The organism is Tomitella cavernea, from assembly GCF_016599145.1.
In the GTDB taxonomy this organism is placed as follows: domain Bacteria; phylum Actinomycetota; class Actinomycetes; order Mycobacteriales; family Mycobacteriaceae; genus Tomitella; species Tomitella cavernae.
Genome location: NZ_JAENKO010000026.1, coordinates 1 through 55,306 on the forward strand (window position 1 = coordinate 1; position 55,306 = coordinate 55,306).

The 55,306-nt window shown below is 70.0% G+C and carries 58 protein-coding genes, 2 pseudogenes and 1 riboswitch (1 of these 61 cut by a window edge); of the genes and pseudogenes, 32 read left to right on the forward strand and 28 right to left on the reverse strand.

Annotation, left to right across the window (positions count from 1 at the left end; all coding sequences use genetic code 11):
- Positions 1–162 precede the first annotated feature (162 nt).
- The 4 genes from JJ683_RS10365 to pknB are packed head-to-tail and all read left to right on the forward strand — an operon-like array spanning position 163 to position 6,434.
- Positions 163–1,626, forward strand: coding sequence for an FtsW/RodA/SpoVE family cell cycle protein (locus tag JJ683_RS10365; protein ID WP_200173836.1), 1,464 nt, complete (start codon positions 163–165; stop codon positions 1,624–1,626).
- The gene (locus tag JJ683_RS10370) at positions 1,623–3,113 is read left to right on the forward strand and encodes a peptidoglycan D,D-transpeptidase FtsI family protein (RefSeq protein WP_200173837.1); all 1,491 of its coding nucleotides are present in this window, start codon (positions 1,623–1,625) and stop codon (positions 3,111–3,113) included. The genes JJ683_RS10365 and JJ683_RS10370 overlap by 4 nt, the downstream gene beginning before the upstream one ends.
- Before the next feature lies 1 nt (position 3,114).
- On the forward strand, positions 3,115–4,533 hold the full coding sequence (locus tag JJ683_RS10375; RefSeq protein WP_200173838.1) for a serine/threonine-protein kinase: 1,419 nt from the start codon (positions 3,115–3,117) through the stop codon (positions 4,531–4,533).
- The gene (pknB, locus tag JJ683_RS10380) at positions 4,530–6,434 is read left to right on the forward strand and encodes a Stk1 family PASTA domain-containing Ser/Thr kinase (RefSeq protein WP_200173840.1); all 1,905 of its coding nucleotides are present in this window, start codon (positions 4,530–4,532) and stop codon (positions 6,432–6,434) included. The genes JJ683_RS10375 and pknB overlap by 4 nt, the downstream gene beginning before the upstream one ends.
- 38 nt (positions 6,435–6,472) lie before the next feature.
- On the opposite strand, the gene JJ683_RS10385 is transcribed toward pknB, so the two are convergent.
- Positions 6,473–7,123, reverse strand: a complete 651-nt coding sequence (locus tag JJ683_RS10385; RefSeq protein WP_200173842.1) for an aminodeoxychorismate/anthranilate synthase component II — start codon at positions 7,121–7,123, stop codon at positions 6,473–6,475.
- 53 nt (positions 7,124–7,176) lie between these two features.
- Positions 7,177–7,860: a DUF881 domain-containing protein gene (locus tag JJ683_RS10390; protein WP_200173933.1), complete on the reverse strand. Its 684-nt coding sequence runs from the start codon at positions 7,858–7,860 to the stop codon at positions 7,177–7,179.
- Positions 7,861–8,146: 286 nt separating this feature from the next.
- On the opposite strand from JJ683_RS10390, the gene crgA reads away from it, so the two are divergent.
- Positions 8,147–8,422, forward strand: a complete 276-nt coding sequence (gene crgA / locus JJ683_RS10395; RefSeq protein ID WP_200173844.1) for a cell division protein CrgA — start codon at positions 8,147–8,149, stop codon at positions 8,420–8,422.
- Positions 8,423–8,519: 97 nt separating this feature from the next.
- Complete coding sequence (locus JJ683_RS10400; RefSeq protein WP_200173846.1) at positions 8,520–8,993, forward strand: PH domain-containing protein; 474 nt, start codon at positions 8,520–8,522, stop codon at positions 8,991–8,993.
- A gap of 176 nt (positions 8,994–9,169) precedes the next feature.
- Here JJ683_RS10400 and JJ683_RS10405 read toward each other — a convergent pair whose 3' ends face one another.
- Complete coding sequence (locus tag JJ683_RS10405; protein WP_200173847.1) at positions 9,170–10,129, reverse strand: rhomboid family intramembrane serine protease; 960 nt, start codon at positions 10,127–10,129, stop codon at positions 9,170–9,172.
- Positions 10,130–10,131: 2 nt separating this feature from the next.
- On the reverse strand, positions 10,132–10,674 hold the full coding sequence (locus JJ683_RS10410; RefSeq protein WP_200173848.1) for a peptidylprolyl isomerase: 543 nt from the start codon (positions 10,672–10,674) through the stop codon (positions 10,132–10,134).
- 97 nt (positions 10,675–10,771) lie between these two features.
- On the opposite strand from JJ683_RS10410, the gene JJ683_RS10415 reads away from it, so the two are divergent.
- Both JJ683_RS10415 and JJ683_RS10420 read left to right on the forward strand, forming a co-directional pair.
- Positions 10,772–10,969 carry a hypothetical protein gene (locus JJ683_RS10415; protein WP_200173849.1) on the forward strand — a complete coding sequence of 66 codons (198 nt, stop codon included), beginning with the start codon at positions 10,772–10,774 and terminating at the stop codon, positions 10,967–10,969.
- Positions 10,970–11,049: 80 nt separating this feature from the next.
- Positions 11,050–11,241, forward strand: coding sequence for a hypothetical protein (locus JJ683_RS10420; RefSeq protein WP_200173850.1), 192 nt, complete (start codon positions 11,050–11,052; stop codon positions 11,239–11,241).
- 45 nt (positions 11,242–11,286) lie between these two features.
- On the opposite strand, the gene JJ683_RS10425 is transcribed toward JJ683_RS10420, so the two are convergent.
- The 4 genes from JJ683_RS10425 to JJ683_RS10440 form a co-directional block, all read right to left on the reverse strand.
- Positions 11,287–11,712, reverse strand: a complete 426-nt coding sequence (locus JJ683_RS10425) for a large conductance mechanosensitive channel protein MscL (RefSeq protein WP_200173851.1) — start codon at positions 11,710–11,712, stop codon at positions 11,287–11,289.
- Positions 11,713–11,835: 123 nt separating this feature from the next.
- Positions 11,836–12,675, reverse strand: a complete 840-nt coding sequence (locus tag JJ683_RS10430; RefSeq protein ID WP_200173853.1) for an ABC transporter permease — start codon at positions 12,673–12,675, stop codon at positions 11,836–11,838.
- Positions 12,672–13,730 carry an ATP-binding cassette domain-containing protein gene (locus JJ683_RS10435; RefSeq protein ID WP_200173855.1) on the reverse strand — a complete coding sequence of 353 codons (1,059 nt, stop codon included), beginning with the start codon at positions 13,728–13,730 and terminating at the stop codon, positions 12,672–12,674. The genes JJ683_RS10430 and JJ683_RS10435 overlap by 4 nt, the downstream gene beginning before the upstream one ends.
- Positions 13,727–14,545, reverse strand: coding sequence for an acetoacetate decarboxylase family protein (locus JJ683_RS10440; RefSeq protein ID WP_307810842.1), 819 nt, complete (start codon positions 14,543–14,545; stop codon positions 13,727–13,729). Before JJ683_RS10440 ends, JJ683_RS10435 begins: the two co-directional genes overlap by 4 nt.
- Positions 14,546–14,889: 344 nt before the next feature.
- On the opposite strand from JJ683_RS10440, the gene JJ683_RS10445 reads away from it, so the two are divergent.
- From JJ683_RS10445 to JJ683_RS10465, 5 genes and pseudogenes are all read left to right on the forward strand, one after another.
- Positions 14,890–15,303, forward strand: coding sequence for a hypothetical protein (locus tag JJ683_RS10445; RefSeq protein WP_200173858.1), 414 nt, complete (start codon positions 14,890–14,892; stop codon positions 15,301–15,303).
- Positions 15,304–15,370: 67 nt separating this feature from the next.
- Positions 15,371–15,862 carry a methylated-DNA--[protein]-cysteine S-methyltransferase gene (locus JJ683_RS10450; RefSeq protein ID WP_307810843.1) on the forward strand — a complete coding sequence of 164 codons (492 nt, stop codon included), beginning with the start codon at positions 15,371–15,373 and terminating at the stop codon, positions 15,860–15,862.
- A gap of 210 nt (positions 15,863–16,072) precedes the next feature.
- Positions 16,073–16,534: pseudogene (locus JJ683_RS10455) on the forward strand (RNA polymerase sigma factor); the annotation flags it as partial.
- A gap of 131 nt (positions 16,535–16,665) precedes the next feature.
- A complete protein-coding gene (locus JJ683_RS10460) occupies positions 16,666–17,427 on the forward strand; it encodes a methylated-DNA--[protein]-cysteine S-methyltransferase (protein WP_200173862.1) in 762 nt (253 codons plus the stop codon).
- Positions 17,427–18,038 (forward strand): DNA-3-methyladenine glycosylase I, encoded by a 612-nt coding sequence (locus JJ683_RS10465; RefSeq protein ID WP_200173864.1) that lies wholly within the window; start codon positions 17,427–17,429, stop codon positions 18,036–18,038. Before JJ683_RS10460 ends, JJ683_RS10465 begins: the two co-directional genes overlap by 1 nt.
- Here JJ683_RS10465 and JJ683_RS10470 read toward each other — a convergent pair.
- Positions 18,004–18,828: a siderophore-interacting protein gene (locus JJ683_RS10470; RefSeq protein ID WP_200173866.1), complete on the reverse strand. Its 825-nt coding sequence runs from the start codon at positions 18,826–18,828 to the stop codon at positions 18,004–18,006. The genes JJ683_RS10465 and JJ683_RS10470 overlap by 35 nt on opposite strands.
- A 140-nt stretch (positions 18,829–18,968) precedes the next feature.
- Positions 18,969–19,165: riboswitch (FMN riboswitch) on the forward strand.
- Between the two features lie 48 nt (positions 19,166–19,213).
- Here JJ683_RS10470 and ribB point away from each other — a divergent pair.
- On the forward strand, positions 19,214–20,527 hold the full coding sequence (gene ribB / locus JJ683_RS10475; RefSeq protein ID WP_307810844.1) for a 3,4-dihydroxy-2-butanone-4-phosphate synthase: 1,314 nt from the start codon (positions 19,214–19,216) through the stop codon (positions 20,525–20,527).
- A gap of 11 nt (positions 20,528–20,538) precedes the next feature.
- A complete protein-coding gene (locus JJ683_RS10480) occupies positions 20,539–20,982 on the forward strand; it encodes a VOC family protein (RefSeq protein WP_200173868.1) in 444 nt (147 codons plus the stop codon).
- 99 nt (positions 20,983–21,081) lie between these two features.
- On the opposite strand, the gene dmpG is transcribed toward JJ683_RS10480, so the two are convergent.
- Genes dmpG through JJ683_RS10495 form a run of 3 tightly spaced genes read right to left on the reverse strand, consistent with a single transcriptional unit; the run spans position 21,082 to position 23,945 of the window.
- Positions 21,082–22,110 carry a 4-hydroxy-2-oxovalerate aldolase gene (gene dmpG, locus JJ683_RS10485; protein ID WP_200173870.1) on the reverse strand — a complete coding sequence of 343 codons (1,029 nt, stop codon included), beginning with the start codon at positions 22,108–22,110 and terminating at the stop codon, positions 21,082–21,084.
- Between the two features lie 3 nt (positions 22,111–22,113).
- Positions 22,114–23,094 (reverse strand): acetaldehyde dehydrogenase (acetylating), encoded by a 981-nt coding sequence (locus JJ683_RS10490; RefSeq protein ID WP_200173872.1) that lies wholly within the window; start codon positions 23,092–23,094, stop codon positions 22,114–22,116.
- Entirely contained in the window at positions 23,091–23,945 is an 855-nt protein-coding gene (locus JJ683_RS10495; protein WP_200173874.1) for a 2-keto-4-pentenoate hydratase, read from the reverse strand. Before JJ683_RS10495 ends, JJ683_RS10490 begins: the two co-directional genes overlap by 4 nt.
- Before the next feature lie 81 nt (positions 23,946–24,026).
- Here JJ683_RS10495 and JJ683_RS10500 point away from each other — a divergent pair, with 81 nt between their 5' ends.
- From JJ683_RS10500 to JJ683_RS10510, 3 genes are all read left to right on the forward strand, one after another.
- Complete coding sequence (locus JJ683_RS10500) at positions 24,027–24,812, forward strand: IclR family transcriptional regulator (RefSeq protein ID WP_307810845.1); 786 nt, start codon at positions 24,027–24,029, stop codon at positions 24,810–24,812.
- A 351-nt stretch (positions 24,813–25,163) separates the two neighbouring features.
- A complete protein-coding gene (gene fmdA / locus JJ683_RS10505; RefSeq protein WP_200173879.1) occupies positions 25,164–26,411 on the forward strand; it encodes a formamidase in 1,248 nt (415 codons plus the stop codon).
- Between the two features lie 7 nt (positions 26,412–26,418).
- On the forward strand, positions 26,419–27,039 hold the full coding sequence (locus JJ683_RS10510; RefSeq protein WP_200173881.1) for an AmiS/UreI family transporter: 621 nt from the start codon (positions 26,419–26,421) through the stop codon (positions 27,037–27,039).
- A 138-nt stretch (positions 27,040–27,177) separates the two neighbouring features.
- Here JJ683_RS10510 and JJ683_RS10515 read toward each other — a convergent pair whose 3' ends face one another.
- Entirely contained in the window at positions 27,178–27,810 is a 633-nt protein-coding gene (locus JJ683_RS10515) for a TetR/AcrR family transcriptional regulator (RefSeq protein ID WP_242474604.1), read from the reverse strand.
- A 116-nt stretch (positions 27,811–27,926) separates the two neighbouring features.
- Here JJ683_RS10515 and JJ683_RS10520 point away from each other — a divergent pair, with 116 nt between their 5' ends.
- Complete coding sequence (locus JJ683_RS10520; protein ID WP_200173883.1) at positions 27,927–29,456, forward strand: DHA2 family efflux MFS transporter permease subunit; 1,530 nt, start codon at positions 27,927–27,929, stop codon at positions 29,454–29,456.
- Between the two features lie 214 nt (positions 29,457–29,670).
- On the opposite strand, the gene JJ683_RS10525 is transcribed toward JJ683_RS10520, so the two are convergent.
- Positions 29,671–30,642 carry a zinc-binding dehydrogenase gene (locus JJ683_RS10525; protein ID WP_200173885.1) on the reverse strand — a complete coding sequence of 324 codons (972 nt, stop codon included), beginning with the start codon at positions 30,640–30,642 and terminating at the stop codon, positions 29,671–29,673.
- 275 nt (positions 30,643–30,917) lie between these two features.
- Here JJ683_RS10525 and JJ683_RS10530 point away from each other — a divergent pair, with 275 nt between their 5' ends.
- Together JJ683_RS10530 and JJ683_RS10535 are read left to right on the forward strand one after the other, a co-directional pair.
- Complete coding sequence (locus tag JJ683_RS10530; protein ID WP_200173887.1) at positions 30,918–31,304, forward strand: YciI family protein; 387 nt, start codon at positions 30,918–30,920, stop codon at positions 31,302–31,304.
- A 10-nt stretch (positions 31,305–31,314) separates the two neighbouring features.
- Positions 31,315–31,479 (forward strand): annotated as a pseudogene (locus JJ683_RS10535) (RNA polymerase subunit sigma-24); the annotation flags it as partial.
- A gap of 183 nt (positions 31,480–31,662) precedes the next feature.
- Here the strand turns inward: JJ683_RS10535 and JJ683_RS10540 are convergent.
- Together JJ683_RS10540 and JJ683_RS10545 are read right to left on the reverse strand one after the other, a co-directional pair.
- Positions 31,663–31,893 (reverse strand): ribbon-helix-helix domain-containing protein, encoded by a 231-nt coding sequence (locus JJ683_RS10540; protein WP_200173889.1) that lies wholly within the window; start codon positions 31,891–31,893, stop codon positions 31,663–31,665.
- A gap of 154 nt (positions 31,894–32,047) precedes the next feature.
- Positions 32,048–33,619, reverse strand: coding sequence for a flavin-containing monooxygenase (locus JJ683_RS10545; RefSeq protein WP_200173891.1), 1,572 nt, complete (start codon positions 33,617–33,619; stop codon positions 32,048–32,050).
- A gap of 132 nt (positions 33,620–33,751) precedes the next feature.
- On the opposite strand from JJ683_RS10545, the gene JJ683_RS10550 reads away from it, so the two are divergent.
- Positions 33,752–34,969, forward strand: a complete 1,218-nt coding sequence (locus tag JJ683_RS10550; protein WP_200173892.1) for a PucR family transcriptional regulator — start codon at positions 33,752–33,754, stop codon at positions 34,967–34,969.
- A gap of 27 nt (positions 34,970–34,996) precedes the next feature.
- Here JJ683_RS10550 and JJ683_RS10555 read toward each other — a convergent pair whose 3' ends face one another.
- Complete coding sequence (locus JJ683_RS10555) at positions 34,997–36,493, reverse strand: MFS transporter (RefSeq protein ID WP_200173940.1); 1,497 nt, start codon at positions 36,491–36,493, stop codon at positions 34,997–34,999.
- Positions 36,494–36,698: 205 nt separating this feature from the next.
- On the opposite strand from JJ683_RS10555, the gene JJ683_RS10560 reads away from it, so the two are divergent.
- Entirely contained in the window at positions 36,699–37,409 is a 711-nt protein-coding gene (locus JJ683_RS10560) for a TetR/AcrR family transcriptional regulator (RefSeq protein WP_200173894.1), read from the forward strand.
- A gap of 276 nt (positions 37,410–37,685) precedes the next feature.
- The gene (locus JJ683_RS10565; RefSeq protein WP_200173896.1) at positions 37,686–38,696 is read left to right on the forward strand and encodes a sulfite exporter TauE/SafE family protein; all 1,011 of its coding nucleotides are present in this window, start codon (positions 37,686–37,688) and stop codon (positions 38,694–38,696) included.
- 55 nt (positions 38,697–38,751) lie between these two features.
- On the opposite strand, the gene JJ683_RS10570 is transcribed toward JJ683_RS10565, so the two are convergent.
- Complete coding sequence (locus tag JJ683_RS10570) at positions 38,752–39,111, reverse strand: DsrE family protein (protein WP_200173898.1); 360 nt, start codon at positions 39,109–39,111, stop codon at positions 38,752–38,754.
- Between the two features lie 232 nt (positions 39,112–39,343).
- Between JJ683_RS10570 and JJ683_RS10575 the strand changes: the two genes are divergently transcribed.
- The 6 genes from JJ683_RS10575 (at position 39,344) to JJ683_RS10600 (ending at position 45,142) form a co-directional block, all read left to right on the forward strand.
- Entirely contained in the window at positions 39,344–39,865 is a 522-nt protein-coding gene (locus tag JJ683_RS10575) for a hypothetical protein (RefSeq protein WP_200173900.1), read from the forward strand.
- Positions 39,866–40,023: 158 nt separating this feature from the next.
- Positions 40,024–40,863 (forward strand): ABC transporter ATP-binding protein, encoded by an 840-nt coding sequence (locus tag JJ683_RS10580; protein WP_200173902.1) that lies wholly within the window; start codon positions 40,024–40,026, stop codon positions 40,861–40,863.
- 3 nt (positions 40,864–40,866) lie between these two features.
- Entirely contained in the window at positions 40,867–42,060 is a 1,194-nt protein-coding gene (locus JJ683_RS10585) for an ABC transporter permease (protein ID WP_242474605.1), read from the forward strand.
- Between the two features lie 90 nt (positions 42,061–42,150).
- On the forward strand, positions 42,151–42,753 hold the full coding sequence (locus tag JJ683_RS10590; protein WP_200173904.1) for a TetR/AcrR family transcriptional regulator: 603 nt from the start codon (positions 42,151–42,153) through the stop codon (positions 42,751–42,753).
- Positions 42,754–42,902: 149 nt separating this feature from the next.
- Positions 42,903–44,114 (forward strand): acyl-CoA dehydrogenase family protein, encoded by a 1,212-nt coding sequence (locus JJ683_RS10595; protein WP_200173906.1) that lies wholly within the window; start codon positions 42,903–42,905, stop codon positions 44,112–44,114.
- Positions 44,111–45,142: a phosphotransferase family protein gene (locus JJ683_RS10600; RefSeq protein ID WP_200173908.1), complete on the forward strand. Its 1,032-nt coding sequence runs from the start codon at positions 44,111–44,113 to the stop codon at positions 45,140–45,142. The genes JJ683_RS10595 and JJ683_RS10600 overlap by 4 nt, the downstream gene beginning before the upstream one ends.
- Positions 45,143–45,188: 46 nt before the next feature.
- On the opposite strand, the gene JJ683_RS19440 is transcribed toward JJ683_RS10600, so the two are convergent.
- The 9 genes from JJ683_RS19440 to JJ683_RS10640 all read right to left on the reverse strand — a co-directional run bounded on the left by JJ683_RS19440 (position 45,189) and on the right by JJ683_RS10640 (position 53,092).
- Entirely contained in the window at positions 45,189–45,314 is a 126-nt protein-coding gene (locus tag JJ683_RS19440; protein WP_277952118.1) for a hypothetical protein, read from the reverse strand.
- 176 nt (positions 45,315–45,490) lie between these two features.
- Positions 45,491–47,065: an SLC13 family permease gene (locus tag JJ683_RS10605; RefSeq protein WP_200173910.1), complete on the reverse strand. Its 1,575-nt coding sequence runs from the start codon at positions 47,063–47,065 to the stop codon at positions 45,491–45,493.
- 159 nt (positions 47,066–47,224) lie between these two features.
- Entirely contained in the window at positions 47,225–47,884 is a 660-nt protein-coding gene (locus JJ683_RS10610; RefSeq protein WP_200173912.1) for a response regulator transcription factor, read from the reverse strand.
- A complete protein-coding gene (locus JJ683_RS10615; RefSeq protein WP_277952119.1) occupies positions 47,881–48,468 on the reverse strand; it encodes a sensor histidine kinase in 588 nt (195 codons plus the stop codon). Before JJ683_RS10615 ends, JJ683_RS10610 begins: the two co-directional genes overlap by 4 nt.
- 12 nt (positions 48,469–48,480) lie before the next feature.
- A complete protein-coding gene (locus JJ683_RS10620) occupies positions 48,481–49,227 on the reverse strand; it encodes a sensor domain-containing protein (RefSeq protein ID WP_200173916.1) in 747 nt (248 codons plus the stop codon).
- Between the two features lie 132 nt (positions 49,228–49,359).
- Complete coding sequence (locus JJ683_RS10625) at positions 49,360–50,100, reverse strand: sulfite exporter TauE/SafE family protein (RefSeq protein WP_200173918.1); 741 nt, start codon at positions 50,098–50,100, stop codon at positions 49,360–49,362.
- A gap of 178 nt (positions 50,101–50,278) precedes the next feature.
- Positions 50,279–50,905: a hypothetical protein gene (locus JJ683_RS10630; RefSeq protein ID WP_207280138.1), complete on the reverse strand. Its 627-nt coding sequence runs from the start codon at positions 50,903–50,905 to the stop codon at positions 50,279–50,281.
- A gap of 105 nt (positions 50,906–51,010) precedes the next feature.
- Positions 51,011–51,484 (reverse strand): nitroreductase family protein, encoded by a 474-nt coding sequence (locus JJ683_RS10635; RefSeq protein WP_200173921.1) that lies wholly within the window; start codon positions 51,482–51,484, stop codon positions 51,011–51,013.
- Positions 51,485–51,535: 51 nt separating this feature from the next.
- Positions 51,536–53,092 carry a multicopper oxidase family protein gene (locus tag JJ683_RS10640; protein WP_307810849.1) on the reverse strand — a complete coding sequence of 519 codons (1,557 nt, stop codon included), beginning with the start codon at positions 53,090–53,092 and terminating at the stop codon, positions 51,536–51,538.
- Positions 53,093–53,398: 306 nt separating this feature from the next.
- Between JJ683_RS10640 and JJ683_RS10645 the strand changes: the two genes are divergently transcribed.
- Together JJ683_RS10645 and JJ683_RS10650 are read left to right on the forward strand one after the other, a co-directional pair.
- A complete protein-coding gene (locus JJ683_RS10645; protein WP_200173923.1) occupies positions 53,399–53,557 on the forward strand; it encodes a hypothetical protein in 159 nt (52 codons plus the stop codon).
- A gap of 28 nt (positions 53,558–53,585) precedes the next feature.
- Positions 53,586–54,791: an amidohydrolase gene (locus tag JJ683_RS10650; RefSeq protein ID WP_200173925.1), complete on the forward strand. Its 1,206-nt coding sequence runs from the start codon at positions 53,586–53,588 to the stop codon at positions 54,789–54,791.
- 11 nt (positions 54,792–54,802) lie between these two features.
- Here JJ683_RS10650 and JJ683_RS10655 read toward each other — a convergent pair whose 3' ends face one another.
- Positions 54,803–55,306 carry the 3' end of a catalase gene (locus JJ683_RS10655; protein WP_200173927.1) on the reverse strand. It continues 951 nt past the right edge of the window, so 504 of the gene's 1,455 nt are visible here — the last part of the coding sequence; its start codon lies off the right edge, out of view — the gene reads right to left on this strand; the stop codon is at positions 54,803–54,805.

Sequence of the window (55,306 nt, forward strand, 5' to 3'; positions counted from 1 at the left end):
GGATCCGGGGGCGCCGCCGCCCGCGGGACCCACCGCGCCGGCCGAGGCCACCGCCCCCGCGGAGACCACTCCTGCGCCCGCGCCGGCCGACGCCGCGCCGACGGGGAGCGCCGACCTCGCCCCCGGTCAGGTGCCGGGACAGAACTGCCGGGTGGGCGCCTGATGAGCACACCCGGACCCTCCGCTGAGGACACAGCTTTCCACAGCCCGCCCGGCGGTTTCGCACCCCCGCCGCAGACCAGGAGCGGCCGCACGGCCGAGCTGTGGCTGACGCTCTTCGCGATCGCCGTCGTGTTCGCGGCGCTCGTCATCGTCGAGGTGGCGATGGAACAGCACCTCACGTGGGACCTGGCCAAGTATGCCGCCGCCTACACGGTGCTGATGGTGCTTGCGCACCTGGTCATCCGCCGGTTCGCGCCGTACGCGGATCCGATAATGCTGCCGATCGTGGCGCTGCTCAACGGGCTCGGACTGGTCCTGATACACCGCCTCGACCTGGCCGACGAGGAGACGCAGGCCTTCCTGGGCCACCCCGAGCCCAGCTCCGACGCCAATCAGCAGATCATCTGGACGCTCATAGGGCTGATCTGCTTCGCGGTGGTGCTGTACTTCCTGCGCGACCATCGCGTGCTGTCCAGCTACAGCTACACCCTGGGCCTGGCGGGCCTGGTTCTGCTGATCATCCCGGCACTGCTGCCCGCGCAGTTCAGCCAGGTCAACGGCGGTCGCAACTGGATCCGCTTCGCCGGATTCTCCATCCAGCCGGGCGAGTTCGCCAAGATCCTCATCATCGTGTTCGCCGCGGCGTTCCTGGTGTCCAAGAAAGACCTGTTCACCAGCGCGGGCAAGCACGTTCTCGGCCTCGACGTGCCCCGCGCACGTGACCTGGCCCCGCTGATGGTGGCCGTCGTCCTGGCGATCGGCATCGCCGTGCTCAACAAGGATCTGGGCTTCGCCCTGCTGATCTTCGGCACCATCCTGGTGATGATCTACATCGCCACCGACCGCGCCAGCTGGCTGTTCATCGGCATCGGACTGTTCCTGTTGGCCGCCACGGCCGCCTACTTCATGTTCGACCACTTCCAGCAGCGCGTGGCAGTGTGGCTGGACCCGTTCGCCACCTACAACACCAGCGGATATCAGATCTCGCAGGCGCTGTTCGGTTTCGCCACCGGCGGGCTCGCCGGTACGGGCCTGGGTAGCGGCCAGCCGAACACCGTGCCGTTCGCCAAGACCGACTTCATCATGGCCACGGTGGGCGAAGAGCTCGGACTGATCGGCATGGCCGCCGTGCTCATGCTGTTCGCGATCCTGGTGATCCGCGGCCTGCGCACCGCGCTGGCGGTCCGCGACAGCTTCGGCAAACTGCTCGCGGCGGGCCTGGCGTTCACGCTGGCCTTCCAGCTGTTCGTCGTGGTCGGGGGGGTCACCAAGCTCATTCCGCTCACCGGCCTGACCACGCCGTTCATGTCCTACGGCGGATCGTCGCTGCTCGCCAACTACATCCTGCTGGCGGTCCTGGTCCGCATCTCGGACGAGGCCCGCCGGCCGCCGGCGCCCCCCGCGCGGCGCAACCCGACGCCGATCGGGGACGCCCCCACGGAGATGGTGAGGAGGGTCGAGTGAACACACCCATGCGGCGTGTCGCCATGCTGGTGATGACCATGGTCGTCGTCCTCCTCGCCGGCGTCACCTATCTTCAGGTGTTCAAGGCCGACGAGTTGCGCGCCGACCCGCGCAACCAGCGCGTGCTCGTGGACGAGTACTCCCGCCAGCGCGGCCAGATCTCCGCGGACGGTCAGGTGCTGGCCGCGTCGGTCGAATCCGGCGACCGCTTCAAGTTCCTGCGGGTGTACCCGGCGAACCCCCACGCGCCCACCAGCCCCGAGGCCAATGCGCCGGTCACCGGCTTCTACTCGCTCAATTACGCCAGCAGCGGGCTGGAGAAGGCCGAGGACCAGATTCTCAGCGGCTCCGACGACCGGCTGTTCGGCAACCGCCTGTTCGACCTCGTCTCCGGGCGCAATCCGCGCGGCGGCAACGTGGAGACGACGATCAACCCCGTCCTGCAGCAGGTGGCCTACGATCAGCTCGCCTCGCAGGACCTCACCGGGTCCGTGGTGGCGCTGGATCCGCGCACGGGCGCGATCCTCGCCATGGTCAGCGCGCCCAGCTACGATCCGAACCTGCTGGCCGGCCACGACGGCGCCGAGGTGGCGGCCAACTGGAAGCGCCTGCACACCGACCCGCGTTCGCCCATGCTCAACCGCGCCATCTCGCAGACCTACCCGCCCGGCTCAACGTTCAAGGTGGTCACCTCGGCCGCCGCGCTGGAGAACGGCGCCACCATCAACGACCCGCTCACCGCCGCCGCAGGGCTCACACTGCCGGGCACGAACACCGTGCTGCACAACTATGCGGACGAGCGCTGCGGGCCCGGCGACACGGTGCCGATGATCGAGGCGTTCGCACGCTCCTGCAACGCGGCGTTCGCGCAGCTCGGCATCAAGTACGGCGCCGACGCCCTGCGCGATACCGCCGAAGATTTCGGGATCGGGCCGGATACCCCCTCCATCCCGCTGCCGGTGGCCGACTCCACCGTCGGCACCATCCCGGACGCCGCCGCGCTGGGCCAGTCGAGCATCGGGCAGCGCGATGTCGCCCTCACGCCCCTGCAGAACGCCGTCATCGCGGCTACAGTCGCCAACGGCGGGGTGCGGATGCAGCCTTACCTGGTGGAAGAGTTGGAGGGCCCGGATCTGAAGACCTTGTCCACCACCTCGCCGACGTCCCCCGGCCAGGCCATCCCGCCGGATGTGGCCGACGAGCTCACGCAGATGATGATCGCCTCCGAGCAGAACACCACCGGAGCGGGCAGCGTGCCCGGGGTGCAGATCGCGTCCAAGACGGGCACCGCAGAGCACGGTTCCACTCCCAAGCAGACGCCGCCGCACGGCTGGTACATCGCGTTCGCGCCCGCGCAGAACCCTGTCATCGCCGTCGCCGTGATCGTCGAGGACGGCGGAAACGCGGGCCTGGCCGCCACCGGCGGCAAGATCGCCTCGCCGATCGGACGCGCGGTCATCGAGGCCGCCGTGCAAGGGGGGCAGTGACATGGCTTTGCAGGGCGGCGCGATCATCTCCGAGCGCTACCGGCTTCAGCGGCACATCGCCTCCGGCGGCATGGGCGCCGTGTGGGAGGCGGTGGACCTGCGGCTCGACCGCGAGGTGGCGGTCAAGATCCTCAAACCCGAATACTCGGACGACCCGGAGTTCCTCGAGCGTTTCCGCACGGAGGCGCGCACCACCGCGCGGCTGAACCATCCCGGCATCGCCGGGGTGTTCGACTACGGCGAGACCACCGATCCGCAGGGCTCTTCGATCCCCTACTTGATCATGGAGCTGGTGCGCGGCGAGCCTCTCAACGCGGTGATCCGCCGCATGGGCACGGTGCCGGTGGACCTGGTGCTGGACATGCTCGAGCAGTGCGGCAACGCCCTGCAGGCGGCCCACCGGATGGGCCTGGTGCACCGGGACGTCAAGCCCGGCAACATCCTCATCACGCCCGCGGGCCAGGTCAAGGTCACCGACTTCGGCATCGCCAAGGCGATCGACGCCGCGCCGGTCACCCGCACCGGCATGGTGATGGGCACCGTCCAGTACATCGCACCCGAGCAGGCGCTGGGGCAGGAGGCGACGGCCGCGTCCGACGTCTACTCGCTGGGCGTGATCGCGTACGAGACGCTCACCGGCGCCCGTCCGTTCCGCGCGGACAGCACGGTCGCGATCGCGCAGCAGCACATCGGCGAGGCGCCGGCGCCGCTGCCGGAGTCCATTCCCGCGCCGGTGCGTGAGCTCGTCCAGATCACCCTCACCAAGGACCCCGCGCAGCGCTACCGGGACGGCGGCGAGTTCGCGGCCGCCGTCGCCGCCGTGCGCGCCGGTAGCCGACCGCCGCGTCCGCTCGGCGTCGCCGGAGCCGCCGCGGTGCCCGCCACGTCCGCCATGCCGCCGACGCGCGTGGGCGGCCCTGCCGGCACGGGGATGACGCATGCCGCGCCCACGGCGGTACCCGCCGCGGACGCCACAGGCCGCGGCAAGTGGTCCACCGGGCAGAAGGCCGTGGCCTGGGCCGCGGCCCTGGTGTTGCTCGCCGCGGCGATGATCACCGGCGGCATCCTGTTCGCCGACGCCATCGACGGAGGCGGTGGCACGGACGCCACCCCGCCGCTCGTCCCCACCACCACGGTGGCCCCACCCACCACCACGCAGACCCCCGCCACCACGCGCCGACCCACCACGACCCAGGCCCCGACAACCACCACGACACCGCCGACGACGGAACGGACCACCACGACACCGCCGACGACGACCACCACCACACGGCGGACCACCACCCGCACCACTGCACCGACGACCACCGGCGGGACGAACGAGGGCGCCTCGAACCTGAGCACCTCCGCACGTTCCACCCCGCGGCGCACCACCGCCCAGCGCACCACCGCCGCTGACTCCCGAGAATTGACGCCATGACGACGCCGCGCGAACTGTCCAACCGATACCGGCTGATCGAGACGATCGGCTTCGGCGGCATGTCCGAGGTGTTCCTCTCCCGCGACGACCGCCTGGGCCGCGACGTCGCCATCAAGGTACTGCGCGCCGACCTCGCCCGAGATCCCTCGTTCTACCTGCGGTTCCGCCGCGAAGCGCAGAATGCCGCCGCGCTGAACCACCCGTCGATCGTCGCCGTGTACGACACGGGCGAGGCGGAGACCGACGACGGCCCGCTGCCCTACATCGTCATGGAGTACGTCGACGGCGACACGCTGCGCGACCTGGTACGCCGCGACGGACCCATGGATCCGCGCCGCGCCACTGCCGTCATCGCCGACGTCTGTTCCGCCCTGGACTTCAGCCACCAGAACGACATCGTCCACCGCGACATCAAGCCTGCGAACGTCATGATCAACCGGGCCGGCGAGGTGAAGGTGATGGACTTCGGCATCGCGCGCGCGATGTCCGACAGCACCAGCACCATGACGCAGACGGCGGCGGTGGTGGGCACGGCCCAGTACCTCTCGCCCGAGCAGGCCCGCGGCGAACGCGTCGACTCGCGCTCGGACATCTACTCGCTCGGCTGCGTGCTCTACGAGGTTCTGGCCGGGGAGCCGCCCTTCACCGGCGACTCCCCCGTCGCCGTCGCCTACCAGCACGTGCGCGAGGAGCCCTCCGCGCCGTCGCTGGTGAACCCGGACGTGTCCGACGACCTGGACTCGATCGTGCTCAAGGCGCTGAGCAAGAACCCCGCCAACCGCTACCAGACCGCCGCCGAGATGCGCGCCGACCTCGTCAAGGTCCTTTCCGGTCAGCGGCCGGGCGCTCCGCTGGTGATGTCCGATGAGGAGCGCACCACCATCTTCGGCACCGCCCCGGCGGCGCCGCACAGGATCGGCGGGGTCACCGCGGCCGCCGTCGCCGACCAGCCGCAGCAGGAGCCGCGTGAGCACCGTTCTCGCATGCGATGGGTGTTCGCTCTGGTGGCACTGCTCATCGTCGTCGGCGGAGCCACGTTCTTTCTGGTCAACCGCGTAGGCTCGGACGGGGGTGGCCAGGTGACGGTGCCGGACGTCACCGACCAGTCCGCATCCGACGCTCAGCTGTCTCTGCAGAACCTCGGCCTGCACGTGCTGCTGCAGCGCAAACCGGATCCGACCGTGCCCAAGGACACCGTCATCGACACCGCACCTGCGGCGGGGACCGTGGTGGACAAGGGGCGCACAGTGACCCTCGTCGTCTCGGACGGGCCCAAACAGGTGTCGGTGCCCAGACTCGACGGCCTGACCCAGGAGGACGCCGCCAAGACGCTCGCCGACGCCGGCCTGATCGTCGCCGACGAGGTCGAGCACAAGCCGTCCACCGACGGACGCACCGGCAAGGTGGTCGCCCAGGACCCGTCGGCCGGGGTCACAGTCAACGCAGGCACCGCCATCACGCTCACCCTGGGCAGCGGACCGCAGATGGTGCGCGTGCCCGACGTCGTCGGTCAGGACATCAGCCGCGCGCAGGGTAATATCGAGGGCGCCGGATTCCAGTTCACCGTCCGCGAGACGGATAGCACCCAACCCAGCGGCACGGTCCTGAGCACCGATCCGGGCGGCGGCAGCAAACTGGAGCAGGGCAAGACGATCACCATCACCGTCTCGCGCGGCAATCAGGTCACCATGCCGGACCTCTCCGGGATGTCGCCGTCGCAGGCCACCAGCGCGCTCAGGGAGGTGGGCTGGACGGGTACCGCGGTCACGCAGCACCCGGTGTCGACTCTCGTGCCGGCCGACGTCGGCAAGATCATCAAACAGTCGCCCGCCGCGGGGCAGCCCGTCGCCAAGAACGGCATTGTCAACGTGGACGTGGGCAAGCTCGGCATCCCCGACTGAGCCACGCCCGCGGGCCGGGGCCCGACGGGGCAGGGTTGCTAGCGCGCCCCCGCGGCGGTCGCCGCCACCTCGGCCTCGAGGCGGTCCACGAGACGTGGGTCGACAATGAGCCCGCACGAGCGCAGCCACGTCGCGAGCATGCGGTGCCCGCCCTCGGAGAGCACCGACTCGGGATGGAACTGCACGCCGTCGATCGGCAGGTCGCGGTGGCGCACCGCCATCACCACACCCGAGTCCGTGCGCGCCGTCACGACCAGCTCCGCCGGAACCGTCGCCGGATCCAGTGTGAGCGAGTGGTATCGGGTGGCGGTGAACGGACTCGGCACGCCGCTGAGCACACCCGAACCGTCGTGCGCGACCACGCTCGTCTTGCCGTGCAGCAGCTCGGGAGCACGGGTCACCGTGGCCCCGAACACCGCGCCGATCGCCTGATGCCCCAGGCACACGCCCAACAGCGGGATCCGCATGGCGCCGCAGCGGCGGACGATGTCCATCGACGCGCCCGCCCGCTGCGGGGTGCCCGGGCCGGGGCTGATGAGCACGCCGTCCACGCCACCCAGCACCGAGTCCAGGTCGGCGAGCCGCTCGTCGTCGTTGCGCCACACGTCCGCGTCCACGCCCAACTGGCCCAGGTACTGCACCAGGTTGAACACGAAGCTGTCGTAGTTGTCGATGACGAGGATCCGCATGGCGCGGATAATACCCGGGTGCGGGGTCATCGCTGCAGGTCGGTGCACCGCAGTCAGCCGCCGAGCGGCCGCGCATACCGCAGCGGCGGGGTGGCGCCGGCCGCCGCGACCTGCTGCGCATCGGAGCTAGTCACGTCGTATCCCAGCCCGTAGCGCTCGGCGTACTGCTTGTAGATCTGCACGCCACGCTCCCGGTCCAGCGCGCGCCGCAGCGATGCGACCGGCCCGATCGCCGTGATGACGTATGGCGGACTGTAGGTGCGGCCGCCCAACAGGAGGGTGTTGCCGATGCAGAGCGGAGCGGACAGGGTGGTCACGCGCTGATCCTGCACCTGGATGGCGTCCGCGCCACCAGCCCACAGCGCGTTGAGCACCGACTGCACGTCCTGCTGGTGCACCACCAGGTCGTCCGGTCGCGCGCCGGCCGGGTAGTTGCCCGCGGCATCGCGCTTCGCGTCCGTGAGCGTCACCGTGACCCCCGGGCCGGTCAGGGCTTCCATGCCGGCCTGCTCGCCGAGCGCTTCCGCCTGATCGAGCAACCCCGCGACCCCCGCATCGCTGCGCGCGGCGCGCGCCTGCGCCGCCGCGAGCCGTGACTGCAGACCGTCGCGGTCGGCCCGGGCGGCGTCGGTGTCGTCGCGCGCCTGACGGACCAGGTCGGACAGCCGCGCGGAATCGGCCGTGCGCAGCTCCCTGCCCTGCGAGCTGACGTAGGTGAGGGCGATGAGCAGCCCCATCACCGCACACACGACCGGAACCCCCCAGCGCCACGCCGACGACCGGCCGCGCCGGGGTCCGTCGTCGCGCGCAGGACCGTCACGCGCAGGATCCTGCGTGCTCTTGTCGTTCACGGACGATCACACCTTCCAACCGTGCAGCCGGTTCCGTCCATGCGTCATACCCTGCGGTTAGGTTAGCGTGTAGGCGAGGGTGCCGGAAACGGCGCGGCGCACGAGCGGACGCGCTACCGGGGAGGACACGGCGCCCACCCACCCGTAGCAGGACGCAAGCAAGTGAGGACCCATGCCCAAGTCGAAGGTTCGCAAGAAAAAGGGCGGCGTCGCCGCGGCGGCCCCGTCCAACCGCACGCCGGTCAAGGTCGCCGGCGGTCCGTCCAGCACCCTCTACGTGTCGGTGATGCTCGGTCTGATGATCATCGGCCTGGCATGGCTGATCCTGATGTACCTGTCCGGCTCGGCGTCGTGGCTCACGTGGATGGCTGACCTCGGCGGCTGGAACTACCTCATCGGATTCGGGTTCATGGTCGCCGGACTGTTGATGACGATGGGGTGGCGCTAGCCTCGGCGATGCGGCCCGGCGCGCGAATGACATCGATGTAACTTCTCCACACCTGTGGAGAAGCCTTGTGGATAAGTTTCGGGGACAGGATGCGACGATGACCGGGCCGGAGGCGGCGCCCCAGCTGGCGTGGGCGCCGAAGTGGGCGGCGGTGGTGGCCGCACTCGTCGGCGCCGTGGTGCTGGGCGTCGGCTCCGCGTCGTACTCGGACGACATCGTCGGCCGCGGCCTGCTCGGGCTCGCGGCCGTACTGCTGCTGATCATCGCGGCTATCGGGGGCCTTGTGCGCCCGCGCCTGCGCGTGGTCCCCGGTGCCGGCGGCGCGGCGCCCCTCCTGGCCGTGCGCACGCCCTTCACCAGCCGCGAGTACCGCATCGACCAGATCTACCGCCTGCGCGTTGTCCGCTACCCGCGCCTGGCGCGCAAGGTGCCGATCCTCGAGATCGACGTGCGCGAACCCGACGAACGGCTGCTGCTGCTCTCCCGGTGGGATCTCGGCACCAACCCCGACCGCGTCTACTCCGCACTCGTCGAGGCCCGTGCCGTGCCGCCGGAGCCCTACGGCCTCTGACCGCCCCCTCCGCGCGCGCTCCTGTCCGCGCGCCTGTGAATTACATGGATGTAACTTGCTCACAGCTGGGGATATCCCTGTGGATAACTTGGGGAAAGTTGCACGGGCACCCGCGGATCGTCGGGTCGGCACGGTGCGCATCGCACTGGGCGCCGCGGCGGGGGCCGCCGTCCGCGTCAGAACCGCAGATGCGGAAGGATGAGCGCGTACCGGTCCTGGATGGACGCCACCTGCACGGCGATCAGCACGATCTCGACGACGAACAGCGCCCCGAGCACCCCGAAGCCCGCGCCGACGACCGCCTTGCGCGTCGGCGCCCGCATTCCGACGGCGCGCAGCGCCTCCGGCGCGTACACGATCGCCGCCGTGGCCGCGGTGCCGGCCAGGAAGCCGCCGAGGTGCCCGAGCCAGGAGATGCCGGGGACCGACACCGAGATGATCACGTTGATGACGATCACGGCGATCATCATGTTGGGGCTGCGACGCAGGCGCAGCAGGATGATGAGAACCGCGCCGAACAGGCCGAAGACCGCCCCCGAAGCACCGGCGGTCTGCCCGTTCCAAGCGCCGAACATCACCGCCGCAGACCCGCCCAGCAGGCCCACGAGGTACACCAGCGAATACCGGAGTTTGCCCAGCGCGTTCTCGCACGCGATGCCCACGACGTAGAGCGCGTACATGTTGACGGCCAGATGGAGGATGCCGAAGTGCAGGAAGCCGCTGCCGATCAACCGCCACCACTCGCCGTTGGCCACGAGCCCCGGCACCAGTGCGAACCGCTCATACAGCGCCGATCCGCGGTTGTTGTCGAGGACGCTGCCGGCCTGCACGGCGGTGATCAGGTAGGCGAGGACGTTGAGCCCGATGAGCACGTAGGTCACCGTCGGGCGTCCGGCCAGCGCGGCGCGCACCCCTCCGACGGCGCTGCCCGCACCGGCGGCCGGCATGTGCGATGCCGCACCCCGGCGCTCCTGCTCGATGCAGTCGACGCAGTGGAACCCCACGGGCGCCTGCCGCAGGCACTCGTGGCAGGCGGGCCGGCCGCAGCGCGAGCAGCGCAGGCCCGTGGGCCGGTCCGGATGACGGAAGCACCCCGGCAGGGGCTGATGCATCTCTCCCCCGCCGGGAGTGCTCATCGTCAGCCCTGCTCGATGGTGATGGAGTTGATGACGACGTCGTCCTTGGGCCGGTCCGCCCGGTCGGTGGCGACGGTCGCGACCGCGTCGACGACGGCCTGCGAATCCTTGTCGACGACCTCGCCGAAGATGGTGTGGCGGCCCGTCAGGTGCGGCGTCTTGCCGACGGTGATGAAGAACTGCGAACCGTTGGTGCCGGGGCCGGCGTTGGCCATGGCCAGCAGGTACGGCTTGCTGAACTGCAGCTCCGGGTGGAACTCGTCGGCGAACTGGTAGCCGGGACCGCCCCGGCCGGTGCCGGTCGGGTCGCCGCCCTGGATCATGAACCCGTCGATGATCCGGTGGAAGACGGCACCGTCGTAGAACGGGCCGCTGGTGCCGCCGGAGGCGTTCTGGGTGCTGTACTCGGCGCTACCGTCGGCCAGGCCGACGAAGTTGGCCACCGTCTTCGGGGCGTGGTTCCCGAAGAGGGCGATCTTGATGTCGCCCTTGTTGGTGTGGAGGGTCGCTGTTGCGGTCTGAATCGGTGAAGTCACGCCCACCATCGTGCCATCATCGGCGCGCTCCGGAGGATTACCCCGCCGCCTCGACGGGACTATCCTCACAGGCATGGACACCCCCGACCCCACGAGGTGAGTTCCTATGCAGAAGACCGCATCGCACTCCGCGCCGCGCCTGGCCGCCGTCGCCGGCCCCGCCCCGGCGCGACGCCGGCGTAAGACCGCGGTGGCAGTCGGCATCGCCTCGGCGCTGGGCGCCGCCGTGTACGCGCAGGTGCACCGCGACGAGTTCGAGGCGATGGCCCGCCACCCCGATCTACCGTCCGCCCCGCAGACCTGAGCTTTCGCCCCAGACCTGAGCGCGGATCCCCCTCCCGCATGGCCCGATCCCGCTTCGGCGCGTATGCCATGCTGGACGGCATGACTTCTGCACGCGTCCAGTCGAACCGTCCGGCCAGCCCGCCGTGGGCCGTGCGGATCGCGGTTCTCGCCGCGGCGGTCGCGGTGATCACCGTCTTCACCGGTGGGATCGCCGCCGCGGTGCGCGGCGCGAGGAAGGCATTGCCGCCGCCGGCCGCGCACCCGCCGCGCGTCGACGACCCGGCACGCTGACGCCGCTCGGTCAGCGGGTGCCGGGCCGTCGTGCGACGGAACGGCTCAGGCCGCGGACACCGGGCTCGCGCAGTACTTGCACTTGGTCGCCTTCATCGGCAGATCGCTCGAGAGGCATTCGGGGCAGCTCTTGGTGGGCGCCGGCTCGCCGAACACCTCGTTGCCACGGTGCGTCTGGTAGGCGCGGTAGGGCACCACGATGACGAAGTACACCACGGCCATGAAGATGATGAAGTAGATGACGCCGGAGATGAATGCTCCGATGTCGACGAAGGTCTCCGGTTGGTCGTTGTTGACGAGCCAGCCGAGCCCCATGCTGTCGCCGCTGCCGCCGGCTGCCGCGACCAGCGGGTTGATGACGTTGTCGGTGAACGCCTTGACCAGATTGCTGAAGGCGGTGGCGACGACGAGACCGACCGCGACGACGACGACCTCGCCCTGCATCATGAAGTTCTTGAAACCCTTGAGCATGCTTGAACCCTTCCGTCCCTCGCCCTCAATGGGAAACAGCAGTACTCCCGAATGTTAAAGCGGTGACTGGCGGTGCGCAACAGATACGAATGCTTCCGCATGCGGGGCTCCCGCACATCCGGGTCACCCCGCCTCCTTCTTGAACCGCCGCGATCCGAACCAGGCCGCGAGCACCAGCATCACGATCGTCAGGCCCACCCCCCACCACGCCGTGGCCGTGCCGTACTCACCGTCGAAGAAGTCGCGCACGCCGTCGACGACGTGCTTGAGCGGGTTGATGTTGCTGATCCAGTTCAGCCAGCCCGGGGCCAGCGTCATCGGCAGCAGGATTCCCGACAACAGCAGCGCAGGCAGCGCGAAGATGTTGAGCAGCGGAGCGAAAGCGTCCTCGCTCTTGAGCGTGAGCGCGAGACCGTAGGAGATCGACGCGAACGTGAACCCCAGCAGCGCCACGATGATCAGGGTGAGCACCACCCCGAGCACCGGCGCACGCAGTCCCAGCGGAATCGCCACGAGTGTGAGGATCACGCTCTGGAAGAGCAGGACGATCATGTCGCGCATGACCCTTCCCAGCAACAGCGACAGCCGGGAGGCGGGCGTGACGCGTTGCGCCTCGATCACGCCGGCACGGTATTCGGCGATCAGGCCGAACCCGACGAACAGCGACCCGAAGATCGCCAGCTGCACCAGGATCCCCGGCACGAACAGCTGGTAGGCGTTGCCGGTGCCCAGCTGCCCCGCGAGAGGTTTGAGCAAGGGGCCGAACAGCACCACGTAGAGGATCGGCTGCGACAGCCCGATGGCCACCCATGCCGGATTGCGCAGCGAGATCCGCATGGACCGACGGAAGATCAGCAGCGAGTCGCGCCACAGCGAGCTCCTCGGCGCCGCAGCGGGCGCCGGCCCGCCCGTGCCTGTGCCGCCGTGCGGCGCGGCCGGCGCAGTCTCGTCGTCGGCGCTCATCGTCGTCCCTCCGCTCCCTGCTCCGCGTCTCCCCGAGCCCGGTCTGCTCCCGGGGTCCCGTCCTCCCCCGTCATTGCGGCCTCGCCGTCCCCGCCCGCCCCGGGATCGCCCTCCCTCAGCGATCGCCCCGTGAGCGTGAGGAACACGTCATCGAGGCTCGGCCTGCGGGTCTCCAGCGAGAGCGGGGTGATCCCAGCCCGGTCGAGCTCGCGTACCAGAGCGATCAGTGCCGCTCCGCCGTGCGGGACCCGCACGCCCACCCGGGTCCCGCTCATGCTCGGGGCGTCCGCTCCGGGCAGCCTTCCCAGCAGGTCGCCGACACGGACGGCTTCCTCTGGCAGTTCGAGCTCCACATCGATCACATCGCCCCCGACCCGCGCCTTGAGCGCATCCGGTGTCCCCTCCGCGACGATGCGCCCGTAGTCGATCACGAGGATGCGGTCGCAGAGCGAATCCGCCTCGTCCATGTAGTGCGTGGTGAGGAAGACGGTCGTGCCGCGGCGGTCCCGAAGCCCCGAGATGTGCTCCCACAAATTCGCCCGCGCCTGCGGATCGAGGCCGGTGGTGGGCTCGTCCAGGAACACCAGGCCCGGTTTGTGCGCCAGCCCCATGGCGATGTCGAGGCGACGCTTCTGGCCGCCGGACATGGCCTTGGGCTGACGCTCCCACAGTCCGTGCAGGTCGAGAGATTCGAACAGTTCCTTGCCGTGCGCTACGGCCTGCCCCTTGCCGATCCCGTAGAGCATGGCGTGATCGACGAGTTCCTCGCCCGCGCGCGCCTCCGGATGCGCCGCGCCGGATTGGGGGACATAGCCGATCCGCCTCCGCACCCCCACCGGATCCGTGCGCAGGTCGCAGCCCGCGACGGTGGCCGTGCCCTCCGTCGGCCTCAGCAACGTGGTGAGCATGCGCAGCGTGGTGGTCTTGCCCGCACCGTTGGGGCCGAGGAAGCCGACGATTTCGCCCGCGTCGACGTCCAGGTCCACCCCGTCCACCGCACGGACCTCCTGGCGGCGCTTGCGGAACGTGCGCGCCAGACCCCGCGCGTGGATCATGCGCGGGCCTCGCCGTCGACGGCCGCCCCGTCGACGGGCCCGGCCGGGCCCGCGCTCGTGGCCGCGTCGCTTTCACGGCCCACCACCTCCGCCTCGTCGAACCGCATGCGGGCGTGGGCGATGCCGGTGGACAGGAGGGCCCGCCGCGGCAGGCCCAGGGCGCGCAGTTCCTCACCCCACGGGTGCGGCCCCAGGACGGCGTCGGCGCCGCCCGGGCGCATCCGGGCGCCGGTGGCCGACAGCGTCCACGGAATCCTGCGTGTCACGCCGTCCATGTGCGAGTAGACGTCGATGTCCGACGATGCCGCGCCCGCACCCGGCACAGGGACTCCGCGGGCGAAGCGCACATCGGCCACCAGCCGGTCGTCGATGCGGACGACACCGCGAGCGCCGGACGAAGAGCGGGCGAGGTCGATCCGCGACAGTTCTTTGGGAAACCCCCAGATCGTCCGGCCCGCCGCGCAGGTGAACTCCTCCGTGACGGGGAGCCGGTGGACGAAGGCCCCGGCGCCGCCCGTCAGCAGCGCGCGCAGGTCGCCCAGCGCGCCGGCGGGACCGCCGCCCGCCTCTGCGTGCACGAGAAAGCCGATACCGAACTCCCTGTACCGGTGCAGATCCCCGTCGTGATACTCGATGAACATCAATGCGCACACCGTGCGGCCGGGCCGATACGGGAGCACCGAGAGCCCCGAGTAGTCGATCACGCTCTGGGCCCGCGCGGCGGGCACCGGGAACATCGCCGCGTACACCTCGGCGTCGCGGATGTGGACGGGCATCGCGATCTGCTCGCCGAGAATGCGGAAGGTTGTCGACACGTCCTCGCCTCCTGTGGGCCTCGTGCTGGTTCGGGACGGGCTGCGGACGCGTATCGAGATGAATAGCACCCCGGGGATCACCCGGCCTGGACGGATGACCGCATCGAGACGCAGGGCAGTCTCGAGCGCGCAACGGTCCGGCCGCAGAACAACCCGGGCGCACAACAGCGCCGCGCCGAATCATCGTACGTGTGACGCCCGACATATTCATGCCACGACACCCTCCGACCTCGGGATCTCCTCAGGGGTGGCCGTCCGCGAGTTCGTTGAATATCACCGCCGAGATGCGAAACAGTAACGAATCGGTTACGTTATTGGTACTGACGCCGAGGAACTGGACGATCATGGCACAGAAGACTGCACGCCGGATGCTGCTCGCGGGAGCGGCGACTGTGGTGTCGGCGGCCTTTGCGGCGCTCGCATTCAGCGGCACCGCGGCCGCCGCCACGCAGTGCCCCACCGGGATCGACGCGTTGGCGCCCGATTCGCTCCACCGCGCCACCGACGTCGCGCAGCAGTCGCTGGGCACCAGTTTCCCGGACAGGGATGTCACCGGCGCGTACGTCGCCGGCGCCACCCGCTCCGATGCGGGACCGGTGGGCCAGGAGATCATCTCCGCCTGCGGCCCCGACGTGCAGAGCAAGTCCGTCATCGTCGATTTCGTCTTCCCCGCGATGCTCCCCGACGCCGCCCGGTCCTACGGTGCCGCGGTCGTTTCGCTCGACAACGGTTACTACAGCGTCTGGCGCACCGCCTGATCCAGGTGCACCGGCCGCGTCGTGAGCCGCGAACCGCCGCCGCGGGGCGCGCGTAACGTCGGTGCATGTGCGCACCCACACCGTGATCGATTCGCCCATCGGCCCGCTCACGCTGGTCGGTGACGACGACGTGCTGTGCGGGCTGTACATGCAGACGCGCCGCCACCCGCCGGCTGCGGATGCCCTCGGCGAGCACGTGCACGGCGCGCTCGCCGAGACGACGGAGCAGCTCGGCGAGTACTTCGCGGGCGAGCGGGACCGTTTCACGCTGCCCCTCGCGCCGCACGGGACGCCGTTCCAGCTTTCGGTGTGGGACCGGTTGCGGGCCATACCGTACGGCCGGACGCGCTCCTATGCGGACGTGGCCGCGCAGTTGGGCAGGCCGTCGGCGGTGCGTGCGGTTGCGGCGGCCAACGGACGCAACCCCATCAGCATCATCGTGCCCTGCCACCGGGTGATCGGGAGCGACGGGCGTCTCGTCGGATACGGCGGCGGCCTCGCACGCAAGGAGTTCCTGCTGAGCCTCGAGGCCGGCGGTGGTCAGGACGCGCTGTTCTGACCACGCCCCTGCGGAGACCCCGGGCGATCCCCACCGCATCCGCACTGACCTCGTCGTTCCGGACTCACCTCACATTCCGGCGCCCCGCGACGTATACATACTGTGAACATGAGCCGCTCCCGCACGCCGCCCCGCAGCGCCGCCGCAGGGCCCAGCGCCGCTGCAGGGCCCAGCGCCGCCGCAGGGCCCTGCGGCGCCGCGGGGCCGGGCATGCCGTTCCAACGCGTCGTCGAGGCCCACGGCGTCGCCGTGCTGCGGGTGTGCCGCGCCTTGGTCGGCCCGGTGGACGCGGATGACGCCTGGTCGGAGACCTTCCTCGCCGCGCTGCGCACGTATCCGGAGCTGCCGCCCGGCCGCAACATCGAGGCCTGGCTGGTCACTATCGCGCAGCGCAAGTGCATCGACATGCTCCGCGCCCGCGGCCGCGGGCCCGTGCCGGTGGCCGAGCCGCCGCCCGCGCGAAGCAGCGTCGGCATCCCCGGCGCCGCCGACGAGTTCGCCCCGCTCTGGCACGCCCTGGGGGACCTGCCCCTCGTGCAGCGCCAGGCGGTGGTCTACCACCACCTGATCGGCATGCCGTACGCGGAGGCAGCCACGATCATCGGGAACTCCGCGGCGGCCGCACGCCGCGCCGGTGCCGACGGCGTCGCGGCACTGCGCAGAGCGTTCGCCGATCGCACCCCGGACACCCAACACGCCCCTCACACCCAGCACGCCGCTGACACCCGACGCACCTCCTCGCCACGGCGGCCCACCGCAGCGGCCGGCAGTCGCGCACCCCACACCAACGGAGGAGACAAGCCATGAACTCCACGACGACCCCGGCGCACCCGGGACCCGTGCCCCGGGACTCCGCGTGCGTGCGTGCGGGCGGCACTGCCCGCACCGATCCGCTCGATACGCTCGCGCTCCTGCAGGCGGCCGGCCCCGAGGCCGGTGAGCACTCCGTGGTCGAGGAGTTGTTCGCCCACATCCTGACCGGCGCCGATCACGAGGGTCTGATCGACGTCGCCTACCGCACAATGGATTCACCGCTCGGCCCGCTGCTCATCGCCGCGACGCCGTCCGGGGTCGTCCGGGTGGCGTTCAGCGTACAGGGACACGATGCCGTCCTCGAGGATCTGGCCGCGCGGGTCTCGCCGAGGGTGCTCCGCATGCCGTGGCGTCTCGACGGCGTCGCCACGGAGATCGACGAGTACTTCCGCGGCGTCCGCGCGGCGTTCACCGTTCCGGTGGACCTGCGGCTGGCGCATGGTTTCCAGCGCCGGGTCCTCGAACATCTCCCGGAGATCCCGCGCGGCGGCACCGCCGGCTACGCGCAGGTGGCCCAGGCTGCGGGCAGCGCGGGGGCGGCCCGCGCCGTGGGTACCGCATGCTCCCGCAACCCGATCCCGATCCTGGTGCCCTGCCATCGGGTCACGCGCAGCGACGGATCCCTCGGCGGGTACATCGCCGGCCTTGCGGCCAAGCAGTATCTGCTGGACCTCGAGACGGCTGAGGAGCCGTCGGATGCTGCGGCGACCGGCGACGGATGCGCCGAGCCCGGCGGGGCGGGGGACGCGTGATGCCGGAGACGACGGCGATCGTCGGCGCGGACGGCGTGGCCCGCTGCCCTTGGGCGGTCACCGATCCGCTCAACACGCAGTACCACGACACGGAATGGGGCGTGCCGGTCCACGGTGAGCAGCCGCTGTTCGAGCGGATCTGTCTCGAGTCGTTCCAGGCCGGCCTGTCGTGGCTGACCATCCTGCGCAAACGGCCCGCGTTCCGGGGGGCTTTCGCGGGCTTCGAGGTAGACAGGGTCGCCGCCTTCACCGACGACGACGTCCAGCGCCTGCTCGCCGATTCCGCGATCGTCCGCAACCGCGCGAAGATCGAGGCCGCCGTGGGCAACGCCCGTGCCGTGCAACGTCTCCGCGATGCGGAGGGCCTCGATGCGATGCTGTGGGACTATCGCGATGCGGATCCCGCCGCCCCGCGCACGGTGGAGGAGGTGCCCACCCGGAGCGCCGCCTCCGAATCGATGGCGAAGGACCTGCGCGCGCGGGGTTTCCGCTTCGTCGGCCCCACTTCGTGCCACGCGCTGATGGAGGCTACGGGGATCATCAACACCCACCTGGTCGACTGCCACCGCCGCGGGATCAGTGCCGATTGCGCCAGTAGCCGCAGAACATGATGTTGTTCTTCGACACGCCGCCGCGCACCCAGTGGCGGCGCAGCCCCGACGCCAGGCTCTGCTCGCCGACCACCCACCCGTAGAACGGCTCCGCCGGAGGCGCCGCCGCGCACGCCGCGGCAAGGACGGATTCTCCTGGCGCCGTGCCGGGATCGCGCACGATCCACCGCACGTCGACGCCCCCGGGGTGCTCCAGCGCGCGGCGGTCGTCCGCATCGGGCACCTCGACGAACGCCGTGCCGGTCACATCGGCGTCGAGCGACGAGAGCACCCCGCCCAACGCGGGCAGCCCCGACTCGTCGGCCGCGAGCACCACGCTGCGCAATGACGGATCCGGGTTGAACCCGACGCCCTCGTCAAAGACGGCCACCGCGTCCCCCGGGCTGCAGGTGAGCGCCCATGCGGCGGCAGTGCCCGCCTCGCCGCACCCGTCCTGTCCGTGCAGCACGAAGTCCACGTCCAGCTCGGGCCCGTGCGGGCCGTCGGCGCGATAGCCGCTCACGGTGTAGTTGCGCAGCACCGGCCGCGTCGTCTTCGAGATCGTCAAATACCGCAGGTAGGCGATGGTGTCGAGCTTCGCAGGCAGGCGCGACAACGAATCCTCCACCACTGGGATGAACAGCCGGAACCACTGATCGAAGCCCATGTGCTCGAACCGGTCGACGTCCCCGCCGCCGAGGGTCACCCTGGCGAACGTCTTCGACAGCCGCTGCGTCCCCACGACCTCCAGCGTCAGCAGCTCGGGGCGGTCGGGCTTGATGCCCCGGGATCTCATGTTCTCGCGCGCCATACGGCCTCCCTGGGTTCGGGCGGCCCCGCCGCCCCCGTCATAGATTAGCTCAGCCTAACCTCATTAACCGGGCGGCACAGTTCCATCGGGCGGGAAACATGCACGACAGGACCGCCGCACCGGGTGGTAACGTCGAAGCCGGAAGTTCTCGGGGCGGGGTGCAATTCCCCACCGGCGGTGATGACGCCGTGCACAGTGGCCTTTTCACAGGGCCCACACCGTGTGCCGGCATCGAGCCCGCGAGCGCCCTCGGGTGGAGTGATTCACCCGGGGGGACGAGCAGATTCCGGTGCGATCCCGGAGCCGACGGTCACAGTCCGGATGAGAGAGAACGCCACCGACGGGGTTTCCGTCCACCGTCGGCCACCGCCCTGAGATCACCGCAGTGATCGAGAAAGTGGGCGAGGACATGTTGACCGGAGACGCGCAGTTCGTCGGGCACAGTGTGCAGGGACACCGGCCGCACCCCGCCGGCGCCGCGCACGCCCGCGTAGCCGGCAGCCGATTCGACGGTATCGACCGCGCCATTGCCGACATCGCCGCGGGCAAGGCCGTCGTGGTCGTCGATGACGAGGACCGGGAGAACGAAGGCGACATCATCTTCGCCGCGGAGACGGCCACCACCGAACTCGTCGCGTTCACCGTCCGCTACAGCTCCGGCTACCTGTGCGTGCCCATGGTCGGCGACGACTGCGACAGGCTCGACCTGCCGCCGATGTACCGGTCCAACGAGGATCCGCACGGCACCGCCTACACCGTCACTGTCGACGCGCGCGCGGGCGTCACCACGGGCATCAGCGCCCACGACCGCGCGCTGACGATTCGCGCCCTCGCCGACAGGGGCTCCGCGGCCGCCGACTTCTCGCGGCCCGGACATGTGGTCCCCCTGCGCGCCCGCGAAGGCGGTGTGCTCGTGCGCCCCGGCCACACCGAGGCCGCCGTGGACCTGACACGCCTCGCCGGGCTCAACCCGGTGGGCGTGGTGTGCGAGATCGTCAGCGAACAGGACCCCACCACGATGGCGCGCACCCCCGAGCTGCGCGAGTTCGCGGACACCCACGGACTGGCCCTGGTCACCATCGCCGACCTAGCCGAATGGCGGCGCACCCACGAACAACTCGTCACACGCGGGCCAGTGGCGAACGTCCCCACCACGCACGGCACCTTCCGTGCCGTCGGATACACCGGGGCCGTCGACGGCCGCGAGCACGTGGCGCTGCTCGCCGGCAGACCCACCGCGCCGGCCGCCGCCGAGGCCGACCCCGCCCCGGGGCCCGCCACGGTGCGCATCCACGCCGAGTGCCTCACCGGCGACGTGTTCGGATCCACCCGCTGCGGCTGCGGACACGACCTGGGCTCGGCGATGGACGCGGTGTCGGCCGCCGACTGCGGCGTCGTCCTCTACCTGCGGGGGGAGGCCGCGCGCGGGCAGGGGCTGGTGCACACGCTGCGCTCCTTCGCCGCCGACGAGTCCGCCGCGGCCGCGATGCCCGCGGCTCCTACCGCGGGTGACCTGCACGTCGCCGCGCAGATACTCGCCGACCTCGGCTTCGATTCCGTTCGGCTCCTGGCCTGCGACGCGGACGCAGCGACGCTGAGGGGTGCCGGCAGGGAGGTCCTCGCCCGGCACGGGATCGACGTCGTCGAGGTCGCCCCCGTCGTCGGCGGAAACCCGGATACGACCGCCGCCACCGCGTAGCCTCCGTCCCTATGGTTCGCCGCATCGACTTCATCACCTTCGCCACGGAGGATCTCGACGCCGCGCGCCGCTTCTACGTCGACGGCCTCGACTGGACGCCGCTGCTTGACGTGGCCGGGGAGATCATCTTCTTCCAGAGTGCGCCAGGGCAAGTGCTGGGGCTGTTCGACGCCCGCAAGTTCGACGAGGACCTGCCCCGCGGCGTCGGCGACGCGTCGTCCCGCACGCGGGTGTCCGGCGTGACGCTGGCCCACAACGTCGGTTCGCGCGGCGAAGTGGTGGGCGTGGTCGACGCGATGCGCCGCGCCGGGGGCACCGTGCGCACCGCGCCCGAGGACGGCGCCTTCGGCGGGGTCTTCCACGCGCACGTCGAGGACCCGGTGGGCATCGTGTGGGAGATCGCGCACAACCCCGGCTGGCATGTCGACGCCGACGGGAACGTCGAGCTCGGTTGACGCGACGGCGCCGACGCCCCCGCGACGGGTTGTACCCGCTGCAAGAGCGTCGGCGCCGTGGAAATGCTCCGCCTCGCCGGCGATCGCGCGCGGCGGCGACTAGGCCGCGCCGTCCTCCTCGCGCTCGGCGACGAGGGTGAGTGCGATGTCGACGATCATGTCCTCCTGGCCGCCGACGAGCTTGCGCTTGCCGCACTCCATGAGGATGTCGCGCACGTCCAGGTCGTAGCGCTTGGCGGCCGTCTCCGCGTGGCGCAAGAACGACGAGTACACGCCCGCGTACCCGAGGGTGAGGGTCTCGCGGTCGACGCGCACCGGGCGGTCCTGCAAGGGGCGGACGATGTCGTCGGCCGCGTCCTCGAGCGCGTTGAGCTCGCAGCGGTGCTCGAAGCCCTCGAGGTTGGCCACCGCCACGAACGCCTCGAGCGGGCAGTTGCCGGCACCTGCACCGTGGCCGGCGAGGGATGCGTCGACGCGGTAGACGCCCTCCTCCACCGCGGTCACCGAGTTGGCGACGGACAGCGACAGGTTCTCGTGCGCGTGGATCCCGATCTCGGTCTCCGGCTTGAGCGCGTCGCGGTAGGCGTGCACGCGGTCGCGGACGCCCTTCATCGTCAGGCGCCCGCCCGAGTCCGTGATGTACACGCAGTGCGCGCCGTAGGACTCCATGAGCTTGGCCTGCTGGGCGAGCACGGCAGGCTCGGCCATGTGGTTGAGCATGAGGAAGCCGGCGACGTCCATGCCGATCTCGCGTGCGGCCTCGATGTGTTGGGCCGAGACGTCGGCCTCTGTGCAATGGGTGGCGATGCGCACCGAGCGCACGCCCAGGTCCCAGGCCTTCTTGAGCTCCTCGACGGTGCCGACGCCGGGCAGCAGAAGCGTGGTCAGGCGCGCGTTCTCGAGCACCTCGCCGGCCGCGGCGATCCACTCCCAATCGGTGTTGGAGCCGGGCCCGTAGTTGACGGATCCACCGGCCAGCCCGTCACCGTGCGCCACCTCGATGGCGTCGACGCCGGCCTCATCGAGGGCCTTGACGATGCGCTTGACGTCGTCGGTGCCGATCTGGTGGCGTACGGCGTGCATGCCGTCGCGCAGCGTGACGTCCTGGACGAAAATGGGGGTGCTCATGTCTTATGCCTCCTGCGCCTGGCTGCCGGCCGGGACGGTCTTGCGGGCCGCGATCCGCTCGGCCACCTGCAGGCCCGCGGACGTCATGATGTCGAGGTTGCCGGCGTAGGCCGGAAGGTAGTGCGCGGCGCCCTCGACCTCGAGGAACACCGACACCTGGTGCGTGGGCTTGTCGTCGTCGGCGATGTCGTCGTCCAGCAGCGTGTCCACCGGGCGGTTCTCATCGATCTCGGTGACCTGCACCTTCTGCTTGAGCCGGTAGCCGGGCACGTAGGAGGCGACCTCGTCGATCATCTTGTCCACCGAGAGCTTGATCTCCTCGTGGATCGTCGGGTCGTCGGCCTTGACCAGGCAGTAGACCGTGTCGCGCATGATCAGCGGCGGCTCGGCCGGGTTGAGGATGATGATGGCCTTGCCGCGCTCGGCACCGCCGACCTTCTCGATGGCCTCGGAGGTGGTCTCGGTGAACTCGTCGATGTTGGCGCGCGTGCCGGGGCCCGCGGACTTCGAGGCGATCGACGCGACGATCTCCGCGTAGGCGACGGGTGCCACCCGGGAGACGGCGGCGACGACCGGGATCGTGGCCTGACCACCGCAGGTGACCATATTGACGTTCTGCGCGTCCTGGTTCTCGCCCAGGTTCACCGCCGGCACCACGTAAGGGCCGATGGCGGCGGGGGTCAGGTCGACCATGCGCTTGCCCAGCGGCTGGAGGATCTCCGCGTTGTGCACGTGCGCCTTGGCCGAGGTGGCGTCGAAGACGATCTCGATCTCGTCGAAGTTCGGCAGCTTCAGCAGGCCCTCGACGCCCTCGTGGGTGGTGGGGACGCCCATGCGCTTGGCGCGCGCCAGGCCGTCCGAGTCGGGGTCGATGCCCACCATGGCGCCCATTTCGAGGTGCTTGGCGGTGCGGATCACCTTGATCATCAGGTCAGTGCCGATGTTGCCGGAGCCGATGATCGCTACTTTGGTCTTAGTACTCACTTGTCATTCCCTTCATAAGTGTCCGCGCCTTCGCTGAACCGGGCGGTGACGCTGCCGAGCCCGCTGATCTCCACGGTGACCTCGTCGCCCGCACTGATGGGACGCATCGGGCCGAGCGCCCCGGAGAGGATGATCTGGCCGGCGCGCAGCGGCTCGCCGAAGTCGCGGGCCGCGCGGGCCAGCCAGGCGACGGCGTTGAGGGGATCACCCAGGCAGTCGGCGCCGGTGCCCGATGAGACCTCCTCGCCGTTGATCAGCATCTTCATGGCGACCTCCACCGGAGTGAACTCGCTCAGCGTCCGGCGCTCGGCGCCGAGCACATAGACGCCGGCGGACGCGTTGTCGGCCACCGTGTCGCCGAAGTGGATGTCCCATCCGGCGATGCGGCTGTCGCACACCTCGATGGCGGGCATGCCGTAGTCGATGGCGTCGCGGATCTGCGCGGCGTCCAGGTCACCGTCGGCAAGGTCCTTCGCCAGCACGAACGCGACCTCGGCCTCGGCCTTGGGCTGGAGCAGGTGGCCCATCGGCACGATGTGCCCGGGGGCGTAGTCCATGTCGTCGAACAACACGCCGAAATCGGGCTGGTCGACGCCCATCTGCGCCTGCACGGCCTTCGACGTCAGCCCGATCTTGCGGCCGACGATCTTCGCTCCGCCGGCGAGCCGGCCCTGCGTGAGGCGCTCCTGCACCCGGTAGGCGGCGGGCAGGTCGGTGGAGCCGATGAACTCACGCACAGGGTCGCACGCCACGCGGGAGTTGAGCGCGTCGAGCAGCCGTTGGGCGGCCTTCTCCTCGGCCGCCAACTGCACCGCGGTGGGCGAGCCGGCGCCGTCGATGGATTGCGTCATGAGACCAGCATGACCTGCGCGGGCCGTGCCCACCAGGCTTGCGTATCGCTCAGCGATACGCAAGCGGGTACCGTGACGGGCGTGGACGACGGGGCGGACCGGAACAGCGTGGACAGGCACACTGTCATCGGCAAGGTGGTGCTGATCCTGCACGCGTTCTCCGCCGACGACCACACCGTGGGCCTCGCCGAGCTCGTCCGGCGGACGGGTCTGCACAAAGCCACCGTGCGGCGCCTCGCAGAGGAACTCACCACGGTCCGGCTGCTGGACCGCGCCGACGGCGGCTACCGGCTCTCGGGCGGGCTGTTCGAGCTGGGCATGCGCGCGTCGGTGGAACGCAGCCTGCTCGAGCTGGCCATGCCGTTCCTCCAGGACCTCTACGAGCGCACCCACGAGACGGTGCACCTGGGCGTGCTCGATGGCCGCGAGGTGGTGTACGTGGCGAAGATCGGCGGTCACCGGCAGGCCAGCGCGCCCTCACGCACCGGGGGCCGGATGCCACTGCACTGCACCGGAATCGGTAAGGCACTGCTGGCGCACGCCTCCCCCGAGCTGCGCCGTCAGGTGCTCGGCGGCCCGCTGGAGCGGCGCACCCCGCGCACCATCGTCGCGCCCGGGCTGCTGGCTCGGCAGCTGGACGCCGTCGTCGAGCAGGGAGTGTCGTTCGAGTACGAGGAATCCACCATGGGCATCGCGTGCGTGGGGGCGCCGATCCTCGACGTCGCCACCAACGCGCCCGTCGCCGCGATCAGCGTCACCGGTCCCATCGCACGGTTCCGGCCCGACGCGCACGTCGCCGCCGTGCGGGCGGCCGCCGGCGGGATCGCCTCCACGTTGCACCGGCGTGAGGGCCTGCGCGTCGGGTGAGCACGGCAGAGCCTGGCAAGCCCGGCCGTACCGCCCTTCCCAGCCTCTCGGATTAGAATCACCGAGATCACTCAGTTCAATTATGTGAATCCCTCAAACGCCGCGAATATCGGTGTTACTGTGATCACATACCCTCCGTGCCGGAGGATCGCCGGAATAGCCAGGAACGCCGTTCGCGACCAGGGCCGGGAACGCGCATTTGATCGTGCCCTGCACAATCGCGCCGCCGCAGAGTCGGCCCGTCACACAACCCCCGAGGGGCGGTGATGCTCGCAAACTTCCATTCCCCGACATTTTCGCGCTGTCGGTGAATCTCACTTCCCGACCTCCATGTCACGTGAGGAGCGTTCGATGCCCGAACTCCTGTTCCCCCTCGATTCCACGAAACCGTTCACCGAGCAGCAGATCGTCGGCCACAACCGTTGGCACCCGGACGTCCCGGCAGCGGTGACCGTCAAACCCGGCGAGGAGTTCCGTGCGCACTGCCGCGAATGGTTCGACGGTGCGATCAAGAACGACGACTCGGCCGAGGACATCCGCAATGCGCCGATGACCAAGGTCCACGCATTGTCCGGCCCGTTCGCGGTCGAGGGCGCCAAACCCGGCGACCTGCTCGTCGTGGACATACTCGATGTCGGCCCTCTCCCGCAAGAGGATTCCGGGCCGCTCGCAGGTCAGGGCTGGGGCTACACCGGCATCTTCGCCAAGAAGAACGGCGGCAGCTTCCTCGTCGATCAGTTCCCCGACGCCTACAAGGCGGTCTGGGACTTCTCCGGGCGGACGTGCACTTCGCGGCACGTACCCGGGGTGGAATTCACGGGGATGACCCATCCCGGGTTGATGGGCACCGCACCATCGCCCGGATTGCTCGCCAAGTGGAACACTCGCGAGGCTGCTCTCATCGCCACCGACCCGGACCGTGAGCCGCCGCTGGCGCTGCCGCCGGAACCGCGGGACGCAATCCTCGGCACCCTCAGCGGGGCCGAGTTCGACAGAGTCGCCGCAGAAGGCGCCCGCACCGCCCCGCCCCGGGAGAACGGCGGAAACCAGGACATCAAGAACCTCACCGCCGGCACCCGCATCTTCTACCCGGTGTACGTCGACGGCGCGAAGTTCTCGTTCGGTGACCTGCATTTCTCTCAGGGCGACGGCGAGATCACGTTCTGCGGCGGCATCGAGATGGGCGGGTTCATCGACCTGCGCTTCGAGATCATCAAGGATGGCATGTCGATCTACAATGTCGACGAGAATGCCATCTTCATGCCCGGAAACACCCCGCCGCAGTACTCGGAGTGGCTGGCATTCTCCGGCACGTCGGTGACCCTCGACGGCGAACAGCGCTACCTGGATTCCCAGCTCGCCTACCAGCGCGCCTGTCTGCACGCCATCGACTACCTGACCACCTTCGGCTACAGCCCCGAACAGGCCTACCTTCTGCTGGGGGCGGCGCCGATCGAGGGCAGGTTCTCAGGGGTGGTCGACATCCCCAACTCCTGTGCCACCGTCTACCTGCCTACGGCGATGTTCGATTTCGACGTGCGCCCGTCCGCCGACGGACCCATCAAGATCGATCCCGGCATCGGCGCCCCCAAGGCGTGAACCCGCCATGTCCTCCGTAGGACTGCTCTACGTCGGCGCCGTGCTGTTCATGAACGGCGTCATGCTGCTGGGGTATTTGACCCCCCGTGAGGCGGCGCCGATCAACTTCTTCGTCGGCGCACTGCAGGTGATGACTCCCACGGTGATGATCCTGATCCTCGCAGACGGCGACCAGCAGACGATCATCAGCGCTTCGGGGCTGTACCTGTTCGGGTTCACCTACCTGTGGGTGGCGATCAACGGCGTCAAGGACTGGGGCGGCCACGGGCTCGGCTGGTTCAGCCTGTTCGTCGCCGTCTGCGCGGTGGTCTATGCGCTGCACAGCTTCATCACCGTGGACGATTACGGCACCGGAGTGCTGTGGCTCGGGTGGGCGGTCCTGTGGTTCCTGTTCTTCCTCGTATTGGGATTGGACATGGACTTCCTGACCAGGGGCACCGGCGTGTTCACCTCGGTCGTCGGATTGGCGACCGGCGCAGGGGCCGCCTTCGCGATGCTGTTGGGGGCCTGGAGCGGGACCAACACCGCTGCGGCCATCGGAATCGGCGTCGTCTGCCTGGTCGCACTGGTGGGCATGCAACCGCTCGGGCGGCTCCTTGGAAAGAAGGAGGTACCGGTGGAGTCGTGACACCGGGCCGGAGTCACCCCGGTACGCGCGGGGTTTCGTACACCCGGCCCCTCGGGCCGCAGTTCCGCGCCTCGCTGCAGCGGTGGCGCCGGCGTGAGGGCCTGCGCGTCGGGTGAACACGATGGCGGGACCCGGCCGCTACTCTCCCGGCGTCTCGATGGTGCAGCCGGTCAGCTCCGCCAATGCGTCGTCGCCCGCGACGTGGGCGGGCGCCTCGATGGCGAGCAGCACGTTGATGAGCATCCCGTGCGCGAGGAAGTCCCGCGCTTGATCCGGTGTGCAATGGGTGCGGTCGACGAGCAGCCGGTAGATGCTCGCCATCCCGGCCCGTGCGAGCGCGCCGATCTCCGGTTCGGCCCCTGCGGCGAACCCGTGCATGAGCACGAGCAGTTGCGCACGGTCCGCGACGAGCTCCTTGTATGCGCCGCCCAGGGACTCCCAGTACTCGGGCGTGTCCGCGGTGATCTCCGGCGTCTGGCCCAGCTCGTCCAGCTTCTGCTCGAACACGCCCACCGTGCGCTCGAACGCTTCCGTGACGACCGCGCGGAACAGCTTCGACTTGCCGCCGAACATGCGCACCACGTAGGGCTGCGAGACGCCGGCCGCCTGCGCCACCTCATCCGTGGTGGTACCCGCGTAGCCGCCGCGCGCGAACTGCTCCGTCGCTGCAGCGATGATCGAACGTCGCCGGTCCTCGCGGCTCATGCGCGTGACCGTCGTGCCGTCGTCGGCTGACGCGGACGTGCGTTCGGTGCGTTTCTCAGCGGACATATTGACAGGTTATCAGTCAATGCTTAATACTCGAATCGCTAAGTAATCAGTCGATGCTTACGAGTGGTTCTTTCGCGGCGCCACCCGCAGGAATCCACCGAATCGAGGTGCACAGCATGACCACCACATCCACCCCGGAACTCCCGGCCGCACCCGTCGGCGACGACGCAGCCGGAGCCCGCCTCCACGCCAGGCCACTGTGGCTCACCCTGCTCGCAGTGTCGCTGCCCATGTTCATGGCGACGCTCGACAACCTCGTCATCACCAGCGCACTGCCCGTCGTCCAAGCGCACCTGCACGCGTCGGTGACACAACTCGAGTGGTTCATGAACGCCTACACGCTCGCCTTCGCCACGTTGATGCTCGCAGCGGCCGGCATCGGAGACAGGTGGGGACGGCGGCGCGTGTTCGTCTGGGGCATCGCACTGTTCACCGCGGGATCCATCGCATCTGCGCTGTCGTCGAGCCCCGAGACGCTCATCATCGGCCGCACCGTGCAAGGCATCGGCGCCGCCGCGATCCTGCCGCTGTCGCTCGCCCTGCTCGCGGGCGCGGTGCCCGAATCACGGCGCGCGCTGGCGATCGGCGTGTGGGGCGGCGTGTCCGGGCTCGGCGTGGCGCTGGGCCCGGTGATCGGCGGCGCGATCGTCGACGGCATCTCATGGCAGGCCATCTTCTGGCTCAACGTGCCCGTCGCCGTCATCGCGATCCCGCTGGTCCTCGCCACGGTCGACGAGACCCGGTCGATGCGCGTGCACCTGGACCCGGGCGGCGTGCTGCTCGCCGGAACGGCCGTGTTCCTCACGGTGTGGGCCATCGTGCACGGCAACGACGACGGGTGGACGTCTCCGGGCGTACTGGTGCCGCTGATCGTCGCCGCCGGGCTCGCCGGGGCCTTCGTCGCCTGGGAACTGCACGCCCGTCAACCCGTGATGCCGATGCGCCTGTTCCGTTCCCGCAACTTCACGCTCGCCAACATCATCGCGGTCGCGTTCTCGCTCGGCATGTTCGGCGCCGTGTTCCTGCTGGTCCAGTACCTGCAGGTAGTAATGGGTTACAGCCCCCTCGAGGCGGGCCTGCGGACGCTCCCGTGGACGGCGGCGCCCATGATCGTCGCCCCCATCGCGGGAGCACTCGCCCCGCGCGTAGGCCTACGGCCGCTGCTCACCGTCGGGCTCGCACTGCAGGCCGGTTCGCTCGCTTGGATGGCCGCGCTGCTGGGCCCATCGATGGAGTACACCGCGCTGGTCCCCGCGATGGTGATGGCCGGCATCGGCATGGGCCTCACCTTCGCGCCGGTGGCCACCGCGGTGCTCGCGGACCTCGCGGACGCGGACCATGCGGCGGCGAGCTCGGCCAACTCGACTCTGCGCGAGGTGGGGGTGGCGCTCGGCATCGCGGTGCTCACGGCGGTGTTCCTCGGCGCCGGCGGGCAGATCTCGCCGGTCGGATTCGACGGGGCGCTGCAGCCGGCGCTCTTCGTCGGCGCCGCCGTGGTGGCAGCCGGCGCCGTGGCCGCGCTCTTCCTGCCGGGGCGGAGCGCGGCGGTGCGGCACGATACGTCAGGTGGTGCCGCGCCGGATGATCCTGCACCTGGTGATCGCGCACCAGCACCGACGCATGTCGCGCCCGAAGTTCAAGCGTGACGATCACGTCGCGCTCGAAGTTCGAACGCGACACCGCCTCGCGCCCGTAGTTGCCGCCAATGGTCCGTAACTACGCACTGGACCCGACAACTTCGGGCGTCACTCACGGTGACGCCTGAAGTTCGAGCGCGACAAGCAGGTCACGTCCGAAGTTCGAAGTCAGATCGCGTCGCCTTCGAAGTTCGAACCCGACCGCGGCAGACCCGCCCCCGCCCTACGGCACGAGCACGATCCGCTCCTTCACCCCGTCCTCCATCAGCCGGTGCGCCTCGGCGGCCTGCTCCAGCCGCAGCACCCGCGGCTCGCGCACCCGCAGCCGACCCGCTGCGAGCATCCGGTTCATGACCGCCGCCGCGGCCGCCAGGTCATCGAGGGAGGCATTGGAGATCGCGAAGCCCGTGATCGACGCGTCGCGGGTGTAGATCCCGCCGGCGGGCAGCGGCGGCCGGGCGCCGAGCCCCGACATGAGCACCACCCGCCCGCCGTGCCCCAACAGCGGAATCGAGACCTCCAGGTCGTTGCGCCCCGAGTTGTCCCACCACACGTCGGCGCCGTCGGGCAACGCCGTCCCGAGGCGGGCCGGGAGGTCGCCGGCGCGGTAGTCCACCACATCGTCGGCGCCCAGGTCGCGGCACCACTGCGCGTCAGCGGCCGAGGCGGTGGCGACGACGCGGGCGCCCGCCGCCGCGGCCAGCTGCATTGCGGCGCTGCCGACTCCGCCGGCGGCGCCCTCGATCGCCACCGTCTCGCCGAAGGCCAGCCGCGCATGCCGGAACAACCCGAGATAGGCGGTGGCCGCGGTGTGCAGCAGCGCCGCCGTGGTGACCGTGTCCGCCCCGTCCGGCAGCGGGTACAGCCGCTCGGCGGGCACAAGAACATACTCGGAGAACGTGCCCTGGCGGCCGTGGTGGCCCATGCTGTTGGTCCACACGCGGTCGCCGGGCGCGAACTCGTGTGCGCACGCCGCGCCACTGTGCACCACGGTGCCCACCGCGTCGCGGCCGATGACGAACGGGAAGGGTGTCGGTGTCGTGTAGGCGCCGGAGCGCACGAACCGGTCGACGTGGTCGACAGCGACGGCCTCGGTGCGCACCTGGACGTCACCGGGCCCGCCGGCCGGTACCGGCTGCTCCCCTGTCTCGATCACGTCCGGCCCGCCGAGGCTGTTGATGAACACTGCGCGCATGGACTCCATCGTGCTCCCTCTCCTGTTCATCGGGGCCGACCAGCCGGCCGGGCTCCACACCGTGGCCCGATCCGAGTCGCGGGAAACGTTCCGGCCGGACTGCTCCTTCGCGCATGCTTACCCGTATCGCGGCATCGCACCACACCAGTTGAGGCGCCTTCTGCGGCATTACACGAAACCTCCGCCCCGCCCCGGCAGCCGCCGATGTCGAAATCGACGGACCCGCCCCGTCCCAGTAGTGAAAGCACCCGCATCGGAACATGAGGAGTCACGCCATGAAATACCTGATGCTCAAGCACTACCGCGGCGCCCCCGCCGTCGACTTTCCGCCGATGGACCAGTGGACGCCCGACGAGATCGACGCACACATCCGGTTCATGAACGAGTTCGCCGACCGGCTCAAGGCGACCGGCGAGTTTGTCGATGCCCAGGCCCTCTCGCCGGACGGCGCCTGGGTCCGGTTCGACGGCCCGGGCCGGCCTGCCGTGACCGACGGCCCGTTCGCAGAGACCAAGGATCTCATCGCCGGGTGGATCGCCATCGACGTGGACACGTGGGACCGTGCGGTGGAGTTGGCCGGGGAGCTCTCGGCCGCGCCGGGGCCGCGCGGCGAACCCATCTACGAGTGGCTCGAGCTTCGCCCGTTCCTCGCGGCGCCGTAGGGCCCTGTCGGTGGACCCCGCCCTGCCGCGGTACACCGCGGCCCGCACCTACCTGCACGAACGCGCAGGCGACACCGCTCTCACGGCCGATCTGTATGCGGAGGCGGCCCGCGCCGCGGCCAGCGTGCCCGAGCGCGACCACCTCATCCGCGAGGCCGCGCGGCTCCAGCACTGATCACGGCGCCCGCGGCGCCTACAACTGCAGGTGCAAGCGGAGCGCGTCGTCAAACGCGTTCATCGTCGGCGCCGGCAGCCGTGCGATCACCGGCCCGAATCGCCCGACCGCGATCGAACGCGCCTGTTCCGCCTGCACCTTCGAATCCATACGCAGCCCGGTTCCAGATCGACCAGCCGCACGTCACCGCGCAGCATCAGCGAGACCGTCCCCCGCGGGGGACATCCACGCCGCCGCCTCGCCGGACGTCTCCCACTCGTCCCACGCGGCGGCGTAGTCGTCCTCCAGGCCGGCATCCCGCAGCAGGCGAACCGCACGCTGCACCGCAGCAGATCGGGAGGACAATCCCGCTGCATGCACGTAGGAGTCGAGCATGTCGACGTCCTCCTGCGGCAGGCTCACGCTGATCTTCATACCGCGATCCTGCCCCGGAGCACAGCGATGCACTCGTCCAGCCGACCCCTGTCCACACGCTGTCAGCGGTGAGCCGACGCCGTCGGTGTGCTGAACCTCGGTAGCAGCATCCTCGGCATCGACTCGCTCATGCCGTTGCTCGCCTCGAGCGAGGTCACGCAGTCTCTCGCGCGGCTGATCGTGCTGTTTCAGGGCTGGCCACTGCCGGGCTCGTGACGGTCCCCGCCGCGCTCATCCGCAGGTTCTCGTCGTCCTCCACGGGCGACTTGCGCAGCAGTTTCACATCCTGCCAGTAGCTCATCGACGTCTGCCACGGCGCGCGATCGCCCTGCTGCGGCAGGTGATCCACCGCGCGCTGGATGTAACCGGCCGCGAAGTCGAGGAACGGCCGCGTCGCCATGCCCTCCGGCGCCTCGGGTACCACGGTGTCGGCGCCCCGGGCGTCCATCAGGCCCAGCAGACGGCAGAAGTGCTCGCACAGCATGCCGATCTTCAGCGTCCACGAGGAGTTGGTGTAGCCGATGGCGAACGCCAGGTTGGGCACCCCGGAGAGCATGAACCCCTTGTAGGCGCGGGTCTGGTGCAGGTCGATCTCGCGCCCGTCGACGATCAGCGGCACCCCGCCGAACGGCTGCACGTTGAGCCCGGTGGCCGTGATGACGATGTCCGCCTCGAGGTGCCCGCCGGACTCGAGACGGATGCCGGTTTCGTCGAACTCGGCGATCCGCTCGGTGACGACAGAGGCCTTCCCGCCGCGGATGGCGCGGAACAGGTCGCCGTTCGGCACCACGCACAGCCGCTGGTCCCACGGGTCGTATGGCGGGCTGAAGTGCGTCTCCACCGGGTAGCCGTTGGGCAGCAGCCGCTTGTTGATGCCCAGGATCACCCGGCGCATCAGGTGCGGAAAGCGCTGGCACAGCTGGAACATGATCTGCTGGCGGATGATGTTCTTGGTGCGCGCCACCGGGTGGGAGATGCGCTCGCCGAACACCTTGCGCAGCGTGTTGGCCACGAAGTCTTCGGAACGCAGCGGGATGATGTAGGTGGGCGTGCGCTGGAGCATGGTGACATGCTCAGCGTCGTCGCACATCGACGGCACCAGCGTGACGGCCGTGGCACCGCTGCCGATGACCACCACCTTCTTGCCCGCGTAGTCGAGGTCCTCCGGCCAGTGCTGCGGGTGCACCACGGTTCCGCGGAACCGCTCGCGGCCCTCGAAGTGCGGGGTGAAGCCTTCGTCGTAGCGGTAGTAGCCGCCGGCGGAGAAAACCCAGTTCGCAGTGGCCGTGGACCGCGCGCCGGTGTCGGTGTGCTCGATGTCGATGGTCCAGCGCGCGTCGGCCGACGACCACGATGCGCCCACCACCTTGTGGTGCAGGCGCACGTGCTCGTCGATCCCGAACTCGGCCGCCGTCTCGCGCAGATACGACAGGATCTTGCCGGCCGGCGCGATGGCGTCGTCGTCGTTCCACGGCTTGAAGTCGTAGCCGAAGGTGTGCAGATCGGAGTCGGATCGGATGCCGGGGTAGCGGAACAGGTCCCACGTGCCGCCGGTGCCGCCGCGCGCCTCGAGCACCGCGTAACTGCGCTGCGGATGTTCGCGCTGCAGGTAGTACGCGGCGCCGATGCCGGAGATCCCCGCGCCGATGATGACCACGTCGAGGTGCTCGCTACGATCGCCCGCGCCCGTGCCGTTGCCGCTGTCGATGAAATCTGTCGCCGTCATGCCCGCTCCTGCCCTGTCGTCTGCGTTGATTCCATCTTCCCCGCAGTCGCCGCCGCGCGGAATATCAATGTGCACCTACATACACAGCAACTTGTGCAGTGTGCACCATGCGCGCCGGTTATGGTGGGCACCATGCCGTGGCCGACCCCCTCCCCGCGCGTCCAGGAGCTGATCCGGCAGGGAGCCGGTATCGCCCTGAACGTGCCCGAGGAGTGGATGGCGGACCTGGACACCGTCACACTCTCGGGCGCGGCGCGCAGCCGGATCGCCGACGACCCTGCGCTCGCCGAGGCCACCCGCCGCACCAACCGCGCCAACCTGCTGACCTGGGCCGCCGCGAACGTACGGGCCCCCGGGGAACCTGTGGTGGCGCAGGTCGACGACGCGCAGATCGGCGTCGCCCGGGATATGGTGCGGCGCGGTCTGGACGAGGCGGCGCTGGACGCCTACCGGGCCGGGCAGAGTGTGGCCTGGCGGTACTGGATGAAGATCGCCTTCGCCCTCACCCGCGATCCCGCCGAGCTGGAGGAGCTGCTCGACGTCACGTCGCAGTCGATCTCGGCGTTCGTCGACGACGTCGTCACCGCGCTCGCCACGCGCATGCGATCCGAGCGCGCCGAGCTCACCCGCGGCTCGCAGGCCGAGCGCCGCGAGGTGATCGCGCTGCTGCTCGACGGCGCCCCCATCACCCGCGAGCGCGCCGAGTCCCGGCTGGGCTATGCGCTGGAACGCACCCATCATGCGGCAGTGGTGTGGAGCAAGGGGCCGGACCCGGATGTCACCACCGTGGATCATGTGGCGGAGGTCCTGGCCCGGCCGACAGGCGGCGCACCTTCGCTGATGGTCTCGGCGGGGTCGGGGACACGGTGGGTGTGGAGTCAGGCCGCGCCGGACCTCGCCGCGGTGGAGGCCGCAGCCGATGCGGCGCCCGACGTGCGCGTGGCGCTGGCCGGGCCCGCGCACGGGGTCACGGGATTCCGGCGCGCCCACTTGGACGCGCTGACGGCGCAGCGGATGCTCGCCCGGCTGGGGTCACACCGGCGCGTCGCGCACTACGACGCGATCGCGCTGGTAGCGCTGGCCACCGAGGATTCCGAGCGCGCCGCGCGCTTCGTCTCGCGCACGCTGGGCGGGCTCGAACACGCCGACGACACGCTCCGCGAGACCGTGCTGACCTACGTGCGCAGCCAGTCCAACGCCACCCGGGCGGCCGAGTCGCTCTACACGCACCGCAACACGCTGCTGCGGCGCCTCGAGCGCGCGGAGGATGTGCTGCCACGGCCGCTGGCCGACAATCCGATCGACGTGGCGGTGGCACTGGACATCGTGCGCTGGCGAGCGCGGGGCTGACGTTGCGCCGCTGTCGTGGCGCCGGGATCAGGCCCGGGACGCCGCGAACCCCGCGGCATCGTCCGCCTCGCCGGCGATCCCCGCGGCACCCTCTACCGACTCGACCTCGACCACCTTCTCGTCGCCCTGGGCCGGGCGGTACTTCGGCAGCAACGCCGCGATGACGAGCGCCACCAGCGACGCCCCGGCGGCAGCGCCCATGACGATCTGGAAGGCTGTGTTGCTGGGCAGCACGGCCCCGCCGATCTCCATGGTCACCGAGGCGACGATGACGCCGGCCACGGCGCTCGCGAACGACGTGCCGAGCGAGCGCATGAGCGTGTTGAAACTGTTGGCCGCGCCGGTTTCCTCCGGCGGGACGGCGCCCATGATGAGGGCGGGCATCGCCGCGTAGGCCAGGCCGATACCGGCGCTGATGATGCCGGACAGCACCACGAGCTGCCACACCGAGTTCATCCAGAACACGCCCATGAGGTATCCGAGTCCCACCACGACGGCGCCCGTCATCAGCGTGTACTTGGGCCCCACGCTCATCGTGATCCGGGAGGACACCGGGGCCATCGCCATCATCAGCAGGCCGCCGGGGGCCATCGCCAGGCCGGCCACCAGGATCGACTGGCCCAGGCCGTAACCGGTGAACTCGGGGATCTCGATGATCTGCGGCACCACCAGCGACTGCGCGAACATCGCGAAGCCGAACACCACCGAGGCGATGTTGGTCATGAGCACCTGCTTGCCCGCCGCGACCCGGACGTCCACCAGCGGACGCGGCGCGCGCAGCTCCCACAGCACCCACGCCACCGCCAGCACGGCCGCAGCGACGAACAGGCCCACCGTCAGTCCCGAGCCCCAGCCCCAGTCGGCGCCCTTGGAGATCGCCAGCAGCAGCGACACCAGCGTGGCGGACAGGGCCGCGGCCCCGGGGTAGTCGAACGAACCGGAGGCGCGCAGGTGCGATTCCGGCACCACGATCACGGTGAGCACGAACGACAGCACGCCGAGGCCGGCGGATACCCAGAAGAGCATGTGCCAGTCCGCGTACTGCGCGATGAATGCGGCGAGGGGCATGCCGAGCGCGCCGCCGACACCGAGCGACGCACTGATGACGGCGACTCCGCCTGCGAGCTTCTCCGGCGCCATGATATCGCGCATCAGGCTCATGCCCAGGGGGATCACGCCGGACGCGAAGCCCTGCAAGGCGCGGCCGATCACCAGCGGCGCCAGGCTTGATGCGAACGCGGCGATGAGCGATCCCACCACGAGGATCACCAGGCTCACCAGCAGCAAGCGGCGCTTGCCGTACATGTCGCCGAGTCGGCCCATGACCGGGGTGGCGACGGCAGCAGCGAGCAACGTCGCGGTGATCGCCCAGGCCGTGTCACCCGCCGATGCCCCGACGAGATCCGGAAGTTCGGGAATGATCGGGATGATCAGAGTCTGCATGAGCGCGACGACGATGCCGCCGAGCGCGAGCACCGCGACGATGGCGGAGTTCTTCTTGTCGTGCGGCCCTGCGTCTCCCATCGGGTCGGCGGGCCCTGCTTGTGCTGCCATACGTGTCCGATCTGATCTACGCCGCCGGTGGCCACCCGACCGCGGCGGCAATTTAAGTCAAGTGACTTGCGTGACGATATATCAGTCACCTGACTTAGAACAACCGTCTCCGAGGTAGGGTGACGGAACTCTCGGACCGGAAACGCGCTCCGGCGCACTGGAAGGATTCGGCCTCATGACCCCCGCGACCGCCCCGCCCGCCCCCGGCGCGCGCAACACGCGCACCGCCGCGACCCGCGCCGCCATCACTGCGGCGGCCGAGCGGCTTTTCGCCGAGCGCGGCGTCTCCGCGGTGTCCAACCGACAGGTGGGCGAAGCCGCCGGGCAGGCCAACAACACGGCGGTCGCCTACCATTTCGGCACCAAGACCGACCTGATCCGGGCGATCATCCGCAATCACGCGCAGGACATCGAGGCCAGGCGTGCACCGATGCTCGAGAGCGTCCGCGGATCCGCGGACATCCGCGACTGGATCCGCTGCCTGGTCCTCCCGTCCACCGAGCATTTCGCCGCACTGGGCACCCCCTCCTGGTATGCGCGGTTCAACGCGCAGGTGATGACCGATCCCGCCCTGCGTGCCCTCATCTACGAGGACGCCCTCGCCTCGGCGTCGCTGCAGGAGACGCTCCAGGGCCTGCGCGCCACGGCCGGCGCGATCCCGCCGCGCATCCGGCGCACCCGCGCCGACATGGCACGCCAACTGCTGGTGCACATGTGCTCCGAGCGGGAACGGGACTTGGCCCTGACCGCCGCCGGTACCGCCGACCCGGGGCAACAACACTGGGCGGGCGCCCCCGTCGACGGCGATGCCGGGACCTGGGCGGAACTCAGCGCCGACCTCGTCGACGCGCTCACCGGGCTGTGGACCGCGCCAGTCACCCGCTGACCGGGTCACGCAACCGGGGCTGGGCGGCGGAACCGTATACTGGCCGTCAGGTCGCATTCCGGCCGCCTTGCTCTCCTTTGACGTCCACCTGCCACGAGGTTCCCATGCGCCGCACCACCGTCCCGCTCCGCGGCCACGGCTGCGGCGTGCGGCTGACCATGCGGCGGCACGTGGACCTGCTGCGCGTGAGCAGCTCCGGCTGTACCGCTTCTCGCTGAGCCCCCCGCCGCCCGGCCCCCGCCGGCGGCGCGTTCCCCGAGATCTCGAGGTACCCCCGTGACCACCGCTGCCGTATCCGATTCCGACGCGTCCGACGTAGGGACTTCACCCACCGTCGATGCCCCTGCCGTCGATGCCCCTGCCGTCGATGCCGCTCCCGCCCCTGTCGCCACCACGCCCAGGCGCCTGCGCGCGTTCTTCGACTACCGGCGCACCATGATGACGATCGCCGTGCTGCTGGTGTTGATCCCGGCGATCGTGCTGTTCCCGGGCACCAGCCGCGAGGCGCTCACCGAGGGTCTCAACGAGGGCTTCACCATGGCGCACCTGCTGGCGTTCGTCGCGATCGCTCTGGTCGCCGCCGCGGTGAAGGGACTCTCCGGCTTCGGGTACGCCTTGATCGCCACGCCGCTGGCCGCGGTGCTCATCGACCCGTCGGTGGCCGTGATCGTGCTCGCCGTCCCGGCCCTGGTGATGAATCTGTTCCAGGTGGGCGAGACGGGCACCGGGTGGCAGTACCTGCGGCAGCATTGGTCGCTGGTCGCGGCGGCGCTCGTGGGCTCGGTGATCGGGGTGTTCATCCTCAAGAACTTCCCCGCCAAGCAGCTGCTGAGCGTGATCATCGGCGTCGTGCTGGTCAGCTACGTGATCTGGTCGGTGGCGCGCAAGGGCAAACCGGCCACCGGCACCGCGCACCCAGTCTCGTTGGGCACCGTCGGCGTGGCCGAGGGCGTGTTGCTGGGCGCCGTGAACATGGGCCCGCTGCTGCCCGCCTACCTGCACACCTTCGAGCGCGACGCCCGCCGCTACATCGGCGGCATGTCCCTGGTGTTCACGCTGGTGTTCGCCGAGCGCATCGGCCAGATGTCGGTGAACGGCCTCATGACCACGCAGCTGCTGTGGCTGGGGTCGGTGATCGCGCTGGTGACGCTGGTCGGTCTCGGGGCCGGCACGGTGCTGCGCCGCTGGGGCCGCATCAACCCGTCCGTGTTCAGCGCGCTGGTGCTCACGCTGCTGGGAGCAACAGGCGTGACGATGCTGGTCAAGGCGGTGCCACACTTCTTGTGAGTGGGCACGGCCTGTGCAACAGCACGGCCCGTGAAAGCGACGGGCCCGGGGCGGTTCACGGCCGCAGGTAGGACCATCCTTCGCGCTGCCGACGCACCAGGTGCGCCACCCCCGAGTCGACGACGGCGACGCCGGGCAGCAGGTCGTCCTCGGACAGATCCCGGGCCGTGAGCGTGTTGGCGCAGGCGCACACAGTCACCCTTTGCTCCCGCAGCTGTGCCACCGTGTCCGCCAGGCCGGTCTCGCCCGTGCACAGCTCCACGCCGGGACCGTGCGTGACCACCTCCACCTGGGTGTCCGGCCCCAGCGCGCGGAGCAGATTGGCGGTGTTGCGCAGCACTGCGGCCTGACGCCCCGGGTCGGCCTCCGGCAGGTGGACCACCACGCCGCAGACTGCTCCTTCGGTCTGGCCCATTCTGCCGCACTCCCCTCGTCGACGCCGCGCAGTGTCGCGGCGCGGTACCCATTGTCACGTCAGTGTCGCGCACAGGCTCCGCCGGGCCGCTCAAGCAAGCGGCCGGATGCCCGGCTTGTTTCGTTGTCCCTCCTGCTAACCCAGCCGGCCCGGGGGACGATACGGAGGATACGGGCCAACACGGCGCGGGGCGACGAGATCGGCGGCCGCCGGGCCGAGGAAGGACGACATCATGCGACGCACCCTCCTGCGCACCGCGGCGGCGGCCGGGGCCGCGGCACTCACCACCGGGATCCTCGGCCTGGGAGCGGCCTCCGCGAACCCCGTGCACACCCTGTGGCAGACCCCCGTGATCAGCGGACCGGACATCGGGCCCGCGTCGACACCCGAGGGGATGTTCCCGCTGATCCACGTCGCCGCCACCGACGGCCAGGCCCCGGGCGAGACGACGTTCTCGGTCCCCCGGCCGTTCCCGTACTACTACATGCACGCATCCCGCTTCGTCGTGATCCACTGGCAGAACGTGCAGACGGGGGCGTCAGGCGACGTGCCGTTGCGGTATTGGCAGAACCTCGAGGAATCCGGGGGCACCCCCAACCTTCCTCCCGAGTTCCCGGCCACCCTGCCCACTGCCGCCACCGTGCAAACGGGCACCGGTCCGGTGGTGGCGACGGTGACGCACTTCCGGACCACGTACCAGGCGCCGCCCGTGGCCGATGGTGTGGTCCCCGGAATCTCGATCTTCATTTCCTGAGGCCCGCCACACGAACCAACCACTGCCTGCGGATCACCGACCGGCGCCATCGACTTTCCAGTTGATCTCAGGTGGCTGCGCTCCGCAGTCCATTTGATGGCTCATCACCGAATCCACCGCACGCACCCTCGATAATCAACACTCGGTACAGTCTCAGCATGGCACTGACTGCGCGCGGCCTGACACGCACGTTCGGCCGGCACGTCGCCGTCGAGCATGCGTCTGTGACGTTGAAGTCGGGCAGCATCACCGGCTTGGTCGGGCCCAACGGTGCGGGCAAAACAACATTGCTTCTCATGCTCGCCGGACTTCTGGCACCCGATTCCGGTGTCATGGAGCTCGACGATGTCGAAGCAGAGTCGGCGCAGCTGCGGACGGTGGTCGGCTGGATGCCGGATGTATTCGGCACCTGGGACAGCCTGACGGCCACCGAGATTCTGATTCTGTTCGGACGCCTGCACGGACGATCGACGCAGAAAGCACGCGTGCGCGCAGCCGAGCTCCTCGAGCTGGTTCATCTCAACGAATTCGCTGACCGCCCGGCGCACGAACTCTCACGGGGCCAGAAGCAAAGACTCGGATTTGCGCGGGCGTTGGCCCACCGGCCACGAGTTCTCCTGCTCGACGAACCTGCATCCGGCATGGATCCACGCTCGCGCAGGGAACTGCGGGACCAACTGCGTGCGATGGCCGATCGGGGCTGTGCGGTTCTGATCTCGTCGCACATTCTCACTGAATTATCGGAGATGGTCGACGACGTGGTGATCATGACCGCGGGACGTACCCGGTATTCCGATCGACCCGAAGGCAGTCTTTGGCGGATTCGGGAAGCCGGTCAGTCGGCGGCCCGTGCCACGACGATGACCTTCGCCGACGAGGAGACCGCCGCACGCCACCTGGGCGAACTGATCACCGCTGGTGCGCGTATCGCCGAATTCTCCCGCATCGACTCCGCACTCGAGAACACCTACCTCGCGTTGGACACGGAGAGGACCTGACCGTTGACCAGCACAACGCACGAGTCCGGCGTCGATGTATCGGCGTCGCGCAAGGAGCGGGCTCTCGGATGGTGGTCGGTCGTCGGCGTCCTCATGCAACTCGAGCTCCGGCAGCGGTTGCGTACCACCCGGTGGAAAGCGACGCTCGGCATCGCCTTCGTCGTGCTCGCCGTCGCGGTCTTCGGGTCGATGTATATTGCGATGATCTCCGGCGGTGCGAGCTACCGCGACTGGGCACGGAATCTGTACGCGATCGTCATGGCGGCGGAACTTTTCTTCGGCATCATCTTGGCACCGACCCTGACCGCCACCGCCATCAACGGCGATCGCAAAGACGCCACACTTGCGCTGGTCCAAGCGACGCCGATCAGCAATCGGCAGCTGGTGGTCGGCAAGCTGGCCGGCAACTGGGTGTCCTGTCTGGCCCTGGTCGCGATTTCCTCCCCATTCCTGATCTGGGGGATGATCGCGGCGCCTTACGGCATTGCAATCGGACTACTCGGTGTAGTCGTCCTGTGCCTGCTGTTCGCCTGCTACGGCGGTATCGGCCTAGGATTCTCCGCACTCACCGCCCGGCCCGCGGGATCCGCGGTATTGACACAGGCGACTGTGTTCTTTCTGATTCTCGGGCTTCCGGCGCTGTTCGGCCTCTTCTACACCACCACATCGCAAGAACATCAGGTGGTGCGAGGAAAATACGCATACCCGGCACGTTCCAGCGAGCCGGGTATATCACCTACGAAAGAGCCCGTTTGTCACGATGTCGAGCAGACTGAGACCTTCTATCACACAGAACATATCTGGTGGCTGCTGGCACCAAATCCATTCCTCATTCTTCCAGATGTTGTAGCCGAACACGATAATCCGGTCTCCAACAACAACAGCTGGATCGCTGGCCAACGGCCGACTGACCCTACAATAATGACCCCGATTTCACAAATGTTGTCCAGGGCCCGCGCCGGTCCCTACATCAACGCTCCGCGCTGCCACGAATCGATGGCGCGGTATACCACCGACCCCACCGACTACCGGACGTTCTATCAAGCTCAGAATGCACACGCGAAGTCACGTGTCGGCGATAGCTGGCCCGTGGGACTGCTAGTGAACGCCGTATTCGGATTCATCGGGGTGTTTGTCGCCGCACGCCGGCTGCGTGTGCCGGCGGGGAAGCTTCCGAAGGGAACTCGGATTGCCTAGTCGACCGTCGCCATGGACCACGGTCGAATTGCCACCGGCGTCCCGGACTAACCATTGCCCGAGCGATCGCTCGCTCGCTATCCTCAGGCGGTGACGGACTGGCGCGACTTCTCCGATGACGGGCTCACGCCCACGCTCCGGGCGGCACGCGGGCTGTTCGCCCGCAACGGTTATCACGCGACGTCGATCCGCGCGGTGGCCGAAGCGGCAGGGCTGTCGGTGCCGGGGCTGTACCACCATCACAGGTCCAAGCAGGCGATCCTGGGCGCCCTCGTCGACGCGACCATGGACCGCATGTTGGCGCACACCCGCGCCGCGGAAGCAGATTCGGACGGCACGGCACTCGGACGCTTCGACAACGTACTGGAGTGCCTGCTGCGGTTCCACATGCTCCGGCGCGACGACGCTTTCGTCGCGTCCACCGAGATGCGAAGCATGGACGACACGCTGCTGCTCCGGCACATCGCGCAGCGCGACGAGCAGCAGCGCATGATCGCCGACATCATCGCCCAGGGCGTGGCCGACGGCACCTTCCGCTGCGGGCACGTCGACGATGGCGCCCGCGCCGCCGCGTCACTGTGCGTGGCCGTCGCGGGCTGGTACGACCCAACAGGCGTGCTGACCGCCGACGAGGTCGTCGCGCGACAGCTCGACATCGCGCGCCGCATCGCAGGCTTCCCGCCCCCGCCGTGACCGCCGACGACTCTTGACAGGCGTGCGGGGCCGGTGCCAACCTTGTCCCGAGCCGATCGATCGCTCGGTCGGGATCGCGGGAACGTCCCCCGGCCGGGCACGAACCCCGGCGGGCTCCTGCGCCGACACCCCGCACAGAAGAGGTGCCCATGGCCATCGACCTCACGCCCACGGCACGGGCCCGCCGCGTCGCGGAGGCGACGCGGCGACTGGTCCGCGAACGCATCCTGCCGCTCGAGAACGAACACGCCGGCGACATCACCGCCGCCGGCGGGGACTCGTTCCGCGCGACAATCCAGCAGTACTCCCGTGATGCCGGCGTGTTCGCGCCCCACGCACCCGTCGAGTACGGGGGCCTGGGCATGGACATGCGCGACCGCGCGCCTGTGTTCGAAGAGGCCGGATACTCGGTGTTCGGGCCCGCCGCCCTGAACATCGCCGCGCCTGACGAGGGCAACATCCACATGCTCGCCCACATCGCGTCCGCCGAACAGAAGGTGCGCTTCCTGGCGCCGCTGTGCCGCGGCGAGGTGCGCTCGGCGTTCGCGATGACCGAGCCGCCACCGGGTGCGGGCGCCGATCCGGCCGCACTCGCCACGACGGCCGCGCGGGTGCCCGGCGGCTGGCGGATCGACGGCGCCAAGCAGTTCATCACCGGGGCCGACGGCGCCGGATTCTTCATCATCATGGCGCGCACGGCGGGCGCCCCTGGCGATCGCGGCGGGGCGACGATGTTCCTCGCCCCGGCGGAGGCGGCCGGCATCCGCGTGGGCCGGCACATCCCCACCATCGACCGCTCGATGGTGGGCGGGCACTGCGAAGTGACGTTCGACGGGCTGCAGCTGCCCGACGACGCCGTGCTGGGCGAGGTGGACGAGGGTTACCGCTACGCCCAGGTGCGCCTGGGCCCCGCGAGGATGACGCATGTGATGAGGTGGCTGGGGTCGGCGCGCCGCGCCCACGACATCGCGCTGGATTACAGCGCGGGCCGGCGGTTGTTCGGCCGGCGGCTCGGCGACCTGGGCATGGCGCAGAAGATGATCGCGGACAACGAGATCGACCTCGCCGCGACGCGCGCGCTGTTGCTCACCGCGTGCGCCGACCTGGACGCGGGGGACTTGGGCGCCACCTCCACTTCCATCGCCAAGGTCTACGGCGCCGAGGCCATCGACCGGGTGATCGACCGCAGCATCCAACTGTGCGGAGGAATGGGCGTGTCCGAGGACTTGCCGTTGAGCCGTCTGCAGCGCGAGGTGCGCCCGTTCCGCATCTACGACGGGCCCTCCGAGGTGCACCGGTGGTCGATCGCGAAAAGGGCCGTGCGGCGCGCCGTGCAGGCCCGGGAGGAAGAGTCACGATGAACAGCAACGCGGCCGACACCGAGCGTGCCCTCGACCTGGACGCCCTCGGCGCATATCTCGCCGAGCAGGCCGACGTCGTCGGCACCCTCACCGCGACGAGGCTCGCGGGCGGGAAGTCCAACCTGACGTTCCGCGTCGCCGACGAGGCGGGCACGGCGTGGGTGGTGCGGCGGCCGCCGCTCGCCGGGCTCACCCCGTCCGCGCACGACATGACGCGCGAATACCGGGTGACCAGCGCGCTCGCCGGCAGCGGAGTCCCGGTGGCGCCCGCGGTGGCGCTGTGCGAGGACGAGTCTGTGATCGGCGCGCCGTTCACCGTCATGGGTTTCGTCGACGGAAAGGTGGTCCGCACCGCCGACGAGCTCGCGGCGCTCACCGACGCGGACATCGCGGCGTGCACCGGCGAGATGATGCAGTTGCTCGCCGCGCTGCACGCGGTGGACTACACGGCGGCGGGGCTGGGCGACTTCGGGCGTCCGGACGGGTACCTGCAGCGGCAGGCCACGCGGTGGCTGCGCCAGTGGGAGTACGTGGCCACGGGCGACCTGCCGGACGTCGAAGTGCTGGGCAAGCGGCTGCTGGAACGGATCCCCGAATCATCGGCCGCGTCGATCGTGCACGGCGACTACCGGATCGACAACGTCATGCTCGCTCCTGACGACCCCGGACGGATCGTCGCCGTGGTCGACTGGGAACTGTCCACGCTGGGCGATCCCCTCGCGGACGTCGCCATGATGTGCGCGTACCGGCACGCTGCACTGGACAGCGTGCTCGGGTTCCCCGCAGCCTGGACCCAGGCGCGTATCCCGGGGCCGCAGGACCTGGCGGAGCGCTATGCCGCGGCCACCGGATCCGACCTGCCGCACTGGGACTTCTACACGGGTCTGGCCTACCTCAAGATCGGCGTCATCGCCGCCGGCATCGCCCACCGGACGCAAGCCGGCGCCGCCGCCGGCGAGGACCACGCCGCCGCCGCGGTACCCGAGTACATCAGTCTCGGGCTGACGGCCCTCAGGGCAGGAACGTAGCCGCGGCCGCTTGTCCATGGTCGGCGTCTGAGCGGCGCCGGCCCCTTCACAGTGATTGGAACAACGCGAAGATCGGGACCCACAGCACTGCGGAGGCACGGGCGAACGGGCTGGTGTTCATGTTGTCGGTGATCCAGTCGCTGAGGCTCCCGAAGACGACTTCCGAACCCATGATTCCTCCTTGAACTGGGGAGTCGCGGCGTCACCCAGCCGTGCGGGCGGCCCGGTGCGCGAAGGCTTTGGGGGCTGCACGGACGAGCGGCGCTCTATTGCAACCCACACGCTACTCTTTGACTTGAATTAAAACCAGGGGCGTTCACTGCCCCGCACCCACCCGTGCCGCGGCTCCTAGACCGTCAGTCCGAACACCCACACCGCGAGGGTCATCGTGGTCACCGTGACCAGCACGATGCCCACCAGGTTGAGCCAGAAACCGCCGCGCACCATCGATCCGATCGTGACGTAGCCGGAGCCGTAGGCGACCGCGTTCGGCGGCGTGGCCACCGGCAGCATGAATGCGCAAGAGGCGGCCAGCGCGGTCGGGATGGTCAGCAGCATCGGATCGAGCCCGATGCCCAGCGCAACGCCGGCGACCACCGGCAGGAACGTCGCGGCGGTGGCGGTGTTGCTGGTCAGCTCGGTGAGCACCAGGATCAGTCCTGCAACGATGACCACGATGAGCACCACCGGCAGCACGCCCAGGCCCTCGACCTGCTCGCCGATCCACAGCGACAGCCCGGACGAAGTGAACTGGCCGGACAGTGCCAGGCCGCCGCCGAAGAGCAGCAGCACCCCCCACGGCAGCTCCAGCGCGGTGTCCCAGTCCAACAGCTTGACCCCGCGCCCGGTGCCGGCGGGCAGCAGGAACAGCGCCACGCCCGCGGCCATCGCGATGCCGGCGTCGCTGATCGGCGGATCATCCCAGATCACCGGCACGAACACCCAGCTCAGCGCGGCAGCAATGAAGATCACCAGCACCCGCTTCTCGCCGGTGGACATCGGGCCGAGCTTGCGCAGTTCGGTGGCCACCAGCTCGCGGCCGCCCGGGATCTCGTCCATCTCCGGGCGGAACAGCACCCGGGTCAACAGCAGCCAGCAGATGAACAGGAACACCACCGCCAGCGGCAGGCCCACCATCATCCACTGCCCGAAGCCGATATGGATGCCGAAGTTGTCTGACATGTAGCCGGCAAGCAGCGTGTTCGGCGGGGTGCCGATGATCGTGGCCAACGAGCCCAGCGAAGCCGCATAGGCGATGCCGAGCATCAATGCGGTGCCGAACTTCGAGCGCACCACGTCGTCGACGACCCCGTCGCGGCCCGCGGCGCCGTCGTCCACGCCTTCCGCGCCGCCACGGACGGACATCTCCCGGGAGACCAGCCCGAGCACCGACATGCCCAGCGGCAGCATCATCACCGCGGTGGCGGTGTTCGAGACCCACATGCTGATGAAGGCGGTGGCGATCATGAACCCGCCGATCATCCGGTGCGATCGGCTGCCCATCACCCGGACGATGTGCATGGCGATGCGCCGGTGCAGGTTCCACCGCTGCATACCCAAGGCCAGCAGGAATCCGCCCATGAACAGGAAGATGATGTTGTTGCCGTACGAAGCGCCGACGGTGTCGAACCCGATCGGCTCGCCGTCCGCATCGGTCATCCGCGCCACCGGGAAGATCAGAACCGGCAGCAGCGCGGTCGCTGGGATCGGGATCGCCTCGGTCATCCACCACACGGCCATCAGCAGCGCGGTCGCTGCGGTGACGCGGGCCGAATGCCCCACCCCGGACGGCAGTGCGAAGAAGACCACGACCGCCAGGACGATCCCGCCGGCGACACCGGCCCATCGCATGCGGCTCGTCCGCGCGGCCACGGGGCTCTCGCGTTGGCCGGGGGCAAGCACGATCTCAGATTCCGGCACCATCACTCCTGATTCGGCTCCAACCGGCCCGGCACGTGCGCCCACGGCCGGGCACGGGGCGTACCGGACCCGAACAACGCGGAAAGGCTACCGGCCGACGAACGGCCCGGATCCCCCCGTTTGCGGGGAACCGGCGCAGGCCCGGCGGGCTTCAGGGCCCGATCACCCGGGCCCGGGCCGGTCCTGCAGGTAGCGGAGCACCGCGAGCACCCGGCGATTACCGGTCGCGGTGCGCGGAAGGTCGAGTGCGGTCAGGATGCCGGCGATGTGCTTTTCCACCGCCCGCTCGGTGATGACCAGGGCCGCCGCGATGCCGGCATTGGACAGGCCCTGCGCCATCGCTCCAAGCACCTCGGTTTCCCGGGGGGTCAACGCGGCCAGCCGGTCGGTGCGCCGGCCGGCCCGCAGCAGTTGCGCAACCACCTCCGGGTCCAGGGCGGTGCCGCCGGCCGCCACCCGTTCGAGCGCTTCGACGAACTCGCGCACCTCGGCGACCCGGTCTTTGAGCAGGTAGCCGACCCCGCGCGGCGACCCGGCCAACAATTCGGTGGCGTAGCGGGTCTCGATGTGCTGGGAGAAGATCAGCGCCCCGACCTCCGGGTGCGCACGGCGCAGCGCGAGCGCGGTGTGCAGTGCCTCGTCGGTGAACGACGGCGGCATCCGGACGTCGACGATGCACACGTCCGGCGCCGCGGTGGCCACCGCGGTCCGCAGCCGGTCGCCGTCGGACACCGCGGCGGTGACCCGGTGGCCGCTGTCGGTGAGCACATGAACCAGCCCGTCGCGCAGGATGGCACTGTCCTCGGCGATGGCGATCCTCACAGCGCGTCCTCGGCGGACAGCGGTAGCTCGATGGTCACCGTCGTCCCGCCGCCGGACGGGGAGTCGATCGTCATGGTGCCGTCGACGGGTCGGGCCCGTTCGGCCAGACCCGGCAATCCGGTGCCGCCGCCGGGCCGCGCCCCGCCGCGACCGTCGTCGGCAACGGCGAGGCGCAGCCGACCGCGCCCGGCGCGCACGTCGATCTCGATCCGCCCGGCGCCACTATGCTTGACAGCGTTGGTGAGCAGTTCGGCCGCGCACAGGTAGGCGATCGTCTCGACCGCCGGCGTCGGCCGGGCTTCGATGCCGGTCGCCACGCGTACCGGCACTGTGCTGTGCGCGGCCAGGGTGCGCAGCGCGGTGTCCAGGCCGTCGTCCAGCCCGGCCGGATGGATCCCGCGCGCCAGGTCGCGGACCTCCGCGATGGATTCCTTGGCCAGCACGTGCACCCGGTCGAGCAGCGGGACGGCCGCGGCCGGGTCGGCCCCCTCTGCCAGTTTCTCCTTGGCCAGGCCCGCGTTCATCGCCAGCGTGACCAGGCGCGCCTGCGTCCCGTCATGCAGGCTGCGTTCGATGCGGCGCAGCGCGGCGGCGGATTAGTCGACCACCTGTGCACGGGAGTGCTCCAGTTCGGTGACCCGGGACGCGGTGCGCGACGGGCCCAGCAGCACCCGCAGCACCGGGCGTTCCACGGCCAGCACAGCGCGCACCGCCCACGGGGCCAGCAGCAGCACGACGACGCCGGCCACGGCGAGCCAGACGATCTCTGCGGTCGACTCCAGGTAGCGCCCGTCCCCGAGTTGCATTGCGCGGTGACAGGGGGCACCCGGTCCGCCGTCCACGCAGGGCAGCCACCGCCGCCAGAGCCCGTAGCTCAGGGCCCCGAGCCCGTAGCTATACAAGACAATGCTCACGACCGACGAGGCGATGCCCAGCGGGAGCTTGACGATGAAATACAGTATGGCCCGCCAGGCGGTGCCATCCTGGAGCGCGGACACGAGCCTGCCGAGCATGCCCGGACGGCGGGCTCGAAACGGCGCCGGTGCCGGGACGTCCCAGCCGAGCAGCCGATTGGTGCCCGCTCGCCAGCACCCTCCGAGCCATCGCGCCGCCGCCCCCGTCACCGCGATGAGCGGCAGTCCGACGAACGTGATGACCAGCACCCCGCCGATCGACAACGAAGCCACCGCCAGGATGAACCCGGCCATCCCCACCGGCAGCGAGACCAGCGCGTACGCCAGCTCGGCCCAGGAGCGCCGCGTGAACAATGCCAGGACGACCCGCAGGATCGACGCCGCGGGCCCGGACCGCCCGGACGCAGTAGTTTCGCTCGACTCCACCATCGATCCAGCATCCCACGTGGATTGCTGCGCCGACATCGTGCGGACACCCGCATCCGCACTCGTGCCAGCACCACCGTCGCCCATCCGGGCACCGGACGTTCCGCCGCGACCGGTGCGATGCCCGGACGGCGTTCACAACGCCGCGAGCCCGCGGGCCAGGGCGGCGGCGCCACCGATTCCGGCCAGGCCGATAGCCACCCGGCGGGCCCCGTCGGCGGAGACCCGGGTGCTCAGCAGGGCTCCGAGCCGGATGCCGACCACCACGATCCCCGCGATCAACGGGAAGACCCACCACGGCGGGAGCTCACCAAGCGGGGCGGCACCGAACCCGATCTTCATGCCCACCGAGGCCAGCCCCATCGTCAGAAACGTCGGCTGCATGGTGGCCGCGAAGGCCCGCTGGCCCCAACCGGTGAGCTTGGCGTAGACGACGACCACAGGCGCCGAGACCCCCGCGGCGGTGTTGCACAGCCCGCCGAGCGCACCGGCAGCGGGGGTCAGAGCCCGCGCTGTGAGCACCGGCATCCGCGGCATACCGAAAGTGGTGGCCAGCGCGATGAGCACCATCGCGCCGATGAGCACCTGCAGCCACCCGGCGGGGGTGGCGCGCACCAACAGCGCGCCGACGGCCGCACCCACCAGCACCCCGGGCGCCAGGCGCAGGTAACGGCACCATTCGATGTCGCGGCGCACCGCCAACATGATCAGGAACGCGGAGACGGTGGTCGTTGCGTTGGTGACCAGGATCCCGGAGACCGGCCCCAGGATCACGGTGAGCACCGGAGCGCACACCAGGCCCACCCCGGTGCCGGAGAGCCGTTGGAGCACCGCCCCGATCAGTATGGCGAGCCCGGCGACGAGCAGACCGGTCATCGCACCTCAATCGCCTCACCTGGCCGGGGACTCGCCCGAGACTACGCCGCGCGCAATCGACGCGGATGATGAGGACGGGCGCGCCGGCGGTCTCGTCAGCTACGTCAGGCCCTTCGCCTACGCACGCTGGAGTAATCGGGGTCCGGCCAAATGCGGTTCACTCGGCTGCAGCCGGTCGTCATAGGTGCCCCGGAAACGCCCGGCACGTGTCCGGTCGGCCCTCCGCCGCGACCTGCGCGTCCACCCGGAGAAGCCCGCCCGTGGCCGGCGCCGGGACCTGTTCCGCTGTGCCGCCGATCAGCCCGCCGGCCGCGTCGTAGCACGCCACACCCAGGTTCATCGTCACCCCGGAACCCACCTGCGTCTCATCGGGCAGGCCGTGTAGCAGGAACTGCGCCGTGAACCCGTACGGCCCGTCGCCGGTGATCGCGTACGAGTCGGCGGGTTCGATCCGGCTCCACAAATCAGGGAACTTCTCGTCGCTCACACGCGTCGTCGCGGTCATCGACTCCACCGCCGCGTCACCCGGCACCGTGGCCTCGACCGGCACGGCGAACTGCTGATCAGCCCACGAGACCATCGCCGGCCCCTGCGTGCTCGCGAGCACCTCGTCGTCGCCGTCGCGGAACTCCACCTCGGTCAGCATGAACCCTCCGACGGCGTCCTCCCCTGCAGTGGCCGTGACGATTCCCTGCACCTGCGAGCCAGTCTGCATGAACCAGGTGTCGTCCACCGTAACCCCGCCGTCGCCGCCGGAACCGCAGGCCGTTAAGCCGCACGCCGCCAGCACACAGAGTGCGACCACGCCGCCCGATTTCACCGACCCACGCCCCATGGGCGTCACCCTAAGCCAAGTCCAGGGAACAGGGTCCATCCCGGTTGGAAACTCTTCCCGAGCCCGCCCAACCCCTCACTCGTACAGCGGCTCCCCGAACCTGTCCGCGTAGACGAACTCCTCCACCGGCCGGCGCCGCAGTTTCGTGGGGAACGGCCGGGCGGGGTATCCGGCGCACACGTACGCCGCCGTGAAGTACTCGTCCGGGATGCCCAGCAGTGCGCGCACCGCCGGCTCTTCGCGGCACAGCATCGTCGTCACCGCCGGCGCCACTCCCGCAGCGCGCAACGCCAGGCACAGGTTCTGCATCGTCGGATAGATCGAAGCCCCGCCCACCACACTGGTGCGCCCCAGGCCCGCATCCGTCACCTTCAGCGCCGCCTTCAGTGCCCTGTCACGCACCGCGATCCAGCGCACGGGCTGCCGATTGCCGCCCTGCGGGGCGAGGCGGGCCGCGTCGAACGCCGCGTACAGGACGTCCTCCGGCATCGGCTCGTCCCGGTAGTACCGGCGGGTGCCGGTGGTCCGCATCGCCTCGATCACGTCCAAGGACGCCTCCCGCGCACCGCTCGTGTCCTGCCGGAACGTGCCCCGGCCCGTTCAATCCCCTCTGTGATCCCCGTGGCCGCCGCCGTCCTCGGGCGACGCGATCGTGCCCGCGTCGCCCTGGTCGAGGCCGCTGCCGATCGCCGGGACGGGGGCCTCGCCCGGCTCGACGACGACGAACTGCCCCATCATGCCCTGGTCCTCGTGATACATCATGTGGCAGTGATACATGTACGGCCAGCGAGTGGACGTGTAGTCGGTGAACCGGACGGCGAGCGTGGCCACCGCGCCGGGCGCGAGCAGGATGGTGTCCTTCCACCCGTCGGTCAACGGGGTGGTCGACGTCCGGTCCAGGGACAGCACCCGGAACTGGGTGTCGTGGACGTGGAAGTTGTGGATCCAGTTGTCCTTGTTGGACACCGTCCACACCTCCCAGCCAGGGTGGTCGATCACCTCGTCGACCCTGCTGATGTCCATTCGCCTGCCATTGATCTGGAACCATTCCATGTCGAAGCTCCGCCGCCGCGCGCCGTCGGTGTCCGGAAGCGCGCCGAGCGTGGTGTTGAGTTCCGTCGGCAGCGCGCCGGGGTCCTCGCCCGCGCCGGGTCCGGAGATCGTCAACAGATCGAACTCGTCGTCGAGGCCGAAATCCGGGGCGTCGCCGTCGTCCACCTCCAGGCTGTCGGCGAAGCGCACGTTCCGCAGCGTGACCTTGTCGTCCGCGGCCAGGTCGACGACGATTTCGACGCGTTCGCCGGGGCTGATGCAGGCGTTCTCCACCGTCCGGGGCGTGTCGAGCAGGCCGCCGTCGGACCCGACGATCGCAAAGGGGCGCCCATCGGAGAAGCGCAGGTTGAAAACGCGCATAGTCGCACCGTTGAGGATGCGGAAGCGGACCCGCCTCGCCATGGCGGCGAAGTGCGGGTCGGTGACACCGTTGACGACGGGCGTGTCACCGAGCAGCCCCATATCCGGCAGGTCGGTCTCGTCGAGCGTTCCGTCGTCGTCGAATCTGCGGTCCTGGACGATCAACGGGATGTCGTCGACGCCGTAGTCCCGGGGCAGGTCCAGGGAGTCGGAGGCGTCATCGTCGACGATGAACAGCCCGGCAAGCCCGCGGTACACGTGCTTACCGGTGACCCCGTGCGGGTGCGGGTGGTACCAGAGCGTCGCCGCCTGCTGGTCGATGCGCCATTCCGGTGCCCACGTGCCGCCGGGAAGGATCGGCTGGTGCGGGCCGCCGTCCATCCGGGCGGGCAGGTGCATCCCGTGCCAGTGCGTCGTCGTCATTTCGGGCAGACGGTTGCTGACCTCCACACGCACGATATCGCCCCGGCGCGCCCGGATGGTCGGCCCCAGGATCGACCCGTTGTAGCCCCACGTCGGAGTCGCCACTCCGGGAAGAATCTCGCTGGTCCCGGTCACCGCCTCGAGCGAGAAGACCGTGTTTCCGTCGACTGTGCGCGGCTCCAGTAGCGGCGGTATGGGCAAGGGGCGCCGCGCACCGCCTGCGTTGCCGCCATTGCCTCCGCCGCCATTCCCGCCCACGCCTACCGGCGAAGGCTCCTGCCCGCAGCCCGCGAGCACCACCCCGGCCGCAGCGATACCCACGAGCCCGCCGGCTCCTCGAAGCAGGCTCCTGCGTGTGATGTTCGGATACGGAGATTCGGGCAACGGCACTGTCTACACCTCGCTGTCGACGTTCAGATGAACGGTGCTCGACGCAGGCCCGGTCGTCACTGTCCGGAGCGGAACGGTACGTGACGAACGCCGGCGGCACCCCCGGCCACCGGTGTTCCGATGAAGAAAGTCACCGGGGCCTCGCCTGCGTGGCCCACATCTCCCGCCACTCTCCTGCGACCGCGGTCACTCAGGCCGTCTTCACTCGGCGACGGTGCCGCGCAGATCAGCGGCGGCATGGACGAGGTGGTCGGGCGCCTCACCACGTTCGCCGGCACGCAGGGCACGGGGACGGGGCGGCTCTCGACGATGGCCGACACCCTCGGATCCCAGCCCGGGCCGGTGACGCAGGGCGCCGCCGTCGCACCGCGCCCGGCGCCCCGCCACACCGGCTGACGGCGCGGCGGCCGGAGGAGGAGAGACAATGGTGCCCGTGAAATCGACCGAAGACCCGGCCGCCCTCAAGGCCCGCGCCCGCGCCCGCATCGACGCAGCACGCGGCCGCCTCATCGCACTGAGCCGCGACATCCACGCGGCACCGGAGCTCGCTTTCGACGAGTACCACGCGGCGCAGCGGGCCTCAGAGCTGCTGGAAGCCGAGGGTTTCGCCATCGAGCGCGGCGCCGGCGGCCTCGACACGGCGTTCGTCGCAACCTACGGCGACGGCGACCTCACCATCGGCCTGTGCGCGGAGTACGACGCGCTGCCGGGGCTCGGTCATGCCTGCGGGCACAACATCATCGCCGCCGCATCGGTCGGCGCCGCGCTGGGCCTCGCCGACGTCGCCGACGAGGCGGGTGTCCGCGTCGTCGTCATTGGCACTCCGGCCGAGGAGCAGGGCGGAGGCAAGATCCGGCTACTCGAACGCGGCGTGTTCGACGCGGTGACGGTGGCGATGATGGTGCACCCGGAGGCCTTCGAGGTGCACCCCGCGGACGTCGCGACCCCCGCCGTCGCCCGCTTCGCCGTCACCTACACCGGCAGGCCGGCGCACGCGTCCGCCGCACCCCACGAGGCGGTCAACGCCGCCGATGCCGCCGTGGTCGCCCAGGTGGCCGTCGGGCTGCTGCGCCAGCAGCTCACCGCGGACTGCCGGATCGGGCTGTACGTGCGCGAAGGCGGCGAGGCCACCAACATCATCCCGGCGCACACCGTCGTCGAGTGCGAGGTGCGCGCTGCGGCGACGGACACCCTCGACGAGCTCCGCCGCCGCGTCATCGCGTGCTTCGAGGCCGGTTCCCTCGCCACCGGCGCGCAGGTCGCCATCGAACAGACTCAGCCCCCGTACGCGGCACTCGAACCCGACCCGATGCTCTCCCACTACTACGCGGCGAACGCCGCCGTCCTCGGCCGCGCGCCCGCAGCCCGCGGCACCCGCACCGTCGGGTCCACCGACATGGGCGACATCACCCGCGCTCTCCCCGGCATCCACCCGATGATCGCGATCCGCGGCGCCGGGAGCCATCCGCACACAGCGGGATTCGCCGACGATGCGGTGTCGCCCGCAGCGGACGACACCGCCGTGGACGGGGCCCTGGCGCTGGCGTTCACCGGCATCGACGTGGCACTCGACGCCGCGGCTCGCGCACGGTACATCGACCGGCACCGCGCGCGGGCGGGCCGGGCCTGACCGGCCGGGCCTCACCGCCCGCCGCGCACCGCCGCCTCCACGCGCTCGCCCAGACCGGCGTCCACATTGCGCCAGTACTCGAACGCCCTCTGCAGCACCGGTTCCGAAACCCCGTCGAGCAGGTGCCCCGCGATGTTCGACACCAGCCGCTCACGGGCGGCGTCGTCCATCACCTCGCGAACCAGCGTGCCCGCCTGGCCGAAGTCGTCGTCCTCGGCGTGCAGGGATGCCGCCGTGCGGGTCAGCTCACCGTCGGCGGGCCACGCTACGGGCTCGCCGAAGCGCGCCGTGTCCGCGGACGGCCCGCCCTTGGAGTTCGGCGCGTACACCGGGTCGGTGGCGTTGTAGTAGCGCATCGCGCCATCCTTGGAATACGAGTGCACCGGTGCGTTCTTCGGATGGTTCACCGGCAGCTGCCGGTAGTTGGCCCCGATGCGCGTGCGGTGCGCGTCGGCGTAAGCGAACACGCGGCCCAACAGCATCCGATCGGGGCTGGGGCCGATGCCGGGCACCAT

Bases quoted from the DNA above. Each gene is read 5' to 3' on its own strand.
- JJ683_RS10465 (WP_200173864.1), top strand. From the start codon at position 17,427: ATGCCGGAGACGACGGCGATCGTCGGCGCGGACGGCGTGGCCCGCTGC.
- JJ683_RS10405 (WP_200173847.1), bottom strand. From the start codon at position 10,129: ATGAGCACTCCCGGCGGGGGAGAGATGCATCAGCCCCTGCCGGGGTGC.
- JJ683_RS10645 (WP_200173923.1), top strand. From the start codon at position 53,399: ATGGACGAGGTGGTCGGGCGCCTCACCACGTTCGCCGGCACGCAGGGC.
- JJ683_RS10415 (WP_200173849.1), top strand. From the start codon at position 10,772: ATGCAGAAGACCGCATCGCACTCCGCGCCGCGCCTGGCCGCCGTCGCC.
- JJ683_RS10400 (WP_200173846.1), top strand. From the start codon at position 8,520: ATGACCGGGCCGGAGGCGGCGCCCCAGCTGGCGTGGGCGCCGAAGTGG.
- JJ683_RS10525 (WP_200173885.1), bottom strand. From the start codon at position 30,642: ATGCGCGCAGTGTTCATCAACAGCCTCGGCGGGCCGGACGTGATCGAG.
- dmpG (WP_200173870.1), bottom strand. From the start codon at position 22,110: ATGAGCACCCCCATTTTCGTCCAGGACGTCACGCTGCGCGACGGCATG.
- JJ683_RS10510 (WP_200173881.1), top strand. From the start codon at position 26,419: ATGTCCTCCGTAGGACTGCTCTACGTCGGCGCCGTGCTGTTCATGAAC.
- JJ683_RS19440 (WP_277952118.1), bottom strand. From the start codon at position 45,314: ATGGGTTCGGAAGTCGTCTTCGGGAGCCTCAGCGACTGGATCACCGAC.
- JJ683_RS10445 (WP_200173858.1), top strand. From the start codon at position 14,890: ATGGCACAGAAGACTGCACGCCGGATGCTGCTCGCGGGAGCGGCGACT.
- JJ683_RS10570 (WP_200173898.1), bottom strand. From the start codon at position 39,111: ATGGGCCAGACCGAAGGAGCAGTCTGCGGCGTGGTGGTCCACCTGCCG.
- JJ683_RS10430 (WP_200173853.1), bottom strand. From the start codon at position 12,675: ATGAGCGCCGACGACGAGACTGCGCCGGCCGCGCCGCACGGCGGCACA.
- JJ683_RS10625 (WP_200173918.1), bottom strand. From the start codon at position 50,100: ATGACCGGTCTGCTCGTCGCCGGGCTCGCCATACTGATCGGGGCGGTG.
- JJ683_RS10530 (WP_200173887.1), top strand. From the start codon at position 30,918: ATGAAATACCTGATGCTCAAGCACTACCGCGGCGCCCCCGCCGTCGAC.
- JJ683_RS10555 (WP_200173940.1), bottom strand. From the start codon at position 36,493: ATGGGAGACGCAGGGCCGCACGACAAGAAGAACTCCGCCATCGTCGCG.
- JJ683_RS10365 (WP_200173836.1), top strand. From the start codon at position 163: ATGAGCACACCCGGACCCTCCGCTGAGGACACAGCTTTCCACAGCCCG.
- JJ683_RS10580 (WP_200173902.1), top strand. From the start codon at position 40,024: ATGGCACTGACTGCGCGCGGCCTGACACGCACGTTCGGCCGGCACGTC.
- JJ683_RS10605 (WP_200173910.1), bottom strand. From the start codon at position 47,065: ATGGTGCCGGAATCTGAGATCGTGCTTGCCCCCGGCCAACGCGAGAGC.
- JJ683_RS10595 (WP_200173906.1), top strand. From the start codon at position 42,903: ATGGCCATCGACCTCACGCCCACGGCACGGGCCCGCCGCGTCGCGGAG.
- JJ683_RS10515 (WP_242474604.1), bottom strand. From the start codon at position 27,810: ATGTCCGCTGAGAAACGCACCGAACGCACGTCCGCGTCAGCCGACGAC.
- JJ683_RS10545 (WP_200173891.1), bottom strand. From the start codon at position 33,619: ATGACGGCGACAGATTTCATCGACAGCGGCAACGGCACGGGCGCGGGC.
- JJ683_RS10575 (WP_200173900.1), top strand. From the start codon at position 39,344: ATGCGACGCACCCTCCTGCGCACCGCGGCGGCGGCCGGGGCCGCGGCA.
- JJ683_RS10620 (WP_200173916.1), bottom strand. From the start codon at position 49,227: ATGGTGGAGTCGAGCGAAACTACTGCGTCCGGGCGGTCCGGGCCCGCG.
- pknB (WP_200173840.1), top strand. From the start codon at position 4,530: ATGACGACGCCGCGCGAACTGTCCAACCGATACCGGCTGATCGAGACG.
- JJ683_RS10495 (WP_200173874.1), bottom strand. From the start codon at position 23,945: ATGACGCAATCCATCGACGGCGCCGGCTCGCCCACCGCGGTGCAGTTG.
- JJ683_RS10385 (WP_200173842.1), bottom strand. From the start codon at position 7,123: ATGCGGATCCTCGTCATCGACAACTACGACAGCTTCGTGTTCAACCTG.
- JJ683_RS10410 (WP_200173848.1), bottom strand. From the start codon at position 10,674: ATGGTGGGCGTGACTTCACCGATTCAGACCGCAACAGCGACCCTCCAC.
- JJ683_RS10520 (WP_200173883.1), top strand. From the start codon at position 27,927: ATGACCACCACATCCACCCCGGAACTCCCGGCCGCACCCGTCGGCGAC.
- JJ683_RS10560 (WP_200173894.1), top strand. From the start codon at position 36,699: ATGACCCCCGCGACCGCCCCGCCCGCCCCCGGCGCGCGCAACACGCGC.
- JJ683_RS10550 (WP_200173892.1), top strand. From the start codon at position 33,752: ATGCCGTGGCCGACCCCCTCCCCGCGCGTCCAGGAGCTGATCCGGCAG.
- JJ683_RS10480 (WP_200173868.1), top strand. From the start codon at position 20,539: ATGGTTCGCCGCATCGACTTCATCACCTTCGCCACGGAGGATCTCGAC.
- JJ683_RS10600 (WP_200173908.1), top strand. From the start codon at position 44,111: ATGAACAGCAACGCGGCCGACACCGAGCGTGCCCTCGACCTGGACGCC.
- JJ683_RS10460 (WP_200173862.1), top strand. From the start codon at position 16,666: ATGAACTCCACGACGACCCCGGCGCACCCGGGACCCGTGCCCCGGGAC.
- JJ683_RS10650 (WP_200173925.1), top strand. From the start codon at position 53,586: ATGGTGCCCGTGAAATCGACCGAAGACCCGGCCGCCCTCAAGGCCCGC.
- JJ683_RS10540 (WP_200173889.1), bottom strand. From the start codon at position 31,893: ATGAAGATCAGCGTGAGCCTGCCGCAGGAGGACGTCGACATGCTCGAC.
- JJ683_RS10435 (WP_200173855.1), bottom strand. From the start codon at position 13,730: ATGATCCACGCGCGGGGTCTGGCGCGCACGTTCCGCAAGCGCCGCCAG.
- fmdA (WP_200173879.1), top strand. From the start codon at position 25,164: ATGCCCGAACTCCTGTTCCCCCTCGATTCCACGAAACCGTTCACCGAG.
- JJ683_RS10470 (WP_200173866.1), bottom strand. From the start codon at position 18,828: ATGGCGCGCGAGAACATGAGATCCCGGGGCATCAAGCCCGACCGCCCC.
- JJ683_RS10375 (WP_200173838.1), top strand. From the start codon at position 3,115: ATGGCTTTGCAGGGCGGCGCGATCATCTCCGAGCGCTACCGGCTTCAG.
- JJ683_RS10420 (WP_200173850.1), top strand. From the start codon at position 11,050: ATGACTTCTGCACGCGTCCAGTCGAACCGTCCGGCCAGCCCGCCGTGG.
- JJ683_RS10390 (WP_200173933.1), bottom strand. From the start codon at position 7,860: ATGGGGCTGCTCATCGCCCTCACCTACGTCAGCTCGCAGGGCAGGGAG.
- crgA (WP_200173844.1), top strand. From the start codon at position 8,147: ATGCCCAAGTCGAAGGTTCGCAAGAAAAAGGGCGGCGTCGCCGCGGCG.
- JJ683_RS10425 (WP_200173851.1), bottom strand. From the start codon at position 11,712: ATGCTCAAGGGTTTCAAGAACTTCATGATGCAGGGCGAGGTCGTCGTC.